Source organism: Rhodococcus sp. WS3, from assembly GCF_003797085.1.
Lineage (GTDB): Bacteria > Actinomycetota > Actinomycetes > Mycobacteriales > Mycobacteriaceae > Rhodococcus_F > Rhodococcus_F globerula.
Genome location: NZ_RKMA01000001.1, coordinates 1373892 through 1430338, shown reverse-complemented (window position 1 = coordinate 1430338; position 56447 = coordinate 1373892). Strand labels below are relative to the sequence as shown.

At 62.4% G+C, this 56447-nt stretch carries 59 protein-coding genes and 2 riboswitches (2 of these 61 cut by a window edge); of the genes, 30 read left to right on the top strand and 29 right to left on the bottom strand.

Going from position 1 to position 56447, the window contains the following annotated elements; translation table 11 throughout:
* Positions 1–660, bottom strand: the beginning of a protein-coding gene (locus EEB13_RS06585) for a hypothetical protein (protein ID WP_258956882.1). The gene continues 693 nt to the left of window position 1, outside the view; only the first 660 of its 1353 coding nucleotides appear in the window; its start codon is at positions 658–660; the stop codon falls past the left edge of the window.
* Positions 661–823: 163 nt separating this feature from the next.
* Between EEB13_RS06585 and EEB13_RS06580 the strand changes: the two genes are divergently transcribed.
* Positions 824–1414, top strand: a complete 591-nt coding sequence (locus tag EEB13_RS06580) for an NUDIX hydrolase (protein WP_045064023.1) — start codon at positions 824–826, stop codon at positions 1412–1414.
* Between the two features lie 140 nt (positions 1415–1554).
* Here the strand turns inward: EEB13_RS06580 and EEB13_RS31920 are convergent, their stop codons facing one another.
* Together EEB13_RS31920 and thiE are read right to left on the bottom strand one after the other, a co-directional pair.
* Positions 1555–1686: a hypothetical protein gene (locus EEB13_RS31920; protein ID WP_255285215.1), complete on the bottom strand. Its 132-nt coding sequence runs from the start codon at positions 1684–1686 to the stop codon at positions 1555–1557.
* Positions 1687–1895: 209 nt separating this feature from the next.
* Positions 1896–2588 carry a thiamine phosphate synthase gene (gene thiE / locus EEB13_RS06575; protein WP_033235613.1) on the bottom strand — a complete coding sequence of 231 codons (693 nt, stop codon included), beginning with the start codon at positions 2586–2588 and terminating at the stop codon, positions 1896–1898.
* A gap of 26 nt (positions 2589–2614) precedes the next feature.
* Positions 2615–2761, top strand: a riboswitch (TPP riboswitch).
* Positions 2762–2763: 2 nt separating this feature from the next.
* On the opposite strand from thiE, the gene thiO reads away from it, so the two are divergent.
* The 7 genes from thiO to EEB13_RS06540 all read left to right on the top strand — a co-directional run bounded on the left by thiO (position 2764) and on the right by EEB13_RS06540 (position 9117).
* On the top strand, positions 2764–3843 hold the full coding sequence (gene thiO, locus EEB13_RS06570; RefSeq protein WP_141484869.1) for a glycine oxidase ThiO: 1080 nt from the start codon (positions 2764–2766) through the stop codon (positions 3841–3843).
* Entirely contained in the window at positions 3840–4055 is a 216-nt protein-coding gene (thiS, locus tag EEB13_RS06565; protein WP_033235612.1) for a sulfur carrier protein ThiS, read from the top strand. Before thiO ends, thiS begins: the two co-directional genes overlap by 4 nt.
* Positions 4048–4800, top strand: coding sequence for a thiazole synthase (locus EEB13_RS06560; protein WP_033235611.1), 753 nt, complete (start codon positions 4048–4050; stop codon positions 4798–4800). The genes thiS and EEB13_RS06560 overlap by 8 nt, the downstream gene beginning before the upstream one ends.
* A gap of 107 nt (positions 4801–4907) precedes the next feature.
* Entirely contained in the window at positions 4908–5882 is a 975-nt protein-coding gene (locus tag EEB13_RS06555; RefSeq protein ID WP_033235610.1) for an ABC transporter ATP-binding protein, read from the top strand.
* A complete protein-coding gene (locus tag EEB13_RS06550) occupies positions 5882–6649 on the top strand; it encodes an ABC transporter permease subunit (RefSeq protein WP_033235609.1) in 768 nt (255 codons plus the stop codon). Before EEB13_RS06555 ends, EEB13_RS06550 begins: the two co-directional genes overlap by 1 nt.
* Positions 6650–6759: 110 nt before the next feature.
* Positions 6760–8217 carry a M28 family peptidase gene (locus EEB13_RS06545; RefSeq protein ID WP_172936353.1) on the top strand — a complete coding sequence of 486 codons (1458 nt, stop codon included), beginning with the start codon at positions 6760–6762 and terminating at the stop codon, positions 8215–8217.
* A 42-nt stretch (positions 8218–8259) separates the two neighbouring features.
* The gene (locus EEB13_RS06540; protein WP_095886789.1) at positions 8260–9117 is read left to right on the top strand and encodes an adenylate/guanylate cyclase domain-containing protein; all 858 of its coding nucleotides are present in this window, start codon (positions 8260–8262) and stop codon (positions 9115–9117) included.
* A 5-nt stretch (positions 9118–9122) separates the two neighbouring features.
* On the opposite strand, the gene thiD is transcribed toward EEB13_RS06540, so the two are convergent.
* Entirely contained in the window at positions 9123–9965 is an 843-nt protein-coding gene (gene thiD, locus EEB13_RS06535; RefSeq protein WP_141484868.1) for a bifunctional hydroxymethylpyrimidine kinase/phosphomethylpyrimidine kinase, read from the bottom strand.
* The gene (thiC, locus tag EEB13_RS06530) at positions 9962–11587 is read right to left on the bottom strand and encodes a phosphomethylpyrimidine synthase ThiC (RefSeq protein WP_045064019.1); all 1626 of its coding nucleotides are present in this window, start codon (positions 11585–11587) and stop codon (positions 9962–9964) included. Before thiC ends, thiD begins: the two co-directional genes overlap by 4 nt.
* Positions 11580–11687, bottom strand: a riboswitch (TPP riboswitch). It overlaps the preceding gene by 8 nt.
* Before the next feature lie 143 nt (positions 11688–11830).
* Here thiC and EEB13_RS06525 point away from each other — a divergent pair.
* Positions 11831–12226, top strand: coding sequence for a GNAT family N-acetyltransferase (locus EEB13_RS06525; RefSeq protein WP_373557452.1), 396 nt, complete (start codon positions 11831–11833; stop codon positions 12224–12226).
* A gap of 18 nt (positions 12227–12244) precedes the next feature.
* Here EEB13_RS06525 and EEB13_RS06520 read toward each other — a convergent pair whose 3' ends face one another.
* Genes EEB13_RS06520 through EEB13_RS06510 form a run of 3 tightly spaced genes read right to left on the bottom strand, consistent with a single transcriptional unit; the run spans position 12245 to position 14536 of the window.
* Complete coding sequence (locus EEB13_RS06520) at positions 12245–13048, bottom strand: exodeoxyribonuclease III (protein ID WP_033235606.1); 804 nt, start codon at positions 13046–13048, stop codon at positions 12245–12247.
* Positions 13049–13064: 16 nt separating this feature from the next.
* Positions 13065–13916 (bottom strand): GNAT family N-acetyltransferase, encoded by an 852-nt coding sequence (locus EEB13_RS06515; protein WP_261984535.1) that lies wholly within the window; start codon positions 13914–13916, stop codon positions 13065–13067.
* A gap of 29 nt (positions 13917–13945) precedes the next feature.
* The gene (locus tag EEB13_RS06510) at positions 13946–14536 is read right to left on the bottom strand and encodes a peptide deformylase (RefSeq protein WP_033235604.1); all 591 of its coding nucleotides are present in this window, start codon (positions 14534–14536) and stop codon (positions 13946–13948) included.
* Positions 14537–14718: 182 nt separating this feature from the next.
* Here EEB13_RS06510 and EEB13_RS06505 point away from each other — a divergent pair, with 182 nt between their 5' ends.
* From EEB13_RS06505 to EEB13_RS06485, 5 genes are all read left to right on the top strand, one after another.
* The gene (locus EEB13_RS06505; protein ID WP_033235603.1) at positions 14719–15072 is read left to right on the top strand and encodes a DUF3263 domain-containing protein; all 354 of its coding nucleotides are present in this window, start codon (positions 14719–14721) and stop codon (positions 15070–15072) included.
* 71 nt (positions 15073–15143) lie between these two features.
* On the top strand, positions 15144–15713 hold the full coding sequence (locus EEB13_RS06500) for a LytR C-terminal domain-containing protein (protein WP_033235602.1): 570 nt from the start codon (positions 15144–15146) through the stop codon (positions 15711–15713).
* A gap of 89 nt (positions 15714–15802) precedes the next feature.
* The gene (gene sodC, locus EEB13_RS06495) at positions 15803–16507 is read left to right on the top strand and encodes a superoxide dismutase[Cu-Zn] (RefSeq protein WP_033235601.1); all 705 of its coding nucleotides are present in this window, start codon (positions 15803–15805) and stop codon (positions 16505–16507) included.
* An 87-nt stretch (positions 16508–16594) separates the two neighbouring features.
* A complete protein-coding gene (locus EEB13_RS06490) occupies positions 16595–17719 on the top strand; it encodes a glutamate--cysteine ligase (RefSeq protein WP_033235600.1) in 1125 nt (374 codons plus the stop codon).
* Positions 17720–17802: 83 nt separating this feature from the next.
* Complete coding sequence (locus EEB13_RS06485) at positions 17803–19182, top strand: phosphatase PAP2 family protein (protein ID WP_033235599.1); 1380 nt, start codon at positions 17803–17805, stop codon at positions 19180–19182.
* Here EEB13_RS06485 and mnhG read toward each other — a convergent pair.
* The 6 genes from mnhG to EEB13_RS06455 are packed head-to-tail and all read right to left on the bottom strand — an operon-like array spanning position 19148 to position 25445.
* Positions 19148–19492 carry a monovalent cation/H(+) antiporter subunit G gene (gene mnhG, locus EEB13_RS06480; protein ID WP_033235598.1) on the bottom strand — a complete coding sequence of 115 codons (345 nt, stop codon included), beginning with the start codon at positions 19490–19492 and terminating at the stop codon, positions 19148–19150. The two genes, EEB13_RS06485 and mnhG, sit on opposite strands and share 35 nt — an antisense overlap.
* Positions 19489–19758, bottom strand: coding sequence for a monovalent cation/H+ antiporter complex subunit F (locus EEB13_RS06475; protein WP_202026106.1), 270 nt, complete (start codon positions 19756–19758; stop codon positions 19489–19491). The genes mnhG and EEB13_RS06475 overlap by 4 nt, the downstream gene beginning before the upstream one ends.
* Entirely contained in the window at positions 19758–20327 is a 570-nt protein-coding gene (locus EEB13_RS06470) for a Na+/H+ antiporter subunit E (protein WP_033235597.1), read from the bottom strand. Before EEB13_RS06470 ends, EEB13_RS06475 begins: the two co-directional genes overlap by 1 nt.
* A complete protein-coding gene (locus EEB13_RS06465) occupies positions 20324–21979 on the bottom strand; it encodes a Na+/H+ antiporter subunit D (RefSeq protein ID WP_202026177.1) in 1656 nt (551 codons plus the stop codon). The genes EEB13_RS06470 and EEB13_RS06465 overlap by 4 nt, the downstream gene beginning before the upstream one ends.
* Positions 21980–21996: 17 nt before the next feature.
* Positions 21997–22614, bottom strand: a complete 618-nt coding sequence (locus EEB13_RS06460) for a Na(+)/H(+) antiporter subunit C (protein ID WP_033235595.1) — start codon at positions 22612–22614, stop codon at positions 21997–21999.
* Positions 22611–25445 (bottom strand): Na+/H+ antiporter subunit A, encoded by a 2835-nt coding sequence (locus EEB13_RS06455; protein WP_045064013.1) that lies wholly within the window; start codon positions 25443–25445, stop codon positions 22611–22613. The genes EEB13_RS06460 and EEB13_RS06455 overlap by 4 nt, the downstream gene beginning before the upstream one ends.
* Before the next feature lie 193 nt (positions 25446–25638).
* Here EEB13_RS06455 and EEB13_RS06450 point away from each other — a divergent pair, with 193 nt between their 5' ends.
* Positions 25639–26052 carry an NUDIX hydrolase gene (locus tag EEB13_RS06450; RefSeq protein ID WP_230590259.1) on the top strand — a complete coding sequence of 138 codons (414 nt, stop codon included), beginning with the start codon at positions 25639–25641 and terminating at the stop codon, positions 26050–26052.
* Here EEB13_RS06450 and EEB13_RS06445 read toward each other — a convergent pair.
* From EEB13_RS06445 to EEB13_RS06430, 3 genes are read right to left on the bottom strand one after another with little or no spacing between them, the layout of a single operon-like run.
* A complete protein-coding gene (locus EEB13_RS06445) occupies positions 26009–27352 on the bottom strand; it encodes a hypothetical protein (RefSeq protein WP_261984453.1) in 1344 nt (447 codons plus the stop codon). The genes EEB13_RS06450 and EEB13_RS06445 overlap by 44 nt on opposite strands.
* A 13-nt stretch (positions 27353–27365) precedes the next feature.
* Positions 27366–28739, bottom strand: a complete 1374-nt coding sequence (locus tag EEB13_RS06435) for a hypothetical protein (RefSeq protein ID WP_141484867.1) — start codon at positions 28737–28739, stop codon at positions 27366–27368.
* Positions 28740–28765: 26 nt separating this feature from the next.
* Positions 28766–29380: a TetR/AcrR family transcriptional regulator gene (locus EEB13_RS06430; RefSeq protein ID WP_033235591.1), complete on the bottom strand. Its 615-nt coding sequence runs from the start codon at positions 29378–29380 to the stop codon at positions 28766–28768.
* 117 nt (positions 29381–29497) lie between these two features.
* Here EEB13_RS06430 and EEB13_RS06425 point away from each other — a divergent pair, with 117 nt between their 5' ends.
* The 3 genes from EEB13_RS06425 (at position 29498) to EEB13_RS06415 (ending at position 32629) form a co-directional block, all read left to right on the top strand.
* Complete coding sequence (locus tag EEB13_RS06425; protein WP_116102023.1) at positions 29498–30766, top strand: cytochrome P450; 1269 nt, start codon at positions 29498–29500, stop codon at positions 30764–30766.
* Between the two features lie 91 nt (positions 30767–30857).
* On the top strand, positions 30858–31610 hold the full coding sequence (locus tag EEB13_RS06420; protein ID WP_033235590.1) for an isocitrate lyase/phosphoenolpyruvate mutase family protein: 753 nt from the start codon (positions 30858–30860) through the stop codon (positions 31608–31610).
* Positions 31611–31612: 2 nt separating this feature from the next.
* A complete protein-coding gene (locus tag EEB13_RS06415) occupies positions 31613–32629 on the top strand; it encodes a DUF2804 domain-containing protein (protein ID WP_141484866.1) in 1017 nt (338 codons plus the stop codon).
* A gap of 9 nt (positions 32630–32638) precedes the next feature.
* Here the strand turns inward: EEB13_RS06415 and EEB13_RS06410 are convergent, their stop codons facing one another.
* The 8 genes from EEB13_RS06410 to EEB13_RS06380 form a co-directional block, all read right to left on the bottom strand.
* Positions 32639–34273 (bottom strand): amidohydrolase, encoded by a 1635-nt coding sequence (locus EEB13_RS06410; protein ID WP_187328500.1) that lies wholly within the window; start codon positions 34271–34273, stop codon positions 32639–32641.
* On the bottom strand, positions 34270–36444 hold the full coding sequence (locus EEB13_RS06405; protein ID WP_141484864.1) for an AAA family ATPase: 2175 nt from the start codon (positions 36442–36444) through the stop codon (positions 34270–34272). Before EEB13_RS06405 ends, EEB13_RS06410 begins: the two co-directional genes overlap by 4 nt.
* 21 nt (positions 36445–36465) lie before the next feature.
* Positions 36466–37302 (bottom strand): CDP-alcohol phosphatidyltransferase family protein, encoded by an 837-nt coding sequence (locus EEB13_RS06400; protein WP_033235794.1) that lies wholly within the window; start codon positions 37300–37302, stop codon positions 36466–36468.
* Between the two features lie 56 nt (positions 37303–37358).
* Positions 37359–38072 (bottom strand): phosphatidylserine decarboxylase, encoded by a 714-nt coding sequence (locus tag EEB13_RS06395; protein ID WP_033235586.1) that lies wholly within the window; start codon positions 38070–38072, stop codon positions 37359–37361.
* An 87-nt stretch (positions 38073–38159) separates the two neighbouring features.
* Positions 38160–38315, bottom strand: a complete 156-nt coding sequence (locus tag EEB13_RS31395) for a hypothetical protein (RefSeq protein ID WP_181932985.1) — start codon at positions 38313–38315, stop codon at positions 38160–38162.
* Positions 38316–38595: 280 nt separating this feature from the next.
* A complete protein-coding gene (locus tag EEB13_RS06390) occupies positions 38596–39618 on the bottom strand; it encodes a MerR family DNA-binding transcriptional regulator (RefSeq protein WP_261984452.1) in 1023 nt (340 codons plus the stop codon).
* Positions 39608–40054 (bottom strand): hypothetical protein, encoded by a 447-nt coding sequence (locus EEB13_RS06385; RefSeq protein WP_141484863.1) that lies wholly within the window; start codon positions 40052–40054, stop codon positions 39608–39610. Before EEB13_RS06385 ends, EEB13_RS06390 begins: the two co-directional genes overlap by 11 nt.
* Before the next feature lie 35 nt (positions 40055–40089).
* The gene (locus EEB13_RS06380) at positions 40090–40557 is read right to left on the bottom strand and encodes an SRPBCC family protein (RefSeq protein ID WP_095886778.1); all 468 of its coding nucleotides are present in this window, start codon (positions 40555–40557) and stop codon (positions 40090–40092) included.
* Positions 40558–40716: 159 nt separating this feature from the next.
* On the opposite strand from EEB13_RS06380, the gene EEB13_RS06375 reads away from it, so the two are divergent.
* Positions 40717–42147, top strand: coding sequence for an amino acid permease (locus EEB13_RS06375; RefSeq protein WP_371851293.1), 1431 nt, complete (start codon positions 40717–40719; stop codon positions 42145–42147).
* On the opposite strand, the gene EEB13_RS06370 is transcribed toward EEB13_RS06375, so the two are convergent.
* Both EEB13_RS06370 and EEB13_RS06365 read right to left on the bottom strand, forming a co-directional pair.
* Entirely contained in the window at positions 42113–43366 is a 1254-nt protein-coding gene (locus EEB13_RS06370; protein WP_045063993.1) for an NAD(P)/FAD-dependent oxidoreductase, read from the bottom strand. The two genes, EEB13_RS06375 and EEB13_RS06370, sit on opposite strands and share 35 nt — an antisense overlap.
* 141 nt (positions 43367–43507) lie before the next feature.
* On the bottom strand, positions 43508–44653 hold the full coding sequence (locus EEB13_RS06365; protein WP_116101794.1) for a PucR family transcriptional regulator: 1146 nt from the start codon (positions 44651–44653) through the stop codon (positions 43508–43510).
* A 72-nt stretch (positions 44654–44725) separates the two neighbouring features.
* Here EEB13_RS06365 and EEB13_RS06360 point away from each other — a divergent pair, with 72 nt between their 5' ends.
* The 6 genes from EEB13_RS06360 to EEB13_RS06330 all read left to right on the top strand — a co-directional run bounded on the left by EEB13_RS06360 (position 44726) and on the right by EEB13_RS06330 (position 52607).
* Positions 44726–45511: an HAD-IIA family hydrolase gene (locus EEB13_RS06360; protein ID WP_141484862.1), complete on the top strand. Its 786-nt coding sequence runs from the start codon at positions 44726–44728 to the stop codon at positions 45509–45511.
* A gap of 80 nt (positions 45512–45591) precedes the next feature.
* Positions 45592–46149, top strand: coding sequence for a DUF6764 family protein (locus EEB13_RS06355; RefSeq protein WP_080711786.1), 558 nt, complete (start codon positions 45592–45594; stop codon positions 46147–46149).
* Positions 46150–46394: 245 nt separating this feature from the next.
* Positions 46395–48017 (top strand): chaperonin GroEL, encoded by a 1623-nt coding sequence (groL, locus tag EEB13_RS06350; RefSeq protein ID WP_033235579.1) that lies wholly within the window; start codon positions 46395–46397, stop codon positions 48015–48017.
* 1759 nt (positions 48018–49776) lie between these two features.
* Positions 49777–49971: a hypothetical protein gene (locus EEB13_RS06340; protein ID WP_141484861.1), complete on the top strand. Its 195-nt coding sequence runs from the start codon at positions 49777–49779 to the stop codon at positions 49969–49971.
* A gap of 404 nt (positions 49972–50375) precedes the next feature.
* On the top strand, positions 50376–51836 hold the full coding sequence (locus EEB13_RS06335; RefSeq protein ID WP_141484860.1) for a wax ester/triacylglycerol synthase domain-containing protein: 1461 nt from the start codon (positions 50376–50378) through the stop codon (positions 51834–51836).
* 219 nt (positions 51837–52055) lie between these two features.
* Positions 52056–52607 (top strand): VOC family protein, encoded by a 552-nt coding sequence (locus tag EEB13_RS06330; RefSeq protein ID WP_116101789.1) that lies wholly within the window; start codon positions 52056–52058, stop codon positions 52605–52607.
* On the opposite strand, the gene EEB13_RS06325 is transcribed toward EEB13_RS06330, so the two are convergent.
* A complete protein-coding gene (locus EEB13_RS06325; RefSeq protein ID WP_033235790.1) occupies positions 52589–53386 on the bottom strand; it encodes an IclR family transcriptional regulator in 798 nt (265 codons plus the stop codon). The two genes, EEB13_RS06330 and EEB13_RS06325, sit on opposite strands and share 19 nt — an antisense overlap.
* Before the next feature lie 284 nt (positions 53387–53670).
* Here EEB13_RS06325 and EEB13_RS06320 point away from each other — a divergent pair, with 284 nt between their 5' ends.
* The 5 genes from EEB13_RS06320 (at position 53671) to EEB13_RS31385 (ending at position 56307) form a co-directional block, all read left to right on the top strand.
* Positions 53671–55113 (top strand): wax ester/triacylglycerol synthase domain-containing protein, encoded by a 1443-nt coding sequence (locus EEB13_RS06320; RefSeq protein ID WP_141484859.1) that lies wholly within the window; start codon positions 53671–53673, stop codon positions 55111–55113.
* A gap of 220 nt (positions 55114–55333) precedes the next feature.
* Entirely contained in the window at positions 55334–55525 is a 192-nt protein-coding gene (locus EEB13_RS06315; protein ID WP_045063985.1) for a hypothetical protein, read from the top strand.
* Between the two features lie 59 nt (positions 55526–55584).
* The gene (locus tag EEB13_RS31390; RefSeq protein ID WP_165826254.1) at positions 55585–55728 is read left to right on the top strand and encodes a hypothetical protein; all 144 of its coding nucleotides are present in this window, start codon (positions 55585–55587) and stop codon (positions 55726–55728) included.
* 82 nt (positions 55729–55810) lie between these two features.
* Positions 55811–56104, top strand: a complete 294-nt coding sequence (locus EEB13_RS06310) for a hypothetical protein (RefSeq protein WP_116101786.1) — start codon at positions 55811–55813, stop codon at positions 56102–56104.
* Positions 56105–56163: 59 nt separating this feature from the next.
* Positions 56164–56307: a hypothetical protein gene (locus EEB13_RS31385; RefSeq protein ID WP_165826256.1), complete on the top strand. Its 144-nt coding sequence runs from the start codon at positions 56164–56166 to the stop codon at positions 56305–56307.
* Positions 56308–56375: 68 nt separating this feature from the next.
* Here the strand turns inward: EEB13_RS31385 and EEB13_RS06305 are convergent, their stop codons facing one another.
* Positions 56376–56447, bottom strand: the 3' portion of a protein-coding gene (locus tag EEB13_RS06305; protein WP_141484858.1) for a PspC domain-containing protein. The gene runs 132 nt beyond the window's last position; the window shows 72 of its 204 coding nt (coding positions 133–204); its start codon lies off the right edge, out of view — the gene reads right to left on this strand; the stop codon is at positions 56376–56378.

The window sequence follows — 56447 nt, the reverse complement described above, 5'->3', positions numbered from 1 at the left end:
GATCGGCCACCACGGTGGGCGGACAAAATCATTCTGAACCTTGGTGACCTGCGCTTCTTGTGCGGAATGCAGGTGCTGAGCCGTGGGAAGCAAGGACGTTTGCATCAGATTCGACGCCTCGCCGAGATACGCGGCGCCCACAGGGTTTCCGACGCGATTGTTGGCACGCGCCGTCTCGATCAGCCCGGTGTACACAGTGAGGTCGGTCGAGATGGAGGTGAGGGCGGCTTGGCCGGCCATGTCCACAGTGTCGAGTCCGGCGGACGCGTTCACTATTTCTGCCGACGCCTCGCCGATCGACTGTGTATAGCGGTCGCGCACCGCCGGCGGTTCCAGTCCACCCCAGATGAACGCGGTGGCTGCGGCCGCGTCGGCAACCGACAGTGCGCTGTAGAGATTCTGAGCGGAGTTGGCAAGCGGTTCGGTTTCCGTCAGGACGTTGCCCAGGCGCGCTTGACGGTTCTCGATAGTCGCGGCGGCCAGGAATCCCGCCGCCAGGGTGAGCAAGATCAGGACTATCCCGACAGCGGTGAGGCGCCCGGGGGTCGACGTCATGAAATCGCGAAGTTCGCTCTGGATCATCGGCCTGGAGGCGGCTGTATCCACCGGGTCCTCGTCAGGCGGAGCGGGTGCGGTGCGAGGCTCGAGGGAGGGTGTCACGCGGCTGACCATCGAACACCTCTCACTCTCTGCACTCGGGCTGGAGGATCACTGGATTGCGGCCTCTTCGCGAGCATATAAGTATGGTCCGCACCGAGGGCAGATTGAACGGGTTAGTGTGGGGCAGGATAGTGGCGAATTTAAAGGCAGGGCGAGGTAGTCGATGCGTGGTGACGGTGACGGTTGGTCGGTCGGATCGGACGGAACTCGGCATTGGGGGCGTCACGGCGCCGCCGGATTGTTGTTGCGTGCCCCTGACGTAGACGGAACTCCGATGGTGCTGCTCCAGCATCGTGCGGCGTGGAGCCATCAGGGCGGAACCTGGGCTTTGCCGGGTGGCGCGCGTGACTCGCACGAAAACACAACGCATGCGGCAGTTCGCGAAGCACACGAAGAAGCCGGAATCGACGAGTCGTCGGTGCGGGTGCGGGGAGACGTCGTCACCATGCGCGCAGAGAGCGGATGGACCTATACGACGGTGGTTGCAGACGTCGAAAGTCCACTCGAGACGGTCGCGAACGGTGAGAGCACCGAATTGCGGTGGGTGCGCGAGGACGACGTCGAGAGCCTGCCGCTACATCCAGGATTTCATTCGGCCTGGCCGAGTTTGCGAACGTCCGTGGTTCCGGCGGACGAGGGAACGGATCAAGGCGGTGCCCGGACTGTTGTATTGCCGGACGGACGATTCGGTTGGACGTCGGGTAGTGCGGATTCTCTACAAGACGCCTCGGAGGCATCTCGCGCCCAGGCGTAGGACGGCTTCTCGCGCTCAGGCGTAAGACACTCCCGAGAAATACAAGAAGGGTCGGACTCGTCAGAGCCCGACCCTTTTCGTTGTAGTTTCGGCGCGGGCGGCAACGCGAACGAAGGGTCCGCAGCCAGCCGAAACGGCGCTCAGCTGAGCGTGTTCAGCGCGGTGATGAAGGAAACGGCGGTGATGCCGAGCTTGAGCAGTTCGCTGATCTTGCCGAGGTTCAAGTCTTCGAGTGAAGCGGTGCTCAGCGAGGCGGTGTCGATCGATCCCATGAAAACTCCTAAATTCGAATTGTTAGCTGAAGGTAAGCTATATCAGGAGAGTGCTGAACGCGGGACCAATGGACAGATCTGTGACCAAAATCACTAATTGGGATCATTCGGGCTGGTTAACGGACAATCGTGCAGCTTGTTTCTTGTCGAACTGGACAAGTTGACCAGTCTGGAACTTGCAGCTGGCCGCGAGCTGAACTGGAAGGTAACTAGAACACCATCATGTCGGCGAGGCGGCGCGCGGCTGCCTGCGGATCCGCGGCTTCCGTGATCGCACGAACGACGACAATTCGGGTGGCTCCGGCTTCGATGACCTCCGGAACGCGCGCCTCGTCGATGCCGCCGATCGCAAACCAGGGGCGCGTCGGCGTTGCATCGGCAGTCGAGCGGACCAGATCCAAGCCGGCCGCGCTGCGGTTCGGCTTGGTCGGTGTCGCCCAGACGGGGCCGGTGCAGAAGTAGTCGACGCCCTCTTCGATTGCAGCCAAACTTGCCTGCGCGCGTGAGCTCGTGGAACGGCCGATGACAACGTCGTCGCCGACAACCGTCCGCGCGTAGGGGACGGGGATGTCATTCTGACCCAGGTGCAACACATCGGCGCCTGACGCCATAGCCAGGTCGGCGCGGTCGTTGACGGCCAGGAGTGCGCCGTGACGCCTCGCGGCAGCCGAGAGAACGCCAAGCGCGATCAGCTCGTCCTTGGCTTCGAGCGGCCCGAACTCGCGCTCGCCTGCGGAGCCCTTGTCCCGGAGCTGAATGATGTCGACGCCACCGGACAACGCGGCTTCCGCGAACTGTGCAAGGTCGCCTTTGTCGCGACGTGCGTCGGTGCACAGGTACAGCCGTGCTGCTGCCAGGCGCTCGCGCCGGTCGAAGAGGTTACTGGGATGTGTGGGGTGCACGAAGCAAACGGTAGCCTCTAGGAAGCAAGGTTCGACACGGGAGTCCCGAAACTGTGCTGTCGCATTTGTCGCGAAGGCAAAGTTCGTGGGGCTGAGAGGGGATCGCGGCAAAGATCCCGACCGTCAGACCTGACCCGGATCATGCCGGCGCAGGAAGAAAAGGGTGGAATTTGTCATGAGCACGCACGCACGCTCGGTTGCGGTGGTCGGCGGGGGAGTCATCGGACTGTCCATTGCCTGGTACGCAGCGCGCGACGGATGGGCAGTACAGCTGTACGACCCGGCGATCGGAACCGGCGCATCCTGGGTCGCCGGTGGAATGCTCGCCCCGCTGTCCGAAGGATGGCCAGGTGAGGAAACGGCATTGACCGTCGGCGCAGCCTCGTTGGAGCGGTGGCCGGATTTCGGCGCGCACCTGCAGAAGTTCGGACCGTCGGTGTTCACCACCGACAGTTCACTCACCGTCGCTCTCGACAGCGCCGACGCCCAGGACCTGGTGACCATCGCGGAATGGGTCAGCGCGCAGGGACACGAACTACAGATCCTCGGCCGAGCGCAGATCCGTGAACTCGAACCGATGCTCGGCCGCGGCATTCGCTCGGGGCTCATGGCTGTCGGTGAATCCGCTGTCGACAATCGTGTGTTGCTGGCAGCTCTGCAGGCCGCGTGCGTGGCGTCGGGCGTCGAATTGATCAACTGCGCTGTCCACGATCTCGCGGAACTCGATACCGATCAGATCGTGCTGAGTGCGGGAATCGCCTCACCGAAGCTGTGGCCAGGATTACCCGTTCGGCCGGTCAAAGGTGAGATCCTGCGTTTGCGCAGCCGGCCGGGAGTGACGCCGGCGCCCAGTCGAACCATCCGCGGCAGCGTCCACGGCCGACCCGCGTACCTCGTGCCGCGCGGCGACGGAATCGTGGTCGGTGCAACACAATACGAATCGGGCGAGGACACGCAGGTCACTATGGCCGGTGTGCGAGACCTGATCAACGACGCCGAAGCACTCATGCCGGCGATCGGTGAATACGAACTCTACGAGTGCGCGGCCGGCTTGCGTCCGATGACGCCGGACAATCTACCGCTGATCGGGCGGGTCTCGGAGCGTGTTGTCATCTCTACCGGGCACGGCAGGAACGGGGTGCTCCTGACTCCGGTCACCGCAGACGCGACACTCGCGTTGTTGAACGGCACATCATTGGTCGAGGTCAAAGGAACCGAACCCCAGCGGTTCGCAGCAGTGAAGGAAAATTCATGAGTGAGCAGGTCCCGATCGGGATCACCGTCAACGGCGAAGAACTCGAATTCGATCGAGCCGTCACGGTGACCGAACTTCTGACACACCTCGAACTGCCAAGCAAGGGAATTGCCGTCGCCGTCGACGGTGCGCTCTTCCCGCGTGGGCGCTGGGACGAATCCGTCTCGCGTGGTTGGGAAATCGAGATCCTCACGGCGGTGCAGGGTGGCTGAACACGATCTCCTGACTATCGCGGGCCGTACGTTCGGCTCGCGGCTCATCACCGGCACCGGCGGCGCTGCCAACCTCGCAGTTCTCGAGGAAGCGCTGGTCGCATCCGGCACCGAACTGACCACTGTCGCGATGCGACGCGTCGACGCTGCCGGCGGTACCGGCGTGCTGGATCTGCTTCGGCGCCTCGGAATCGAACCACTACCGAACACGGCCGGATGCCGCGGCGCGGCCGAAGCGGTGTTGACGGCGCAGCTGGCACGTGAGGCGCTCGAGACCAGTTGGGTGAAACTCGAAGTCATCGCCGACGAGCGAACCCTGCTGCCCGACGCCATCGAACTTGTCTCCGCTGCAGAACAATTGGTCGACGACGGATTCACCGTGCTGCCGTACACGACGGACGATCCGGTTCTGGCGCTTCGGCTCGAAGAGGTCGGTTGCGCGGCGGTCATGCCGCTCGGTTCGCCCATCGGGACCGGGCTTGGCATCGCGAACCCGCACAACATCGAGATGATCGTCGAACGCGCAGGCGTGCCGGTCATTCTCGACGCCGGAATCGGAACGGCCAGCGACGCAACACTTGCCATGGAGCTGGGCTGCGACGCAGTGCTTCTCGCAACGGCGGTCACCAGGGCCAAGAATCCCGCGCTCATGGCGTCGGCGATGCGTCATGCCGTCGTTGCCGGTTTCGAGGCCAGGCACGCCGGCCGGATCCCGAAACGATTCTGGGCGCAGGCATCCTCCTAGGGGTCTTCTCGGGGTGGTTCCCGGGGTCCACGTCCTACCTGGGTACCACGTCGAACTAGACCTGCGACCGATGTGCAGGCGGTGCCGGATCAGGCAGAGTTCTGCTCATGATTGAACTGAGGGGATTGACCAAGGTTTACGGACCGACCAAGGCGGTGGACGATCTGACGTTCACCGTCCGCCCCGGCATCGTCACCGGGTTCCTCGGACCCAACGGTGCCGGCAAGTCGACGACGATGCGGATGATCCTGGGGTTGGATCGCCCGACGTCGGGTGAGGCGCTGATCGAAGGCAAGTCGTACCGCGAGCTCAAGGATCCGTTGCGTACCGTCGGCGCTTTGCTCGACGCGAAGTGGGTTCATCCGAACCGCAGCGCCAGGGCGCACCTGCAGTGGATGGCCGCGTCGAACGGGATTCCGAAGTCTCGGGTAGACGAGGTTCTCGGCCTCGTGGGGCTGTCCGAGGTTGCGGGCAAGAAGGCCGGCGGGTTCTCGCTCGGTATGTCTCAGCGTCTCGGCCTGGCCGGTGCGCTGCTGGGTGACCCGAAGGTGCTCCTGTTCGACGAGCCCGTCAACGGTCTCGATCCGGAGGGCATCGTCTGGATCCGTAAGTTCATGCAGCGACTGGCTGCCGAGGGACGCACCGTGCTGGTATCGAGCCACTTGCTGTCGGAAATGGCTTTGACCGCGGAACAATTGGTTGTCATCGGTCGAGGTCGACTGATCTCGGACTCGACTGTCGCCGAGTTCGTCGATCGTTCGTCCGAGTCGACGGTTCGAGTGCGTAGTCCTCAGCTCGATGCATTGCGCAGCGTGTTGACGTCGCAGGGATTGACGGTGCGCGAAGACGGTTCGAGTGTTGTTCCCGCTCTGGTCGTTGTCGATTCCACCACCGAAATCGTGGGTAACTTGGCTGGTGCGCAGGGAATTGTGCTGCACGAGTTGGCTTCTCAGCGTGGTTCGCTCGAGGATGCCTTCATGAAGCTCACCGGCGACGATGTCCAGTACCACGCGACCGGGGTCACAGGCCCCGCCGTCGCGCAACCGAACGCTCACCAGAATGTCATGGGAGGTGCACTGTAATGGCTGTTCTCAGTGCTGAACGCATCAAGATCACCACGACCAAATCGCCACTCTGGTGCTCGGTCATCATCGTTGTTCTCGCTCTCGGATTTGCCGCCATCATGGGCACGGTAGCCAAGTCTGCGCTGACGTCGGACGCCCAAGGCGCCCCCGAACTCGACGCGGCACTTGCCACCGCCGGAATCTCGGGCTTCGGAATCATGGTCCTCATGATCATGGCGGCACTCGCGATCACCAGTGAGTACCGCTTCGGAACGATTCGCACCACATTCCAGGCAGTGCCCAATCGGGCATCGGTTCTCGCCGCCAAAGCCGGCCTGATCGGTGGATTCGGGGCAGTCCTGACCTTCGTTCTGGCATTCGGTGCCTACGCGATGGCCAAGGTCTTGGCCGGTGCCGACGCCAGCGTCGGCTTGACGCTGTCGAGCAGCTCTGACTGGCGCGCGATGTACGGCATCCCGATCTACGCGTTCTTCTGCGTGGTACTAGCCGTGGGTGTCGGTGCGATCATTCGTCAGTCGGCCGGCGCGATCGCCTTACTGCTGCTGTGGCCACTGCTCATCGAGAGCCTCTTTTCACTGTTCGGCAGCTTCGGCGAGAAGATCATGCCGTTCCTGCCCTTCAACAACGCAAACCACTTCCTCAGCCCTGAAATGACGACCGGCGATTTCCACTGGGGACCGTGGGGCAGCCTGATCTACTTCGCGGTGTTCGTGCTGGTCATCTTCGGCATCAGCATTGTCCTGGTGAATCGCCGCGACGCCTGACCTCGACGCCTGACCTCGACGCCTGACACTGTGCGCCCTTGTCGACCGCCCGCGGTTGATAAGGGCGCACTGCCGTTTCCTTATCGGCTCCCGCGGTTACTCTTTCGCGCATGAGACTCCATCACGCGTTGGCAATCGGCATAGCCGGGGTTCTGGTGCTTGGTGGATGTTCGGCCGGGGCCAGGCCCGCAGACACGGCGCTGATCGAACCGCAGGCCTTCTCGGGGACGGTCACCGTCGACGCGGTCATGGGCCATCTCGATCAGTTCGGCAAGATCGCAGCTGCCAACGGTAATACTCGGTCCACGGAAACCCCAGGGTACGACGCCAGCGTCGACTACGTCGCAAACCTGCTCGAAGACAATGGTTTCGACGTGGAAACCCCGGAGTTCGCGTTCAGCTCCTTCGACCCGGGAACCGAGCTGTTGACCTCCTCAGGCGGAGTCGACTTTCCGGTCCGCGCATTGACCTACTCGACGTCCACCGGACCGGACGGGATCACCGCACGCGTCGTGTCGGTACCCGCAGACGAGACACCAGGTTGTGAAGCCTCCGACTACGACGGGCTCGATGCTGCGGGAGCTATCGTCCTCGTCACCCGCGGGGTGTGCCAGTTCGGCGCCAAGCAGACCATCGCAGCAGATCAGGGCGCCGCTGCACTGTTGGTGGTCAACAACGAAGACGCGATGTTGGGCGGCGGAACCCTGGGCGATCCGGATATTGCGCGGATTCCCACGGGAGGCATCAGCCTGTCGTCGGGGCAACAGCTTGCCTCAGAGGGCGGTGACGTCACTCTGGTGCTGGACACGGTCACCACCACAACACGCTCGCGCAACGTCATCGCGCAGACGAAGACCGGATCAAGCAGCGACGTTGTCATGGTGGGCGCTCACCTGGACAGCGTTCCCGAGGGGCCAGGTATCAACGACAACGGCAGTGGCAGCGCGGCCATTCTGGAGACGGCGCTGCAGCTCGGTAGTTCGCCGGACATCACCAACGCGGTGCGGTTTGCGTTCTGGGGCGCCGAGGAACTTGGCCTCGTCGGCTCGACCGAGTACGTTGCCGGGCTCAGCCCGGAGGAACAAGCGGCCATCGCGCTGTATCTGAATTTCGACATGCTCGGCTCACCCAACCCCGGATATCTGGTCTACGACGGTGACAATTCGGATGGTCTCGGCGAAGGTCCTGGCCCGGAAGGCTCCGCCGGTATCGAACGCACCTTTGTCGACTATCTCGGCGGTCGCGGAATTCCGGCAGAGGGAACCGACTTCGACGGACGATCTGACTACGGCCCGTTCATCGAGATCGGAATTCCGGCAGGCGGCGTGTTCAGCGGAGCCGAGGAGCTGAAAACCGTCGAGCAGGCACTGAAATGGGGCGGCGAGCCCGGCGTGAGTTTCGATCCGAATTATCACACCGCCTTGGACAATCTCGACAACATCGATCGGGACGCACTCGCCGCGAATTCCGCCGCGGTGGCGTTTGCGGTGGCAACGTATGCGCAGGATATCGGGGGCCTCAACGGAGTTCCGGTAGGCGAGGCCAGAACCTTGGCTCGAACCCGGTGATCATGAGGCGCGCGGTGAGCAGCTCTAGGTTACTCTCGAGTAATGAGCGATCCGATCCCGAGCGAAGTACCCGGTGACGTGCGCGATGCCGCTCCTTCCGGCGTCCGCTCGGTCATCGGATCGGTGCTCAACACCGCGTCGGATCTGAACGGACACCAGCAACTCATCGAGGCGCTACGACGTGTACGTCGGTTGCTTCCGGGCGACCCGGGGTTCGGCGACCCGCTCTCCCTGTCGGGGCCTGGCGGCGCACGGGCGGTGGCACGCGTCGCCGATCGTTTTCTCGACCACAAACCGGCCGCTACCAGGGAAATGAGCCTCGGCGCGTTGCAGGTGTGGCAGGCGGCCCTCGAGAAGATGGGCCGAGGCCGTGGTGATCAGGAACTGACTATCGTCTTCACGGACCTCGTCGGTTTCTCCACGTGGTCGCTCCACGCCGGCGACGGGGCGACGCTCGCGCTCCTGCGGGCGGTCGCGCAAGCTGTCGAAACACCCATCACGGATCGCTACGGTCACGTCGTGAAACGGATGGGCGACGGACTCATGGCAGTGTTCACCAGCCCAGACGCGGCAGTGGCCGCGGTCTTCGCGGCGCAGGAAGCCCTGGCGCAGGTCAACCTCGACGGCTATCGGCCCAAGATGCGCGTCGGCCTCCACACCGGAACACCCCGGCAACTGGGCGACGACTGGTTGGGTGTCGACGTCACCATCGCCGCCCGGATGATGGGGCTGGGCGGCGACGGCAACGTCATGATGTCTGCGGCAACTCTCGAAGAACTTGCGCCGGGAACCCTCGAAGAGCTGAACCTGGAGATCCGTCCGTGGCGCCGCGGATTCTTTGCGACGACGCCGAACGGAGTACCGCAGGATCTGGGTATCTGGCGCGTGTGGCAGGCCTGATACTCCTACATTTCGAGCCGCCACAACGGTGACACGGGGCCGTGACCGGCTCCGAGGTCGTACGATGCCTCGAGGCACTTGGTCACCCATTCCTTGCCGAAGGCGACGGCGTCGGGAACCGAATAACCGTGTGCCAGAGCGCACGTGATGGCAGCAGCCAGTGTGTCGCCGCCGCCGTGATCGTTGCCGGTCGCGATGCGGGGACTGCTGAACTCGAGGAAAGTGTCACCGTCGAACAACAGGTCGGTGCTCATGTCCGAGGTGCGCAGATGTCCACCCTTCACGATGGACCACTGAGCGCCCAAACCGTGAAGGGCCTCGGCAGCGCGGCGTGCGGTGGCGTCGTCCTCGACGTCGATGCCGGTGATCAACCGAATTTCGTCGAGGTTCGGTGTCACAACAGTTGCGGCGGGGATAAGGACGTTGCGGACAGCGTCGAGCGCTTCCGCGTGCAGGAGAGGATCGCCGTGCATCGACGCACACACGGGGTCGACGACAAGCGGGATCGGCCGGTCGCGGCCGATCCCCACCTCCGCGGCAACCGCAGCTACCGCTTCGATGATGGTTGTCGACGCCAGCATGCCTGTCTTGGCGGCGCCGATGCCGATATCCGAGACCACAGTCCGCACCTGATCGGCGACAACCTGCGGCGGAATCTCGTGGAAACCGCTGACGCTCACCGAATTCTGCACGGTGACGGCCGCAACGGCCACGCACGCGTGGACGCCGCACATTGCCATCGTGCGGGAGTCGGCTTGGATGCCGGCGCCGCCGCCGGAATCGGTGCCGGCAATGGTAAGGGCACGAATCGGCGTCTGGCCGGAGGGCGTCAGGGGAAGCAGGTTCACGTCGGAGAGCCTACCGATCGGACCTGGGGAAACCCCAGTTCGGTCCGGGCAGGTTCGGTTTCCAGGAGGTCCGCGTACTGACGGACGTCCGCCGAGATCCGCATCGAGCAGAATTTCGGACCGCACATCGAACAGAAATGCGCAGTCTTGGCGGGCTCGGCCGGAAGCGTCTCGTCGTGGAATTCTCGTGCCGTATCCGGATCGAGCGACAACGCGAACTGATCCAGCCAACGAAACTCGAAGCGCGCCTTGGACAGTGCGTCGTCCCGGGCCTGAGCATTGGGGTGTCCCTTGGCGAGGTCCGCAGCGTGCGCGGCAATCTTGTACGTGATCACCCCGGTTTTCACGTCGTCGCGGTTGGGTAGGCCGAGGTGCTCCTTGGGGGTGACGTAACAGAGCATCGCGGTTCCGGCCCGCGCGATCATCGCCGCTCCGATGGCCGACGTTATGTGGTCATAGGCAGGCGCGATGTCTGTCGCGAGCGGTCCGAGTGTGTAGAACGGCGCCTCGTCGCACAGTTCCTCCTCGAGGCGGACGTTCTCCTCGATCTTGTCCATGGGAACGTGTCCCGGACCCTCGATCATGACCTGGACGCCGGCGGCTTTCGCGATCTGGGTGAGCTCGCCCAGTGTGCGCAACTCCGCGAATTGTGCGGCGTCGTTCGCGTCGGCGATCGAACCGGGGCGAAGACCGTCACCGAGGGAGAACGTGACGTCGTAACGCCGCAGGATCTCGCACAGTTCGTCGAAGTGGGTGTACAGGAACGACTCCTGGCGATGGTGCATGCACCACGCGGCCATGATCGCGCCGCCGCGAGAAACGATTCCCGTCACTCGGTTGGCGGTCAGAGCGATGTAGCCGATTCGCACACCCGCGTGGACGGTCATGTAGTCCACACCCTGCTCACACTGCTCGATTACCGTGTCGCGGTAGATCTCCCACGTCAGGGCGGTGGGGTCGCCGTTGACCTTCTCCAGTGCCTGATAGATCGGAACCGTGCCAACCGGAACGGGTGAGTTGCGAAGAATCCACTCACGGGTGAGATGGATGTCCTTGCCGGTCGACAGGTCCATGATGGTGTCGGCGCCCCACCGGATCGCCCACACCATCTTCTCGACTTCCTCTGCCACAGAAGATGTTACGGCGGAGTTTCCGATGTTTGCATTGATCTTCACGGCAAACTTCTTGCCGATGATCATCGGTTCCAGTTCTCCGTGTCGATGGTTGGCCGGGATCACGGCCCGGCCTCTGGCCACCTCGGATCGAATGAGTTCCGCGGAAACGCCCTCTCGGACAGCGCAATACCGCATCTCCGGAGTGATCACGCCGGCTCTGGCGCATTCCAATTGTGTCGAATCTCGTGCACTCCGCTCCCACGCGTCGCGCGTTCTGGGGAGGCCGCGGTCGAGATCGATCGTCGCGGCGGTATCGGTGTACGGACCTGACGTGTCGTACAGATCCAGATGCTCACCAGTGGTGAGGGTGACGCGTCTAAGCGGGATCCGGAGTGAATCCGATTCGAGATAGTGCTTGCTGCTGCCCTCGATCGGGCCGGTAGTCACGGCTGCCACGCCGTGGACAGCCTTGTTGAGGACAGTCTTGTTGACAGACTTCTCGTGCATTAATGCGCTCCCTACGCCGGCATTACCCGGTCAGGTTCATCCGGTCGACGGCCCTAGCCGTCCTCTCAGCCCGCTGGTGCGAGCCCCCGTGGTGGTTGTATGAAATTTTGTGCGCGTGCGCTCACAACGGCACCGGGCGACTGTATCTCAGTACCGAAAGAAAATCTCGGTGCGATTGCGGTCGGGTCGTTCTCGGTGCGAAAATTGGGCGATCCCGGGACAGCGTCGTCGGCAACTGTTTCTATGAGTGTCATGGATCACAGTTTGGGTACCGTGCGTGCAGCAGTGGAGGTTTCCACCATGAACAACTCCGCCATGAATAACACCGACATCACGCTGATCGACAACCCGTCACATGAACGGTTCGAATTGCTCGCGGGCGACGAACTGGTCGGCATCCTCGGCTATCGCGACGAAGACGAGATCCTCGGGTGCGGCGCCGAAGCCGGCGATGTGGTGGCGTACATGCACACCGTCGTCAAGGAAGAGTACGGCGGCCAGGGAATGGCAGCCGTATTGGTGCAGTTCTCGATGGATTGCGCCCGCGAACGTGAGTGGTCGGTTCGCCCGGTGTGCTCGTACGTGCAGCGATACCTCGGCGAGCATCCCGAATATCTCGATCTGCTCGTCGAGGACTGACCGCGCCGTTCCCGCTTTTCAGGAACCCAGCTGTGCGATCACAGGGGCGTGATCGCTGGCGCCCTTGCCTTTACGCTCGTTCCGATCGATTTCGGCGGACTCGACGCGAGCCGCCAGTGCGGGCGAGCCGAGAATGAAGTCGATGCGCATTCCCTGCTTCTTGGGGAAGCGGAGCTGCGTGTAGTCCCAATACGTGTACACGCCGGGACCGGGAGTGTGGGGGCGGACGACGTCCGTGAAACCGGACGAGATGAACGCGTCGAAAGCAGCGCGCTCGGCCGGCGACGTATGAGTCTTGCCTTCGAAGACAGCGGGATCCCAGACGTCCTCGTCGGTTGGTGCGACATTCCAGTCGCCGACGAGGGCGATCTGCTCGTCCGGGTTCTGCTTCAGCCAGCCTTCGGCGTCGTCGCGCAGCTTGGCGAGCCAGTCCAGCTTGTACGCGTAATGGGGATCGTCGAGTTCACGGCCGTTGGGAACGTACAAACTCCACACCCGCACCCCGCCGCACGTCGCGCCGATCGCGCGGGCCTCGCGCACCTGCTCCGCTTCGGGGTCCTTGGTGAAGCCCGGCTGATCCTCGAAGCCGATCTGCACGTCGTCGAGACCGACACGCGAGGCGATGGCAACGCCGTTCCACTGGCTGAGTCCGACGTGAGCGACCTTGTAGCCGATCTCCTCGAAACGTTCGTACGGGAACTGCTCGTCCTTGCACTTGGTTTCCTGCATCGCCAGGACATCGACGTCGGATCGGTCGAGCCAATCGATGATCCGGTCGGTACGGGCACGGACGGAGTTGACGTTCCAGGTAGCTATGCGCACGCGGGCAAGCCTAGCGTCAGGCACCGACAGGCGCGGTGGCGTACCGGTAGCGATGATGTTCGACGAAGCCGAGCGAGCGTGCCGTAGCGACTGCGGCCGTGTTGTCTTCGGGAACGGCAAGGTAAGCATGGGTTGCGCCCTGGATTCGACTCCACCCGAGCAAGTCAGTACAGATCAGAGTGCCGATTCCGTGCCGTCGGTGCGCATCCGCCACCGCGAGATCGAGCAGACCTGCCCACCGACGGCCGTCGGGGGCGTCGCTGACGGCGGCTCGTGCCGAAGCCAGAATCATCGTGTCGGCGCTGCCGATCGTTCCGGTGGCCACGCGCGTGAGAGTGTCCCCGGTGCGAGCGTCGTCGATGGTGGTCGTGAACTGTGGCGGCGTCGGGGCTACGTTGTCGAGGTCGGCGGCAAATATGATGCCCTCGCCGCCGGAAATCCACGTGGGCGGGGCAATTCCGAGGCGGTCGGGCAGCATCAGAGTGGTCGGACGTCCCCGATCTGCGAACCAGGAGCGGATGGCCGCCAGCGTTTCCGGGGTTCGCGACGCACTGCCGCCGGGTTCGCCGAGGGGGAGTGCCGAGTCCATGTCATGGGGCGAGTGCCCGATGCGCAGCAGCCAACCGTCGATCCGAGCCTGCTCGGTTCCCGGTGAACCTGCGGCCGCCGCGATCTCGAGGTTGCGGATGTCGCCCACTCGAATGGGCCGCGCTGCAAGAACTTTGAGCGCGATTACCTGATCCGCCGATACGGTGACAACACGCCCGTCGTTGCCGCGAACCGTGATCGGGTCCGCGGATTCGAGGGTGCCGATCACGTCGGTCATCGGATGCGAGTAGCCGGGTGGGAGCTTGTACCGCAGCACCACCCGGCTACCGATCGAGATGGGCAAATGTCTCAGTCTTCGTCGTCGTGGCCGAACGGATCGTCGACCGTACCCGGAGTCCAGGTCAATCCGGGCTTACCCCAACCGGACTGCTTGATGGCCTTCTTCGCGGCGCGCGCATTCCGGCCGATCAGAACGTCGGTGTACAGGAAGCCGTCGAGGTGGCCGGTTTCGTGCTGGAGCATCCGGGCGAAGAATCCGGTGCCTTCGTACTCGACAGGGTTGCCGTCGGCGTCGGTTCCGGTGACCTTGGCCCAGTCTGCGCGGCCGGTGGGGAACTGCTCGCCGGGAACGGAAAGGCAGCCTTCGAAGTCGTCCTCGGGATCGGGCATCGTCTCGGGGATTTCCGACGTCTCGAGGACGGGGTTGACCACAACTCCGCGTCGGCGGGTGTCGCTACGATCGTCACCTGGGCAGTCGAACACGAAAAGACGCAGCGAAACACCGACCTGATTGGCCGCGAGGCCGACGCCGTTGGCGGCGTCCATCGTCTCGTACATGTCGGCGATCAGTTCGGCGATTTCCGCCGGAGACTGCGTGACCGGCTTTGTGGGCTCGTGCAGTACCGGGTCGCCGACGATTCGGATGGGGAGGATAGCCATGGCGTCAAGGATAGTGCGGCGCGCCCGCGTGGTTATCGCGGCCCGCCCGATACCTCGTGGTTCAATGGTTGCTGAAGAACAACGATGTGATTTGTTGCTCGGTCGGGCCACGTACCCGGGGGAACGCGGGCAACAGGGGGACACAGTCTCACTGACGGCGAATACAGCAGTCGAGGAGTGACATGGACAGCGCAGTTGCGCGTAGTCGAAGCCGGACCGATGGCGCCGAGGTCGAAGATGCTGCGGGCGTCAGCTCTGCCGGAATCAACGATGTCGGCGAAGACGGGCTTACTCGCCGAGAACACGACATTCTTTCCTTCGAACGCCAATGGTGGAAGTACGCCGGCGCGAAGGAAGTAGCGATCAAAGAGTTGTTCGACATGTCGGCAACCCGCTACTACCAGGTGCTCAATGCACTCGTTGATCGCCCCGAATCGTTGGCGGCCGATCCGATGCTGGTCAAACGCCTGCGCCGGTTGCGTGCCAGCCGGCAGAAGGCCCGGGCGGCTCGTCGCCTCGGCTTCGAAGTGACCTGAAGCCGCAAAACCTGCACACAAACCTCTGTCGATGAACGGTCGAACCGCCCACTGGCGATAGGGTCGAGAGTGTGAGTACCCCGAAAGAGCAGCCGTCCGGACCACCCCTACGCGCTATCGCCATGGTGCTGATCGCCCTCGCGATCGTGTTCATCGGGCTCGGTGCGGCGTCACTCGGCGGTTCCGATTCCGACACCACGGCGGCCGAGCAGACCGAGACGAGCGCGCCGGCCGCAACCACAACAGCGGTTGCCCCCGTGACAACAGCACCGGCTGCCAAAACCGGCACCGACTCCGCGGAAACCACGACGACACGCCCGTCCGCGACCACGACATCAGCCGGCGCGTCGGTGAGTGTCGATCCGTCGACTGTCAGTGTCCGGGTGCTCAACAACAGCACGGTATCCGGGCTCGCAGCAGGAACCGCGGAAGAATTGACCGCTGCGGGTTGGAACGTCGAAGAGACGGGTAACTACAGCGAAGGAACGGTGAGCACCACCACGGTGTACTACGGATCTTCCGCGGCAGAGAAGGCAGCGGCGCAGCAGATTGCCGCCGAACTCGGTGTGACGGCAGAGCCGCGATTTGCCGGTATCGCAAGCGCGTCGCCCGGTGTGATCGTCATCGTCACGTCCAACTGACCCGTCGGTTCGGACCACCCGTCGGGTCTGTGTACTACTCACGCCGTTATGATCAGTTGCACTTCCTCGCCACCCAAAGGAGCGGTTCGATGGCCCCCAGCAGCACCCGGCGTATGTCCTGGCGCGTCGTTGCCCCCGTAGTCGCACTAGCCGCTTTCGGCTTGACTGCCTGCAGTAACAACGAAGAGCCCAGCAACGTCCCCGGTACAACTCCGCCTGTGTGGACGGGTGCGGCCGACCCGAGCGCACACGAGAGCGAAAGCCACGGAGCGTCGTCGACTGCTCATGCCGGTAGCTCCGCAACCGAGACGGTTACCGCAACGTTGAACGGCGCAGACGGCAGCAAGGTCGGCACTGTCACGTTCACGCAGGAAGGTAGTGACGTCAAGGTCACCCTCGATGCAAAGGGCCTGACGCCGGGCTTCCACGGCTTCCACGTTCACCAGATTGCCAAGTGCGAGACCAACTCGGTTGCGCCCAGCGGCGGCGAGCCGGGCAACTTCCTCTCGGCCGGCGGACACTTCCAGGCAGAGGGCCACACCGGCCATCCCGCCAGCGGCGACCTGACGTCCGTACAGGTTCTCGAGGACGGCTCGGCCACCCTCGTGACCACCACCGACGCGTTCACGGTCGATCAGCTGGTGGCAAACGGCGGCACGTCCGTCATGATCCACGCAGGTGCCGACAACTTCGGCAACATCCCGACGCGTTACGCGCCGGCGCCGGATCAGCAGACCCTCGACACCGGTGACGCCGGCGCACGCGTTGCGTGTGGTGTCATCACCGAGAGCTGATCCTGCTCTGAGTTCTGTATCACTTCGGCAACTACCACGCAGTAGCCAGCACGGTGTTCTCGCGATCATTGTGGTTGGATTCTCTGCGTGGTAGTTCCATTTCCGGGTTCGCCGCGTCCGACGCTGGGCGTGGAGTGGGAGATCGCCTTGGTCGATCGTGTGACCAGAGATCTCTCCAATACAGCTGCCGAGGTGTTTTCGGCGGTCGAGGAGCTTGCAGGCTCCGAGACTCCGCACATCACCAAGGAGTTGCTGCGCAACACCGTCGAGTTGGTGACGGGCATTCACGACACGGTCGGCGAAGCCATGAGCGATCTCGATGCGTCCCTCGACCTGTTGCGCCGGGCCGCGGATCCGCTGGCCGTCGACCTCATCTGTGCGGGTACCCATCCGTTTGCCCAGTGGTCCACTCAGTTGGTTACGCGCACGCCTGATTACGACGAGCTGATCGAGCGCACGCAGTGGTGGGGCCGGCAGATGTTGATATGGGGTGTGCACGTCCACGTCGGAGTGTCTTCGGCGGATCGGGTGTTCCCCATCATCAATGCGCTGTTGCAGCGGTACCCGCATCTGTTGGCACTGTCGGCGTCGTCGCCGATGTGGGCCGGCGTCGATACCGGCTATGCGTCCAACCGGGCACTGATGTTCCAGCAGTTGCCGACGGCGGGTCTGCCGTACCAATTCGAGAGCTGGGCCGAGTACGAGTCGTTCATCGACGACCAGATGAAGACCGGCGTGATCACCAAGATCGGTGGCATGCATTGGGACATTCGTCCGGCGCCCAAGTGGGGAACCATCGAAGTCCGGGTGTTCGACGGGGTGTCGACGCGCGCGGAACTGGGCGCGCTGGTCGCATTGGTTCACTGCCTCATCGTTGATCTCGACCGCCGCCTCAGCGCCGGGGAGACGTTGCCGAACATGCAGCCGTGGCACGTGAAGGAAAACAAGTGGCGCGCAGCCAGATACGGTCTCGACGCCGAGATCATTCTGGACTCGGCCGCAAACGAATGTCTGGTCACCGACGACTTGGAGCGACTGCTCGAAGATCTCACGCCGATCGCGGTGTCGCTCGGGTGCGCGGACGAGTTGGCATCCGTCGCCGATATTCCGCGCCGCGGAGCGTCGTACCAGCGTCAACGACGCGTGGCGGAAGCTCACGGTGGAGATCTGGTGGCAGTGGTCGACGCGTTGGTTGCAGAGTTGGGTACGTGACGCGCCGCTGAGCAGTTCGGACAAACAGTCCATTTGTCCAGACGCCGTCCAAGCACCGTTCACTCGCCGTTTACTATTATCCGGTGTTGACAGACAGTGTGTCCCGAAGTGGGGCTTCGACGGGACAGACGGGCCAGTCCTGGGCGGCTTCGCACAAGGTCCTGATTCTCGGTAGTGCCGCAGTGCTTGCCCTCGTTCTGGGCGTGCAAGCTTTTGCGTCCTACAAGGGATATCTCGGTCCGGTGGAAAGCCTGTTCGGTGACTACTTCCTGGTTCCTCGTTCGGCAACGATGCCGTGGGTGGGGCTGGCATTGGCCCTGGTCGGGCTCAATACGCGGGAGCGTGTGTACGCGATCTCCGCGGCTGTTGCCATCGACCTGGTGGTCGGAGTTATCCGCTGGTCCGCCGGCGGTCCGATCACGATGGGCACCGGCGGCACCTGGGTGCTCACTGCTATTGCGGTGTACGCGTTCTGGAAACTCACCGGTGAGCGTCGGTCCGGCGTGCTTCGCGGAGTGGTGTTGGGTGCGTTGCTGATCCTCGCCGCGAAGGTGGCCGAGACCTGGCTTTCGATCACCATCCTCCTCGGCACCGACGTGTGGGACGAGTACGTCTTCCTGGCCGATCAGGCGCTGGGCAACCCGTCGTGGGTCATGGGTCAGTTCGTCGACGCGCTCGGCCCGGTGGGAGCGGCGATCCTCGACTGGATCTACGTCGAATTACCGGTCGCGATCATCGTTGTCGCGCTGTACCAATGCCGTAAGGGCTGGCCGTCGCATCACCTTCTCCAGACGTTTCTGCTGATCGGTTTGATCGGGCCGATCTTCTACATTCTGTTCCCCGTGGTGGGTCCGGTATTTGCGTTCGGCCCCCGCGGGTTCGGATTCCAGATCGGCGACTTCTGGCCGAATATCGTTCCGAACGTGGATTTCTCGGCGCCGGCGTCGCTGCCCTTCGACGACGCAGCACCACGTAACTGCATGCCGAGTCTTCATACGGCGTGGGCTGTTGCGCTGTTCACCCACTCGCGCCGCGGCCCGTGGTGGCTGCGGACCTTGGGTACGTTCTGGCTTCTCGCGACGTTGACGGCAACGTTGGGTTTCGGGTTCCACTACGGCGTCGACCTCATCGCCGGCGCGGTTCTGTGCCTGACTCTCGATGCCGCACTGCACGATCCGGAACGTGGTTGGGGTTGGTTCCGCATCAGGCTGGTGCTCGGCGGAAGCGCGATACTCGTCGGACTACTGCTGTCGTACCGGTTCGCGTCCGTGCAGATGGCGGCGTACCCGGAACTGTTCGGGCCGCTGCTCGTCGGAGTTCTGACCGCGATGTCGGTGGCCTTCTTCGCGACGTTCTACGCCAAGCCTGGCACCGCGCTTGCGCAGTGGGGCGGCCGGAGCGAAGACGTCGCGGACCCTACGGATTCAGCTACGGACTCTGCGGCGGGTCTTCCAATTCGTTGATCTTCATGACGGCGTCCTGCTCGCGCTGCTCGCGGTAGGCCACACGGCCGACGCTGTGTGCGATCACCGGCGCCGTCAGCATGGTGAAGATTCCGACCAGGACGAGCATCCAGATGTCGACGCTTCCGCGCAGCAGGAACACCGCGCCCATGAGAACAAGAACAAGTCCGACGACCTGAGGTTTCGTGGCCGCGTGCATCCGGCGCAATGTGTCGGGGAATCGCACGATGCCGACAGCTGCGGTCAGGGCGAGCACCGAGCCGAGGAAGATGGCGAGGACGCCGATGACGTCGAGGATGTTGCCGATCATCGGTCACTCACCCGGAATCGTGCAACCGAGACGGATCCGATGAATCCGACCAGAGCGAGTGCAACGATCGCGGGAACGATCGTGGTGTCTCCGCTGTACGCGGCCCATACTGCGAGTCCACACATGGCAACGGCGACAATCGTGTCCAGCGCGACCAGACGGTCGAGTGAGCTCGGCCCGTCGATGAGCCGGAAAGTGGTCAGGACTGCGGCGACCGCGAGCATCACTCCGGAGATGATCAGGATGGTGGTGATGAATCCGTTCATTATTGATCCTCCGCTCGTGGCGCATCGAATTCGTAGTCACGTTGGTGCCACGGGCTTGGTTGCCAGTCGGAGTCACGCTCGAACGACGCGATGAACAGTCGCTCCAAATCTTCGACCGAGCGATAGAACGCGCTCACCGCTTTCTGTGAACCTACGTCGAGGACGTGAACGTAGACGATCCGGCGGTTCTGATCGATCTCGAGAACCATCGTTCCCGGGATCAGGTTCAGCACGTCGATGCACAGCGTGAGTACCAGGTCGGACTTGATACCCAGTTGGTAGCGCAGAACACCGGTGACGGGCGGCGGCGACGGCCGGATGGCAAGCCACGCCACCTGGATGCTGGAGACGGCCGCGTAGTACACGATCACGCCGATCAGACGCAGTATCGAGAGCACGTGCACTCGACCTTCCACGGGGACCGGGGGCAGCGGTAGAAGGACCATGATGACCAGGCCGACAGCAAGTCCACCGAAGATATTGCCCCAGCTGACGTTGCCCCACAGCAGAATCCACACGATCATGAGCCACAGGAGGACTCCGATGCGGAGTACGAGTGAGCGTTTCATCGCGGCGCCTCCTCGGTGTCAGTCACAGGCGTGTCAGTCACAGGCGTGTCGGCTACAGGGGCGTCGGCTACAGGTATCGGTCGGTGATCGCCGAGAACCGCGTCGATGTAGATGGACCGATCCTGTAGATCCTTCGCGGCTCGGTCGCTGATGTCGATGATCTGCCCGGCAAACACCGTCAACGCGAGGCCGACGCCCACGAGTGCGACTGTCGGGATCAGCATGAAGGCGGGAATCTTGCCGACGTCCTCGCGGTCGTCGAACGCGATGTCCTCTTCGGATTCGTCGATCAGAGCCGACGGGCTGACATCGGCGAGGTCGCCTTCGGGTGCGTCGGCCCGGGCGCGCCAGAAGGCCTTGGTCCACACACGGGCCACGGCGTAGAGCGTCAGGAGGCTGGTGACGGTACCGCCCGCGACGAGTACCCAGGCGAGTGCGCTGGCGTCGGAGGCTCCGGCCTGCAGCAGCGCAACCTTGCCGATGAAGCCGGAGAACGGCGGAATACCACCAAGATTGAGAGCGGGAACCAGGAACACGATAGCCAGAATCGGGCTGGCAGCGGCCAAACCGCCGAGGCGTCGTAGTGACGAGCTTCCGGCTTGTCGTTCGATCAGACCCACGACGAGGAAAAGCGTCGTCTGCACGATGATGTGGTGCGCGACGTAGTAGATGGCGCCCGACAATCCCGAGGTCGTGGAGAGCGCGATACCGAAGATCATGTAGCCGATATGGCTGACCAGGGTGAAGGACAGTAATCGTTTGATGTCGCTCTGGGCGATGGCACCCATGATACCGACCACCATGGTCAACAGACCGCACACCATCAGGACATTGTCGAGTTCACCTTGCGGGAACAGCAGTGAGTGCGCGCGGATGATCGCATACACACCAACTTTGGTGAGCAGGCCGGCAAAGACGGCGGTGATGGGCGCCGGCGCCGTCGGGTAGGAGTCAGGAAGCCACGCCGACAGTGGGAAGACCGCAGCCTTGATCCCGAACGCCACGAGTAGGACGCCGAAGATCGCGGTGCGGGTGCCGGCGGGGATGTTGTCGAACCGCAGGGCCATGTCGGCCATGTTGAGTGTGCCAGTCGCGGCGTACGCAAAGGCGATGCCGGCCAGGAAGATCAGCGAAGACACCATCGACACCATGACGTACGAGACACCCGCTCGAACGCGGTCGGCACTCGCTCCCAAGGTCAGCAAGACGAAGCTCGCGGACAGCAGCACCTCGAAGCCGACGTACAGGTTGAAGAGGTCACCGGCGAGGAAGGCGTTGGAAATACCCGCGGTCAGAGCCAGATATGTCGGCAGGAAGATCGACACCGGCTGCGCTTCGTTACCGTCGCGGATACCCTGACCGATCGCGTACACCATGACGGTGAGCAGGACGATCGAGGAGACGACCAGCATCATCGCCGACAGTCGGTCGACGACGAGAGTGATGCCGATCGGCGAATCCCAGCCGCCCACCTGAACTGCGGTGGTGCCGTCGCGGTCTGCCAGATACAGCAACATGCCGGACACAGCCACGACGGCGACCAGTGCGATCAGGGTGATGACTCGCTGGAACCGGGGACGTCGGCCGACAACAAGTGTGGCGGCAGCGCCCAGCATCGGAATCAAGACGGGCAGGGGCGCCAGTGCGCCCATGAGGTTGGACGAAATGGTCACGTGCGCGCACCTCCCTTACCGTCTTTCTGGCGCTTCTCAGGTTCTTTCTTGCGGGCGAGGTCAGTGGCCCAGTCGGGCACGGGTTCGTCCTCGAAATCGCCGTCGCGAAGATCTTCGTAGCACTCGATGTCCTCGAGGTTGACCAGTTGTTCCAGGGGGATGGGGTTGCCGTCCTTGTCGAATGCGTCGCCGCCGATGCTCGGCGCACCGGTGACGGGGTCGTCGGATCGGTCGTGGTCGGGAGCGTCGGCGGGCAACCTGCGCAGCAAGACCTTGGTGTCCTCGGGATCGTCTTCCACGGCGTCGGCGGTGTTGATCTTGTAAGACCGGTACGCCAGTGCCAGAACAAAGCCGGCCATGCCCATCGTGATGACGATCGCGGTCAGGATCATGCCCTGCGCCAGAGGATCGGCGATCTCTTCGTGCACGGAGTCGCGGCCGACGATCGGCGGATTGCCGTCACTGCCGCCGACGGTGAGGATCAGCAGGTTGATGCCGTTTCCGAGCAGAAGCATTCCCAGCAACATGCGGGTGATACTGCGCTCGATCAGCAGGTACACGCCCGTCGACGTCAGGACGGCGATCAGGAGGAGCATTCCGATATTTGCGCTCATGATGCTTTCACCTCGATTTCTGCGTCGAGGCGTGCGCCGAGACTTCGGAGTACGTCCAGCACCAGGCCGACCACGATGAGGTAGACGCCCAGGTCGAAGAACAATGCGGTGACCAGTTTGACGTGGCCGATAAGCGGGAGGGTGAACTCGAAGACCGCCGACGAGAGAGCCGGGGCACCGAGGAACAGCGAGATGATCGCGGTGCCGGCCGAGAGAGCCAAGCCTAGGCCGAGGATCTTTCCGGCGTCGATGGGAACGGCTTCACCGAGTTCATAGCGTCCACCGGCGAGGTAGCGCAACACGAGCGCAAGCCCGGCCGTCAAGCCGCCGGCAAAGCCGCCACCTGGCGCGTTGTGGCCGGAGAAGAAGAAGTAGATCGACAGCACCATGATCGTCGGGAAGACCAACCGGGTGGTGACCTCGAGGACCAGGGAGCGGTGACGCGGATCGATCAGGTCGCCGCCGCGCAGCCAGGTCGTGTCGGTGCTTGCGGCCGCTTTGTCGACGATCACCGAAGGCGCGTCGGACACTCGGGGCGCGATACCGAAGCGGCGGTTGCGGAACACAAGGCTGGCGACGCCCGTCGCGGCAACCAGCAGCACCGAGATCTCGCCGAGAGTGTCCCAGGCGCGGATATCGACGAGCAGGACGTTGACCACGTTCTTGCCGTTGCCGATGGTGTACGCGGCGTCGGGAAGCAGTTCGTAGATCGGACGCGTATTGCGAGCGTTGACTGCGTACGCCGCGATGGCGGTGATCGTGATTCCGACGGCACCGGCCAGAAGGGCGCGCGGCAACTTGAACCCGATCGCCTTACTCTCGTCGATCTCGGCCGGGAACTTTCGAAGCACGAGCACAAAGATGACCAAAGTCAGTGTTTCGACCAGGAATTGGGTAAGAGCCAGGTCGGGGGCACCATGCAGCGCGAACAACACACCGGAGCCGTAGCCGGTGAGTCCGACCAGGATCACGGCGGCCAGACGGTTGCGCATCACGGTCGCAGCGATGGCTGCGGCGATCATCATCAGCGCGATCGTCAACTGGATGGGGGAATCCCACAACCGGAGATCGACGCCCGTGTCGGTGTCGATGATCAGCAGGACCAGGGGAACGACAACCAGCGTCGCGAGGATGGTCGACTGCGTCCGGGGCAGTGAACCACGCTGCGTGACTCCGGTCAGACGCATGGAGATGGTGTCCATGCCGCGCAGGGTCGCGTCGTAGATACGGTCGGCGTTGCCGAGCGGAGGGTGCTCGAAGTGCAGGCGGCTGATCTGGCGTTGCGCGATGTAGAGCGCAAAACCTCCGGCGATGACCACACAGGTGAGCAGCAGCGGCGTATTGACGCCGTGCCACAACGCCAGGTGATAGTCGGCGTGCGGACCGGCGGGCAGGGTGGTGGAATACGGCGTCAGTAGCTTCTCGAGCTGCGGCGACAGTATTCCGGCAGCCAGTCCGGCAACGGCGAGCAGACCAGGGGAGAACAAGAACAGAGCGCTGGGCGCATGCATCTTGCTCACGGCGGGGCTGGGCTTGCTCAGGGTCTTGCGTCCGAACGCGCCCCAGATGAAGCGAATGCTGTAGCCGACGGTCAGAATCGAACCCATCACGATGACAGTGATGACGGCGATGGACGACCAGTGGCCGAGGACGTCGGTTTCGAGCACCGATTCGAGGGCAGCTTCTTTGCCGACAAATCCGAGAAGCGGCGGTAGCCCGGCCATGCTGGCGGCGGCTAGGGCCGCGATGATCGCCAGCGCGGGGGCCGTCTTACCGAGATGGGCAAGTTTGCGCAGGTCACGGGTGCCGGTGGTGTGGTCGATGATACCGACCACCATGAAGAGCGCAGCCTTGAACATGGCGTGCGCCACCACCATCGTCATGCCGGCGAGGGCCGCGTCGCGGGTTCCCAGACCGACCAGAACCATCATGAAACCGAGTTGGCTGACGGTGCCGAACGCAAGGACGAGCTTGAGGTCGTATGCCCGCATGGCCCGCCAACCGGCCAGGATCATCGACAGCAAGCCGAGGCTGATGATGGTGATGCGCCACGGCGGTGAATCCGCGTATCCGGGGGCGAGACGGGCAACGAGGTAAATACCGGCCTTGACCATCGCGGCGGCGTGGAGATAACCGCTGACCGGGGTGGGCGCGGCCATGGCGCCGGGAAGCCAGAAGTGCAGCGGGACAATTGCGGATTTCGACAGTGCGCCGATCAGGATCAGGACAATCGCGACGGACGGCAACCATCCCGTCGGCGGGTTGGCGACCAGATCGGACAGGTTGTAGCTGCCACCGGCTTGGCCGAGGATGATCATGCCGACCAACATCGCGAGACCACCAGCGGTGGTGACCAACAGTGCCTGGGTTGCGGCGCGGCGACTGGTAGCGCGCTCGGCGTAGTGGCCGACCAACAGGAACGACAGAACCGTGGTCAGTTCCCAGAACATGTAGAGCAGCAACATGTTGTCGCTGGTCACGAGGCCGAACATGGCGCCGGCAAAAGCCACCATTTCGGCAGCGAAGATGCCGAGGCGGGGTTCGTCGTCGTTGAAATATCGTGCGCAGTAGATCAGAATCAGCGTGCCGACACCCAGGACCAGGACGGCCATGATCGCGGAGAGCGCGTCGAATCTGAAGTCGATGTCCATCGACAGGCCAGGAGCCCACGTGATGTGGAGCGTCTCGACTGTGCCCCATTTGTCGATGACCCAACCGAGGCTGATCAGCGGAACCAGTGAGAGCGGGAAAAATCCATTTCGCCCGAACCTGCGCACCACAAGCGGAGCCAAGAGGGCGGCAACGGCATGGGCAAGCAGAATACTGAGCAAAAGGCACTCCGTCGTGTTGTGTTCAGCGGGCGGCGGGGTGTCCGAACAAATCGAACCTATCGGTAATTTCGGGACGTAGCCCCTTCACAAGGACACCGTCTGGGTGTATATATTACCGGCCCGTCTTCATTTGCCGTGCAGTGCGTCGCTTCGAACTACAACCGTGTGAACTGATACACGTATGTTGGACCGGGTGAAAACGCAGATCATCCGCACCGCTGCCCTTGCACATATTCGGGATCGCCGACTGATTCAGACCCGGTCGGTCGGGAAGACGGCGTTCTATATGGCCGGCGGCAAAATCGATCCGGGTGAGACCACCGAACAAGCATTGCACCGCGAGATTCGTGAGGAACTCGATGTCGGACTTGTCCCCGGCACCGTCGAGTTTCTCGACGTGTTCGAAGCTCAGGCGTTCGGGCATTCGGTAGGGACGGCGCTGCACATGAGTTGCTATCGCGCCGAGATGGACGGCGAACCCCGTCCGACGAGCGAGATCGCCGAGTTCCGGTACTTCACGTGCGCAGAGTACGAAGCCATGGACGACGTGGCACCAGGTTCGCTCAAAGTGTTTCGACGCTTGGTGTCGATGGACCTGATTGACTGATCAGACGCAGTCGGCGGCTCGCGTAAGCGCAGACGACCACGATCACGAGGGCTGTGCCGTTGAGGATCAAGACGTCGTCGGACGGTTCGAACCGACTGGCCGTGGTAGCTCCGGTGATGGGCGTGTAGTCGGTCCACCCGTAGGAGAACTGCGGATATACCAGTAAGGCCAATGCCGTGGGTCCGAAGATCACACTGAGACCGACGAGCAGTCGCGACGCGCCGGTCCGCGCCGGTTCGGACTGCATGGCGCTGACAATCGTGTACGCCGCGCCGGCGCCGCAGATGCGGATCAGGACGTCGCTGACCGAAAGCGCGTTCTCCGAAGAGAACGTGGTTGTTGCGACGTAACTCGCAATTCCGGCAACGGACAGGACAACGAGCACGATGTAGCCGCCCACGAGTGAGGGACGAAACGCTGCGAGCGTTGCTGCCGCGATGATGAGGACCGTGAGAAAAACCGCAGTCGGAACGGGCGCCGATGCCCCGGTGCTCACGGACGCCGACAGGCTGTTCGCCACCGCGGATGCCAGCATGGCCGCGGCGGCCGTCGACATCAGCAGGATCTGGCCGCCCTTCTCCAAAACACGCGCGGCGATGACGGTGACCAAAATGGCACAGGCGACGACGGGAATCGCCGCCCACACCGTGTTGATGGTGATCCACCAGTTCACGGCCACGCCCATGAGCGTCAGCACTGCCGAGATCACCACAGGCCGCACTGCCATCCGTTCCGGTGGCTCGTCGCGATGTCGGTCGGCGTTGCTGCGCCACCAAACGAGCGCCGTAAGTGCAGTCAGTCCGAGGGCGATGAGTGTGGCGGCCACGATCGGCGGCTGAAACTGGGTGGTGTCTTGCGCGAGGTAGTCCGCATAGCGACGTGGAACTGCCGTGGGGTCGAGCAGTGCATCCGAAACGAACACGGCAACAAGCACACCCGCTACGGTGGCAGCCCGCACCATGCGGGGAATCGTGACCGTTATTGCTCCGAGCGCAACGCCCGCACCCACGGGGGACAGGGCCTCGAAGGCTTGGTAATACAGACCTGGCAATTCCAGCAGGAGTCCGCCGAATGCAACCAGCGCCGACGTCCGAATGCGAGTACGCGCTAGACCGGCCGCGGTGCCGACGGCAACAACGGCCAGGACACCCGCCCCGATCGTGCCGATGGACCAGAACCGATCGCCCGACCAGATCGACCTGGACTGGCTTTCCAGGAAGGGAGCCAAGCCGACCACGGTGACCACGAATGCCGTCACGCCGCCGAGTATCAGACGGGGCGTCCTGCTTATGACGGGCACCACTTCACGGTAGTCAATGAGCGTCGGATACGCCGGATTCTGCTGAATTGGAGTTTTGTGGAACTCGTCTGATTGCGGCGCCGCACACAGCGATAATCGCGACAAAGAGGAGTGCTGATCCGATTGTCTGGGCGTTGACGTAGTCGACTGGAATCTCCGTGGGGTCGGTTGAACCCTCCACATAAGCGAAGTTCACACGCACCGGCGGCCACGAAAGTTGATAGGCCAGAACAGCGATCGAGGTGAACGTCATTGCCGCGAACAGGATCGCGAGTCCGAGGGTGGCGTCGACCAGGCTGGCCGGAGCAAGCGCGCCGAGCAACGCCGCTCCGCCGAACCCCAGGGCGGCGATTTTCACCACGATCGAAACGGCTCCGTGTGCAGTGGTGAAAGGGAGAAGCTCGGACAGGGGCACCGCGGCGAGGATGACCACTGCGACGGTGGCAGGGATGCGCTTGCTCAGTCGCAACCCCAGCGCGACGGCCACACCCGAGGCGAGAACCACAACCCAGGGAGATTCCAGTGACGCCCACGGCCCGAATTGGCCGTTGGCAAGCATCAAGGTCGGGGTCGACGCGGCTGCGAGTGCTGTTGCGGCCCAGAGAAACTTGCCGCCCGCGCCGGACTGCTCGCCGAGTTGGCGGGCAGCGATCGCCGTGAGGGCCAATGCCGCTGCGGCGCATACAGTCATGACCACCCAGGCGGTGCCTTTGCTCGCGAATTCCTGTCGGTCGACGATGGATCCGAGTATCCGGTGCCCGATTGCCAAGGCGATCACGGCAATGAGCGCGACGCGGATTTCGCCGGCATCGGGGCGTCTGATGCGGAATCCGGACTGAGCGCTTATTGCGCAGGCGACTGCCAGTACAGCAGTTGCCGCCAGCAACAACCACGCTGGTTCGCCCACAGCTGAGGTGCTCATCCGGCCGGCTCCGGTACCGAAGGCGTGCGCGGACAGATATCCTGCGATCACACCCAGTAGCACGCCGTTCCTTGCGGCGGTCCGATCCCAGCTTGCGGCAACTGCGCAGCCCAGAATGACGCCTGCCGCAACACTTTTGAGTACCACGAGTGTGATCAGCAGGTCGAGGACGGCAACGTCCGGAACGGCAACCCGGATCAGTGCGATGATCGCTGTTGCCGCGGTGACAACGATCCACGCTGCTCGGCGGGAACCGCTCCGCTGCGACAGTGCGCACGCGAGGACGGCTACGACGGCGCCCAGTGCAACGGAGGTGGGACCGCTGCTGATCCAGCGGTCGATTTCGGACTGCGAGGCGACAATCGCCCAGTCCTGCAGCGGGGGATTGGTCAAGGCGAAGGCGGCAAGCGCCCCCGACGCGAGTGCCGCGAGGGTGGTGAGGATCGCTCGGAAATCGACTGGCATCGAACCAACCTATCGCGGACTCGCTCTCAGGCCGGTGGGGTCAGCGCGGGAAACCAGATGTCGGTCAGGACGTCGGCGGCCACGTCGGCGCCGGCGGTGATGGCGCCTTGCTCGGCCCAGCGGATGAAAAAGCGCTCGATCTGGGTGAGTAGCAGTTCAACTCGGAGTTTTGCCTCGTCGTGTCGCTCCTGCGGCCAGCGGGCAAGGTACGACGTCATCGCATTGGGGAGCGCCGAGATGCCGTCGCGCGCGAGGGTGCGAAATTCGGGTTCGAGAACCATGGCCTCGTCCCACGCGCGCATCAGGTGGTGGTGATCGCGGCACCAGTCGAGTGTCCGGTTGATCCACCCGGCAAATTCTGCGCGTGAACCGGAATCGAGGACGTGGTCGAGGTCCTGGAAGATCGCGAGCGTGCTGATGACGACGGAATTGGACCCGAGGGCCTTGAGTATGTCGAGTTTGCCGGGGAAGTGGAGATAGAACGTGGCGCGGCTGCACCCGACCGCGGCGGCGATGTCTTCCACGGTGACGGCGGCGTAGCCCCGTTCGGTGAACAGTGCGTCGGCTGCGGCCACCAGGTCGGCACGGGTCTGCTGCTTCTGCTTTTCGCGCAGAGTCGGTTTGGCGGCAGTGTCTGTCATTGGAGGAATCTTACGGCTGCCGACGAATTTGCACGAGACTATCCGTCTGTCACTTGACAGGCCGTTAGTGAAAGCTACTCTGTGGTGCAGGGCACAATCGACCGATCAGAGGACGCCATGACTATCTCGGATACAACGCGCACACCTGACCTGCCAGCCGGATTCGACGTCACGGACCCCGCGATTCTCGGCGAGCGGATTCCGTTCGAGGAATTTGCCGAACTTCGCCGAAGCGCACCGGTGTGGTGGTGCGAGCAGCCGCCTACCGTCGGCGGATTTCAGGACGAGGGTTACTGGGTTGTTTCTCGGCACGCAGATGTCAAAGAGGTCAGTCAGCGCAGCGATATCTTCTCGAGCTGGGAGAACACCGCCATTGCGCGCTTCGCGGACGACATGCCGCGCGAGGCCGTCGAGATGCTGCGGCACCTGCTCCTCAACAAGGATGCGCCGGAGCACACCAAACTTCGCAAGCTGATTTCCAAGCTGTTCACCCCGCGGGCCATCAACGGGATGCGCGACGAGTTGGACCGGCGCGCACGCAGCATCGTCGACACCGCTGTCGGTGAAGGACCGGGCGATTTTGTGAAGCAGATTGCCAGTGAGCTGCCGCTGCAGGCGATCGCAGATCTGATCGGCGTCCCGCAAGACGATCGCGACAAGCTGTTCAAGTGGTCCAACGAGATGATGGGCTACGACGACCCCGAGTACGTGGGTGATCCGGCGGTCGCGTCCACCGAGGTGCTCGGATACGCATACCAAATGGCCGACGCGCGTCGCAGTTGCCCGGCCGACGACATCGTCACCACTCTCGTCCAGGCCGACATCGACGGCGACGCATTGAGCCCCGAAGAGTTCGGATTCTTCGTGCTGATCCTCGCGGTGGCGGGCAACGAGACAACCCGAAATGCCATCACCCACGGCATGATTGCGTTCCTCGAGAATCCCGAGCAGTGGGAGCTGTACAAGAAGGAACGGCCCAAGACGACGGCCGACGAGATCGTCCGCTGGGCAACACCGGTCACCGCGTTCCAGCGCACCGCCCTCGAAGACACCGAACTGGCCGGCGTCTCCATCAAGAAGGGACAGCGGGTGGTCATGCTCTACAGTTCCGCGAACTTCGACGAGGATGTCTTCGAGGATCCGATGACCTTCGACATCACCCGTAACCCCAATCCGCACTTGGGTTTCGGTGGAACTGGCGCGCACTTCTGCATCGGGGCGAATCTTGCCCGGATGGAGATCGACCTGATGTTCAACGCACTCGCCGACAATGTCCCCGACATCACCAAGATCGGTGATCCTCGTCGTCTGCGCTCGGGTTGGATCAACGGCATCAAGGAGTTCCAGGTTGATTACAAGAGCACAGGCTGCCCGGTAGCTCACTAGGGGCTACGCCCCTGTGCGCCTTTCTGGTAGCCAGCGCTACCAAAAAGGCGCACAGTAAGGTGACGTATCGCCTACTTTCAGGAGCCACCGTATGACATCGATCAACGACAAGGCCACCGCTCTACTGGCGCTGCACCAGCCAGGAAACCCCGTCATTCTCCCCACCGTCTGGGATGCCTGGTCCGCAAATCTTGCGGTTGCGGCCGGTTTTGCAGCTCTGACCGTTGGCAGCCACCCGGTATCGGATTCCATCGGAAAGCCCGATAACGAGGGAATCACGTTCGGCGAGTTGGTACGCCGGATCAAGCAGATCACCGGCGCCGTCGACGCTCCGGTTTCCGTGGACATCGAGAGTGGCTACGGACTCGAGCCCGCTGTGCTCATCGAAGGGCTGATCGATGCCGGCGCGGTCGGTCTCAACATCGAGGACACCGTGCACAGTGAGGGTGGCCGTCTTCGGGAGGCACAGGAGCACGCCGATTTTGTGGGCGGGCTTCGCCAGGCCGCCGACGCCGCAGGTGTCCACGTTGTTGTCAACGCGCGCACCGACCTGTTCGTGAAGCAGGTAGGCGACGAGGCTGATCGTGTTGACCGGGCCATTGCTCGGCTGAAACTGGCCGCCGACGCGGGAGCCGATGTTCTCTACCCCGTCGGACGGCACGACGACGCGGTCCAGCGGCGTCTGACGTCGGAGCTTCCGTTGCCGGTCAATGCAATCGGGATCCCGGATCAGGACGACCCGGCTAGTTTCGGACCGCTCGGCGTCGCCCGCGTGAGCTTCGGGCCGTTCTTCCAAATGGCGTTGTCGACTCGGGCCAACGAGATCCTGGGGCGCTGGAAATAACAATGCAGAACGTGATGTCGCCAGGCCCGCTTCTCGATGCGCGTGGGCACCTCGTAGAGGCGGGCTGGGCGCCGTCGGAGGTCAAGACTTATCGGCGGTCGGCCGTCAAGGCGCCGAAGTTCCGGCTCAAGGAGTGGGACTACTACTGCGTCCTCACACCGGAATACGGGATTGCGCTGACCGTCGCGGACAACGGCTACATGGGGTTGCTCGGGGTGTCGTGGCTGGATTTCACCACTCCGGGTGAGGTCACGGAAAACGTGATGCTGCCCTTCCCAATGGGCAAACTTGGGTTGCCTTCCAGTGCCGATTCCGGCGACGTCGTTGTGTCGAAAGGTAAGGCGCGCTTCGAGTTCAGGCATGTCGACGGTTGTCGTCGCCTGATCGTGGACTACCCGGCATTCGACCATGGTAAGGGATTGCACGCCGATCTGTTTCTCGAAAGCCCCGCCGATGACCGCATCGCGATCGCCACACCCTTTCCGAAAGCTCCGCGGTCGTTCTACTACAACCAGAAAGTCAACTGCCTGCCCGCTACCGGAACCGTTCGGGTCGGATCGCAGCAGTTCGCGTTTGCTCCGGAAGTTGCCTTCGGAGTGCTGGATTGGGGCCGTGGAGTCTGGACCTACGACAACACTTGGTACTGGGGCTCGGCATCGGGATTGGTGAACGGCGAGCGCTTCGGCTTCAACATCGGTTACGGATTCGGAGACACCACAGCGGCCAGCGAGAACATCGTCTTTGTGAACGGTGTTGCGCACAAACTGGATCGCCTGGCGTTCGAGATTCCACGAACCTACGACGGTGCGCCGTGGAACTTCACGAGCAACGACGGCCGGTTCGAGATGAAGTTCGAGCCCATCATCGATCGCGCCGCGAAATTCGACGTGGGTGTCCTGCGGTCCATTCAGCACCAGGTGTTCGGCAGGTTCACCGGCACGGTTGGTCTCGACGACGGCACATCGGTGGAAGTTCGCGACCTCCTCGGGTTTGCGGAGGAAGTTCGGAACCGCTGGTAGGGGTGCTGGCTAGCCGGCGGTGTTCAGGTCTCCGTACACCGTTCGCCCCTCGAGGACGGTGGCGCGCACCTCGATGTCGGCCAAATCGGTGGGCGCCACATCGAGGGGATTGGCCGACAGCACAACAAGATCCGCGTAGGCGCCCGGGAAGATTGCGCCGATGCTCTCCTCGCTGAAGAGCTGCCAGGCGGCGTTGACGGTATGAGCGCGCAGCGCAGCGTCGACGGGGATACGTTCCTCCGGCGCACGCACCTGGCCACTCGGCGAGAGTCGGGTGACCGCGTCCTGCATGTTCCGCAGCGGGTTGGCCGGGGTGACCGGGCCGTCGTTGTGGAAGGTGAAGCGCTGCCCGGCGGAAAGGGCAGAACCTGCTGCCGCCCATGCTCCGCCGTGCTCGGGACCGAACAGATCGTCGACCAACACGTCGCCCCAGTAGTGCAGGTGATCGATGAAGATACTGACGGTGACGCCCAGCTGCGCGGCCCGGCGGAACTGATCCGCGCGCATGGCGCCGACATGTTCGAGGCGTAAGCGGTGATCGGACCGCGGAAACTCCTGCAGCAGTTGCTCCCACGCGTCGAGAACCATCGTGATTGCGTTGTCGCCGTGGGCGTGGCACGCGATCTGCCACCCCTGCTCGAAGTAGGCTGCGCTGATGTCGTGGATCTGCTCACCGGTGTAGTTGGCATGACCGTGGGTGCAGGCGATGCCGAGTCCGCGAGTGGCGGCTGTGTCGAGGTACGGGAAACTGGTCGCGACGTTGCCGACCCACGGTGAACCGTCCGACCACACTTTGATGCCGATCTGCTTGACCAGATCATCGCCCTCGCCGGGGGCGGCGTCCGTGGCGCGTTCCGGTGTCGACATTTCGTAGAGGCGGAACCTGGTGGTGAGCCCGCCCGCGTCGGCAATTGCCTTCAATGCCGGGCGCATTCGTGGGTCGAACGACATTTCGGCGACGGTGGTGATGCCGGCCGCATTGAGCCGGGCGCACTCGGCCGCCAACAGTTGGGGGTAGTCGCTCCCGATGGTCATCGCGTGGCCGGCAACGGCAAACACGGCCGGTGTCTCGTACGCCGCGCCGTCGAGTTCACCCGAGGAATCGTGGCCGTACGATCCGCCGATCGGATCGGGGGTGTCGCGGGTGATCCCGGCCAGTGCTGCTGCTGCGGAGTTGAAGTATGCGACATGGCCGGAGTTGTGCATGATCACGAGCGGGTGGTCCGGTGCGATCATGTCGAGCCACTCGAGCGTGGGCTCGGGTAAACCCGTCTGCAGCAGAGGATCCCAACCGTTGAGCGATGCACCGGCCGCGCCGCGTGCTGCGACCGTGTCGATGACCGTGGCAACAACGGTATCCGCGTCGGCGATCGTGACGGGGCGGATGTCGACCACTGCCGGTCCGAGCACGATCGCCTCTTCGAGTGGGTGCCCGTGCGGTTCGATGAATCCGGGGAGCACGCAGGCAGTTCCGACGTCCACCACCCGTGTGCCTTCGCCGATGAGCGAGTCGATCTCGGTCCGCTCGCCGACTGCCGTGATCCGGCCACCGGTCACGGCCAGAGCGTTCGCGCGCGGAGCGTCCTCGTGCATCGTGACGATGTCGCCGTACAGAACCAGATCAGCATCCACGTCAGTCCTCATCGGTTGTCGGCGTATGCCTGCAGGTGGGCTACCTGCTCGGGATCGAGTGACGGGCGGACCTTGTCGCGCGCGGTGGCAACATCGGCGGCGGTCACGTCGGCGGCGTCCATGCTGCGGCGCATGGCTGCCAGGGCGGCTTCGCGTAACAGAGCTGAGCAGTCGGCTGCCGAGTAACCTTCCAGATCGACTGCCAGCGCGTCGAGGTCGACATCTTCCGCCAGCGGCACAGACTTGCCCGACGCCTTGAGAATTGCCTTGCGCGCGTCCGCGTCCGGCGGCGGAACAAATACAAGGCGTTCCAATCTGCCTGGACGCAGCAGTGCCGGGTCGATCAGATCAGGGCGGTTGGTGGCGCCCAACACCACGACGTCACGTAGCGGCTCGACGCCGTCCATCTCCGTCAGCAGGGCTGCGACGACGCGATCCGACACCCCGGAGTCCGAGCTCTGCCCGCGGCGCGGGGCGAGGGCGTCGATTTCGTCGAGGAAGATCAGCGAGGGTGCGGAATCGCGGGCGCGCTGGAACAATTCGCGCACCGCTTTTTCGGATGCGCCCACCCACTTGTCCATCAGCTCGGCGCCCTTGACGGCGTGCACGCTCAGGTGGCCCGAGCTGGCAAGGGCGCGAACAAGATACGTCTTGCCGCAGCCGGGAGGGCCGTAGAGGAGGACGCCTCGGGGCGGGTCGACGCCAAGGCGGGCAAAGGAATCGGGGTGCTGCAGCGGCCAGAGCACTGCCTCCGTGAGCGCCTGCTTGGTTTCGACCATGTCGCCGACGTCGTCGAGAGTGACGCTGCCGATGGACAGTTCTTCGGTACTGGACCGGGACAGTGGCCGAATCACCTCGAGCGCTCCGACGAGGTCGTCCTGCGTGATCTCCGGCGCTTCGGCGGATTTGGACGCTCTGGTCGCGGCTCGCAGCGCGGCTTCGCGGCACAACGCGGCGAGGTCGGCAACCACAAAGCCGGGGGCGCGGGAGGCGATGGCGTCGAGTTCGAGTGTGCCGGTGGGAACTCTGCGGAGCAACAGTTCGAGGAGTGCCTTGCGGGTGGCACCGTCGGGCAGGCTCAGGGAGAGTTCACGGTCGCACAGATCTTGACCGCGCAGGCGGGCGTCGACGGCTTCGGGGTGTGCGGACGTGGCGACAAACGCGATGCCGGGGGTGGCGACGGCGCTGCGCAGCTGTTCGAGGATGAGCGCGGAGACAGGTTCGGGTGTGGCGGGCAGTAATGCGTCGATATCGGTGATCAGGAGAACCCCACCGCCGCGCACACCGGCTACGGCGTCGACGATGCGCTGGAGTCGGGTATTCGCTTCGGTTGCACCGACTCCGGGGCCGTCGAGTTCCACCAGCTTTCGCGCCGAGAGAACTGATCGGGCGAGTGTGGCTTTTCCGACGCCTGCCGGTCCGGTGATCAGAACACCGAGGTGCGGGGACGCGCCGAGTGTGCGCAGCAGTTCGGGTTCGTCGAGCGCCAGGCCGAGCCACTCGGTGAGTTTGGCGGCCTGGGCCTGTGCGCCCACGAGGTGGTCGAGGGGAACGGCAGGGGTGGGCTCGGCAGGGACAGACACAGTGGCACTGGAAACAACACGGGCAACGCCGGCGGGACTGGCTGTTCCCCAGTCCACCGCCGAGTTCGGCTGCACACTCACCGGCCCACCGGCCGGGTCGACGCCGGTGACGGTGAGCAGTTCCGACGTCCAGGCGACACCGAAGGTGCGGGAAAGAGCTTGAGTGGCTTCGGAAGTGCTGGTGCCCGGGCCCAAGTCGCGGGGGAGAAGCGAGACGGTATCGCCGACGCTCACCACCTTGCCGAGCAGGGCTTGGCGCAGGACGGTGGGGCTGATCGAGCGGGTTGCCATGGTGGAACCGGTGACGGAGACGGATCGTGCTCCGTACACCGTCACCGGACCCACCACGACGGACGAGTTCTCGGTGAGCCCCACGTTGGACATCGTGACGTCGTCCAACAAGATCGTGCCCGCCGGTGTGCCGGTGGGGGCCCGACCCGCCACGGCAGCAGTTCCGCGTGCGCCCATCAAGGCGATGGCATCCCACTCACGGATACCCAACGCTGCCAAGGCTTCGGGATGCAGGCGCACGACACCGCGTCGTAAATCTGCTGCGGAGGTGTTGAGTCGGACAGTCAGGGCGAGTTCCGGCGAAGTCACTCCCCGAGACTACGTCCTGAGCTAGCGAGGCCGACGCAAGCCGAGGCGCACCATCGAGCGTCGTCCACCCGCTGTGGGTTGACGACGGATCGCCCGGCGCTCCGACGGCTTGATGTCCCACGTTTCCGGCCGCGCCGCCACCCAGCGCTTGGAGCGGACGGCAAAGGGAATGTGAACCAGGTAGATCGCAATGAGAACGATCAACAGCACGTACGGGAAGGTGATCAGTGCGGCCGCGGTCAAGGCCACGAGGACCAGCAGCGCGGCAGCCATGTGCGGCGGCACGGATACCGATTTCATGGCCAGGGTCGGGATGCGGCTGACGATCAGAGCTGCCGAGAACAACATCCAGATGACTACAACTACCTGCGACGACCACCACCCGTCACCCCATTGGATGGTTGCAGCCAGGGGGGTGAGGGCGATCAGGGCGCCTGCGGGCGCTGGCACTCCGACAAAGTACTCGCGGGCATATGCGGGGACGTCGTCTTCGTCGAGCAGGGTATTGAACCGGGCCAGGCGCAACACGATGCTGACGGCGTAGACCAACGCGATGATCCAGCCGAAGTTGGTGTCGTCCAACAACGTCACGTACAGGACCAATGCCGGGGCAACGCCGAACGAGATGGCATCGGACAGTGAATCGAGCTCGGCACCGATCTTGCTGGTCGCGTCGAGAAGGCGGGCGATCCGGCCGTCGAGTGAATCGAGGACCGCCGCAGCACCGACCATCGCGAGCGAGATGCCAGGCTCTCCGTCGAGTGCGAACTTGACGGCGGACAGGCCCGCACACAGCGCGAGGATGGTGATGACGGACGGCAACAACCGCACGGCTTGGGTGCGTTTGGGCACCTTCATGGCCGGGCTGGTTGTCACCACCGGTCTCTTCACGGCTGGCTTCATTCTCGGTGTCTTCACGGCAGTTGCGCGATGACGGTTTCAGCGCCAATTGTGCGCTGACCTGGTTCGACCAGCAAGGTCGTTCCGGCCGGGAAGTACGTGTCGACGCGCGATCCGAAGCGGATCAGACCGTAGGTGTCACCGATGGGAAGGGCATCGCCGACACCGGCGTAGCAGACGATACGACGCGCGAGCAGACCGGCGATCTGCACGACGGCAACGTCGTGTCCGCTCGCGGTCTCGATGAGCATGCTGTTGCGCTCGTTGACCTCGCTGGCGTCGGCCAGGTCTGCGGAGAGGAACTTGCCAGGCTGGTGAACAACCGTCTTGACGGTGCCTCCGACGGGAGCGCGCTGGACGTGTACGTCCAGAACCGACAGGAAGATGCTCACGCGGGGGCGAGGTTCGCTGCCGAGGTTCAGTTCGGCAGGCGGGACGGCATTGTCGACCAGTGCGACCTCGCCGTCGGCCGGGGCCACGACGACGCCGATGCGGTTGGGCGGTACCCGGTGCGGGTGACGAAAGAACGTGGCGCACGCAGCTGCAGACACAAGGCCGGCTCGGCGCACCCACTTACGGTTGCGACCCAGGGCTGCAACACCCAGCGGAGCCAGCACAAACGGTAGACCGGCGGGATGAAGCGGCGGAATCGCATGCCGAACCAGATCGACGATATGTCCGATTCCGGTGGGTTGCGGGGTTCCGGGGGGTGTGGGTCGGCGTGCCACAGGCTCCTCTAACTACTCGGTCGGTGTACTGCTGGCCGCACAGACACTACGGGGCGTCGTGCATCACTAGATTACGTGAGGCATCCGTTACTGCGGCATCTGTTGTTGCGGCACCCGGTATCGTCCGCCCCAGATCATGTAGGCGCAGTAGCCGAGCACACCGACCAGATAGAGAACGGTCGGGGCGACGAGGAGCCAGGTATCGACGGAACCATCCGTCGATGTGCCCGCGACCGCTGCCATCCAGGCAAGTAACAGTGCGGTGGCAGCGCCGAGCTATTCGAGGTCTTCGGAAATTCTTCGATCGAACTCGGCGCGATTGACCGGGTCCGTCCAGTATCGATGGTTCGCGATGCTGATCGCGTGCCCAGGAACACGGGGGATCAGGAACCTCGCTGACCCGAACGCGAGAGTGAGACCGAGACAGATTCCGCCGATCGGACCGAGGAACGACCACTTCGAATCCCACCGGGTTACCGCACCGGACGCGTCGAAGTGACCGGGAATCTGGTAGGCAACTCTATTACTTGTGCGCAGCCTGTAGCGGCATCAAGTACGAGAAGTACCCGGCGTAGTCGGTGGTGCGGATAGCAAGGGGCAGCGCGGCGCCGCTCGCCCGAATCACCAGTGCCCGACCGGGTTGCGCTGCCGCGGCCTCGCGTAGTCGCTGCCGATCGACCAGCACTCGGAACCTCTCTGCGGGAACCACGTCAGCCGGATCGATCCGAGCGCTTCCGTCGGCGTCGACGCTCACGATCGCTGTTTCCGTGGAGCCGTTGAGCAGGGCCGCCAGTTGGTCGCCTCTCAGTTCGGTTGCGCCACGATCTTCGCGCAGGATGCGATGGTCCGGAAATTCACCGTCCTCGATGAGTGGGTTCGACACCGATCCACCGGGATAGGACGCGGTCACCGAGCGGGTGGCGAAGGTGAGCGTCACGACTCCGGCGATGTCTCGCATCCTTCGCGCAAAGGCGAGAGGAACGATTGCCGAGACGGTCAAATTGGATCGCACGCTCACTTCTGCGACTGCTAGCCGGTACCGATCAGTGGTGACAAACGCCGCGACGCCGTCGTGAATGTCGATATGTACTCCGCGAAGGATCGGGAACTCCGAATCGGCGTCCACGGCAAACAGCACGGCGTCGAGTGCACGTCGTACATCCCAGGAATCGAGGGTGACGCCGGTTGCGGTCGGCCGTGAATCGATGAGCCGATGGATTCGATCGAGTTCGGCGCGGGCGTCGGCGAGCCCGTCTTCGAGATTGCGCAAGTGCGCGTCCAATCGGGAGTGTGGGTCCGGCCCGGTCAGGACGGCTGTCATTTCCCGAACCGGGACACCGACGCGCCGCATGCCCGCGATCAGGCGAGCATCACGGAGTTGGTCGTCGGTGTACCAGCGATAACCGGTGTGAGGGTCGACGGAGTGCGGAACCAGCACGCCTTCCTTGTCGTAGAAGCGCAGCGCACTGATCGGTAGCGCCGACGCCCTCGCCATCTCACCGATTGTCAGGAGCGCAGGGGTCAGGAGCGCTGGGCTAGTGGTCACGATCGAATTCTGCCCGCAATCGCGCGATGGCGCCCCGAATCATCCGGCCGTATCCGTCGTCGGTCAATGTTCCGGCCGCGCCTTCGGCCTTGGTCAGATGCTCGTGAGCTTCGGCGACTCGACCGAGTTTGTTGTAGTCGGCGGCTAGGTTGAGGTGCAACGACGGGTAGAAGCCTGCAACCTGCAGCGTCGAATGGTGTTCTTGCGCCCGAGCATCGGTCAGCGAATCAGCCGCCTGGAGCGCGCGTAGATCCCAGCGGAGTTCGTCGGCGGGATCGTCCTGAACGTCGGCCATGTAGTGCGCGAGGGTGACAACGTGCAGCGGATCGGTGCCGACGTCACGCCATACGTTTTCGAACGCAGAGCGAGCCCCGGCCCGATCGCCGGAGCTCGCCAATTCTTGTGCCTGCATTATTCGGTTCATCACGGGATCCATGAAAGGAGATCCTGAAGTCTCGACCTGGTTGAGGGTCAAGCGGGAACGCTGGCTGCTTCCGCTTCCTTCTTCACACGCTCGAGAGTGGCGTTCATGCCCTTGACGAGTTCGACCTCGAAGCTGTCGTTGCCACCGAAGACGGTCTTGACCAGGAACTGCGAGACCTGAGACGTTCCGGTGGGAGCTTCACGGCGCTCGGTGAGCTTGGTTCCGGTTTCGGTCGCTTCGATGTTGTACGACCAGATGGTGCGGTTCTCGGCGATACGGAACGCGACGGACTTGTTGGGCTCGAACCGAACAACCTTCGCTGTTGTCGGCCAGACGAGAAGGCCCTTGCGGTTGATGTTCAGGGTCTTGGCACCCTCACGGACGGTTCCACCGATGACCTTCATCTTCTTGCACTGGGGGCTCCATTCGCCCATCCGCTGCAGGTCGGCGACGATGGCCCACACATCCTGCGGGGATGCATTGATGTCGATGCTGGCTTCGAGGGTGTTGGACAATGGTTTCTCCAGTCAATTTGATGATACGGCGAGTTACAAACACTTTTGCCGACGGTACGCGATACGTCAATACCCGATGTGCCTCAGGTCACCCTACGGCCAGGTCGCAGGGGTGGGCGGGAGGCCGGCGGCCGGTAGCGGACAATAGACGGCGCACGCATGCCTGCCATCCGACTGGAGTACCGAGTGAACACCGACGCCTTGCCCGACGAACGGGCCGGACTCAAGAGGGGGCTGACGGCGCGGCACATTCGTTTCATTGCTCTGGGCTCGGCAATCGGAACGGGACTTTTCTACGGCAGTGCCGAAGCGATCAAGCGCGCCGGGCCGTCGGTTCTGCTGGCATACCTGATCGGTGGCCTCGCGGTGTACCTGGTGCTGCGCGCTCTCGGTGAGATGGCGGTACGTAACCCCGTCTCCGGTTCGTTCAGCGAATACGCCAACCAGCATCTGGGTCCGCTCGCCGGATTCATGACGGGGTGGACGTACACATTCGAGATGGTGATCGTCTGTCTTGCCGACGTCACAGCGTTCGGCCTGTACATGCAGTTCTGGTTCCCGGACGTGCCACGCTGGATCTGGGTTCTGGCCGTCGTCTTCTTCATCGGCGCCCTGAACCTGTTGAGCGTCAAGGTGTTCGGTGAGCTCGAGTTCTGGTTCACGCTCGTCAAGATTACCGCCATCATCGCGATGATCGTGGGTGGTATCGCCATCATCGTGTTCGGATTCGGCGTGCACGACACCGACGCGGGAGTCAGCAACCTGTGGTCGGACGGCGGATTCTTCGCTACGGGAATCGGCGGGTTCCTCGCGTGCTTTGCAATCGTCATGTTTGCGTTCGGCGGCACCGAAATCATCGGAATCACTGCCGGTGAGGCAGAAGACCCGGCGCGGACCATCCGAAAAGCGGTCAACACCGTTCCGGTACGCATCATTCTCTTCTACGTCTGCACCCTCGCAGTCATCATGATCATCATTCCGTGGCAGACCATCACCAGCGACAACAGTCCCTTTGTGCAGATCTTCGAGAACCTCGGATTGGGCACCGCTGCTTCGATACTCAACATCGTGGTCATCACCGCGGCGCTGTCCGCCATCAACAGCGACGTATTCGGTGCCGGCCGCATGATGTTCGGCATGTCCCACGCCGGTCAGGCCCCGCAGGTCATGAAGAAGGTGTCCCGCAACGGAGTTCCGTGGATGACTGTAGTGATCATGACCGTCGCCTTGTTGGTCGGCGTGGTGCTCAACTACCTGATCCCGGACCAGGTTTTCCTCGTGATCGCGTCACTCGCGACCTTCGCCACCATCTTTGTGTGGGTCATGATTCTGCTGTCGCAGTTCCGTTCACGCCGCCAGATGAGTGCCGACGAAACAGCGGCACTGAAGTTTCCAGTGCCGCTGTGGCCGTACGGTCAGATCTTCGCGATCGGTTTCCTGGTGTTTGTCATCATCCTGTTGGGCGTCATTTCCGACACCCGTGTTGCCCTACTGGTGGGCGCCGGATGGCTCGTGCTGCTGGCCGGCGCGTACTACAAATGGGTGAAACCAGCCGTCAGCGCAGCGGATCGAAGTGGCGCATCACAGTAGGCATCGTGCCTGCCGTCATCGACTCCGCCATCATCTTTCCGGTCAACGGACCCAACGCGATTCCCCACATCCCGTGACCACCCGCGACATGGACGCGCGGCGACTTCGTAGCACCGATCAACGGCAACCCGTCAGTGGTGCAGGGACGTGATCCAACCCATTCTTCGTCACGCGCAGTCCAGTCGATGCCGCGGAGCATGGGCTTTGCGGCGTCGATGATCGCCTGCACGCGACGCGGATCCAACGGTGCGTCTGGGCTGCGGAATTCCATCATTCCGGCGACTCGGAAGCGGTCGTGCAGCGGCGTGCACGCCACGCGCTGAGTGGGGAAGTACACCGGGTTCTTGGGCAGGTGATCGGGTGTGACGCTGAAGCTGTATCCGCGTCCCGCCTGCACCAGCTTGCGAACACCGAACGGCGCTGCCAGCTTGTTCAGTCGAGCGCCACTGGAAATCACGACGGCATCTGCTGCACGCGAATCACCGTTGGCGGAGCGAACACTCACGCCGTCGGCACGGTCGTCGATCGACGCCACATCGAAGCCGGTGATGATCTCGGCGCCACGTTCACGGACAGCGTCGGCCAGCGAGTTCACGAATTGCGGGGGATCGATGAAACGTTGACCACGCAGACGGATTCCGGCCTTCACGCCGGTGCCGAGGGTCGGCTCGAGCGAGTGGATCGCATCGTGGTCGAGGAGATCGAAGTCGACCTCGCCGCCGGCGGCCTCCACATGACGGAACTCCTCGACCAGGTTCTCGCGATCCTGCTCCGACGCAAACGCCGCGAGAAACGGATCAGCCAGTCGGGTGTGCTCCTTGACGCCACCGTCGGCAAGTTCGTCGAATGCGCCCAGCGCGGTTCGGTTGACCTCCGTGTAGACGGACATCGCTTCCTGCCACTTCGAGGGTGTGCAGTGGCGAGCAAATCCGACCAGGAAGCGGATCAGTTTCAGATCGGTTGTCAGCGGAACATACACCGGCGACGACGGGCTGAGCATCGCGCGCAGGCCGTACTGAAGGACAGCGGGTTCGGGGAGCGGAAGCGTGAGAGCGGGGGCGAGCCAGCCGGCATTTCCCCAGCTGGCATCAGCGGCGACGCCATCACGATCGACGACGGTGACGTCGACTCCACGTTCCTGGAGGAACCAGGCCGTCGACAATCCGACCATGCCTGCGCCGACCACGACCACACGATCGGGGCTCTGACGAGTTCCCATGACCTGCTCCTTTAGCTCCGTTGACATACGAGACGCCGGTCACACCGGCTCTGTTTCAAGCATGGGCTGAGGGGAAGGTAAAAGGAGTGGCCGTTCGGCCACAGGTAGAGATCAGGCGTTGTGCATATGCACAACGGGCGTTCAATTCCGCAGTTTGAACTGGAGCATCAGGATCAGTCGAGTGTCCGCGTCGGTCAGGTCAACACCACACATGTCTTTGCAGCGACGTAGCCGATTGCGCAGGGTGTTGGGGTGAACGTGCAGTGCTGCGGAAGAATTCGCGACATCACCGCCCTTGTCGAGGAAGGTGCGGGCCGTGGCGACAAGTTCGCTGCCGTGCCGACGGTCGTGCTCGTCCAACGCGCCAAGGGGTGTGGCATCGCCCAGTCCGTCGAAGATGTCGGCGACATGCAATGCCAGTACTGACGCCAAGGTGTCGTTCATTCCCGCGACAATCCCGCCGGACCGGTTGTGCCGCAGCGCGCCCAGAACATGGTCGGCGTCGGCCCGCGATAGATGGCATTCGCTGGCGGATTTCACAGTTCGGCCCACCGCCACGGCAAGTTGTGCGCGTTCGCGGGCGCGACCGAGGAAGTCCTCAAGCAACCGGCGGGTGTTCGCTTCGTCAGCGGAGACAACAAGATAGGTCGCGTCGATCAACTGCGCGATCACTGCGTCGACGGCCAGTGTGTCGAGATACAGACCCAACGACGCCGCGACGGTGCTCGGCATGAAACCGGCTGTCGCGCCAACCGCTACGACGGTCAGCGGTCCGCGCAGTCGCAAGTCCTCGGCGGCGCGGAATGCCTGCTCGCCGCCGCCGATCAGTGCTTTGACTCGCTCGGTCTGGCGGCGTCTGGTGCTGTTGATCCGGTCACGCTCGGACGCGATGTGCTCCGCAACCACGGGCACAGCAGCGCGAAGTGTCGATTCCTGGGACGGCGTCGGCTCGCCGGCGAGTGCCACCCAGATAGACCCGACGGCAATGTTGTTCTCTCGCACGGCGATGACAAGCCGGGGAGTGATCGCCGGATCGTCGAGGTTGACGTAGATAGGGTCCGTCTCGCGATGGAGGCGTTCGAAAACACCTGCATTCGAGAGTAGTTCGCGAATTCGGCCGGGTACCTGCCGGCCGAGGATGGTTCCGATCCGAGCCTCGTCCACGGCTTGTTCACCACCGGAGTAGGCAAGGACGGTCGAGTTCTCGTCCTCGATGGTGACGGGGGCTCCGAGTAATTCCGCCAAGGACCCCGCGACGCTGAAGAGATCGTCGTCGCGCAGGTCCATGAGGCTGAGCCTACTGAGCCGGTTCGTTTCTTGTGGTGCGACGCGTAGGGGTTGCAACTATAGGCTGGTGCAATGGCTGACATCGAAGGTGTTCTGTTCGACATCGACGGAGTCCTGCTCACGTCATGGCAGCCCATCGAGGGTGCCGGCGAGGCGGTCCGCGATGTGCGTAGTCGGGGCTTGGCGTGTGGGTTTCTCACCAACACCACCTCCCGCAGTTCGACCCTGATTGCGGAGGGACTGTGCGATGCGGGAATTGCCGTCGAGCCCAGCCAGATTGTCACTGCAGCAAGGCTCACCGCAGAGTACGTGCGCGCCACGTATCCCGAAGCGAAGGCCTGGGTGCTCAACAGCGGCGATGTGTCCAGCGACCTCGAGGGGATCGAACTGGTCGACAAGAACCCGGATGTCGTCATCCTCGGCGGCGCAGGCCCCGAATTCACACACGAGGCACTGAGTCAGGTGCTCCAATATTTGCTCGACGGTGTCCCGGTGGTCGCGATGCACCGCGGAATGATGTGGGAGACAGATACGGGCTTGAAGATCGACACCGGAACGTACCTACCGGGTTTCGAGGAAGTTGCCGGCGTCAATATCGCGGCCGTCGGCAAGCCGTCGCTCACGGGCTTTCTCGCGGCCACCGAATTGATGGACGTCGACGCCGAAGCGACGGTCATGGTGGGAGACGATCTGATCGGTGACATCCTTTCGTCGCAAAGGGTCGGGTTGACCGGAGTTCTGGTGCGTACCGGCAAGTTTCGGCAGGCAGTGCTCGAATTGGCGACGCAACAGCCGGACTATGTCATCGATTCCGTGGCGGATCTACCGGGCTTGTTGGAAACCTTGCTCGAGTCGTGACCTGCAAAGCGTGACGGACGTCATGTGAGCGGGTACTCTCGCGCCCGAATCCATGAACGTGTTCCAAGAAGGAGTTTTCTATGCCCTTGATCTCGTCAGTCTGGTTCCGCCGCTCGTCCTCACGAGTTAACGGAAGTACCAGTAGTCGGTTGGGGGGCCGCCTGGCGAGAACAGGGGCTGTGGTGACTGCGGGGATGGGCTTGGTTGCGGGGCTGGCGCTGGCCGGCGGGGGAGTTGCTTCGGCTGCGCCCGTCACGTGTGTGTCGCCGCCGTTGGTCAACGACATTCAGGTGTCGGACACCGCGAGCTGTGGCGCACAGGCTGTTGGTGCGGGACGCTCGCAGGCCGGTGCCATGGAGAGCGGAACAGCTGTCAGCGTCTCGGCTGACAACAGCTACACCAACACTTACGCCAACGGTTTCGGAACGGCTCTCGGCGCTTCGCGCGGCAACGGTCAGGCGCACGCCTATGCACTCGGTGGCGGCATCGCCCGCGCCGGTGCGGCCGACGGAAACTTCACCGTCGCCATCGCCGGTTGGGGAGCGGGAGCGACGGCTGACGCCAACGGAGTCAACTGCATGGGCAACTTGTCCTTCGCTGTGAACTTCACCAACGGGCAGTTCTGCATCGCCGGCTGAGTCTTGACCTTGCACTCGGCACGCTCGAGTGCTAAAAATGCAATTGGCACTCGCGAGCTGTGAGTGCCAGGTCGAGTCAGTGAGACCGGGATCCATCGACACCCCCGGTCGTCCGTCGCGGGCACTGACTTAAGACCGCAGGCTAGATGGGTGACCTAAGCAAAATTCGGTCGCCCTGTGCCGATGAGGTGACCCGACGAGCGGTCACCTTGTGTGTCACCCCCTATCCGGAGGATCACTTCGCAATGGCAAAGATCATCGCGTTCGACGAAGAGGCACGTCGCGGCCTCGAGCGAGGCCTCAATGCCCTCGCCGACGCTGTCAAGGTGACGTTGGGCCCCAAGGGTCGCAACGTCGTTCTCGAAAAGAAGTGGGGCGCCCCCACGATCACCAACGATGGTGTTTCCATCGCCAAGGAGATCGAACTCGACGACCCGTACGAGAAGATCGGCGCGGAGCTCGTCAAGGAGGTCGCCAAGAAGACTGACGACGTCGCTGGCGACGGCACCACCACCGCCACCGTCCTCGCACAGGCATTGGTCCGCGAAGGCCTGCGTAACGTCGCAGCCGGCGCGAACCCGCTCGGCCTCAAGCGCGGCATCGAGAAGGCTGTCGAGGCTGTCACAGCTCGCCTGCTCGAAACCGCCAAGGAGATCGACACCAAGGAGCAGATCGCTGCTACCGCCGGTATTTCCGCAGGCGACCCGTCCATCGGCGAGCTCATCGCCGAGGCAATGGACAAGGTCGGCAAGGAAGGCGTCATCACGGTCGAGGAGTCCAACACCTTCGGCCTGCAGCTCGAGCTCACCGAGGGCATGCGCTTCGACAAGGGCTACATCTCGGCGTACTTCGCCACCGATGCAGAGCGTCAGGAAGCCGTCCTCGAGGACGTCTACATCCTGCTCGTCAGCTCCAAGATCTCCACGGTCAAGGACCTGCTGCCCCTGCTGGAGAAGGTTATCCAGTCCGGCAAGCCGCTCCTGATCATCGCCGAGGACGTCGAGGGCGAAGCTCTCTCCACCCTCGTCGTCAACAAGATCCGTGGCACCTTCAAGTCTGTTGCCGTCAAGGCTCCCGGCTTCGGTGACCGTCGTAAGGCTCAGCTCGCCGACATCGCCATCCTCACGGGTGGCGAGGTCATCAGCGAAGAGGTCGGACTCTCCTTGGAGACCGCAGGCCTCGAGCTCCTCGGCCAGGCACGCAAGGTTGTCATCACCAAGGACGAGACCACCATCGTCGAAGGTGCCGGCGACGCCGACGCCATCGCAGGTCGCGTCAGCCAGATCCGCGCTGAGATCGAGAACAGCGACTCGGATTACGACCGCGAGAAGCTGCAGGAACGTCTGGCCAAGCTGGCCGGTGGCGTTGCAGTCATCAAGGCAGGCGCAGCAACCGAGGTTGAGCTCAAGGAGCGCAAGCACCGCATCGAAGATGCAGTGCGCAACGCAAAGGCAGCTGTCGAAGAGGGCATCGTCGCCGGTGGCGGCGTAGCACTCATCCAGGCAGCTCCCGCCCTGGACGACCTCAAGCTCGAAGGTGACGAGGCAACCGGCGCGAACATCGTTCGCGTTGCACTGTCCGCTCCGCTCAAGCAGATCGCATTCAACGCAGGCCTCGAGCCCGGCGTTGTTGCGGACAAGGTCTCCAACCTGCCCGCAGGTCACGGCCTCAACGCTGCGACCAACGAGTACGAAGACCTGCTCGCTGCAGGCATCAACGACCCGGTCAAGGTCACCCGCTCGGCACTGCAGAACGCAGCGTCCATCGCGGCTCTGTTCCTGACGACCGAAGCTGTTGTCGCTGACAAGCCGGAGAAGTCTGCTCCCGCAGGCGATCCCACCGGCGGCATGGGCGGCATGGACTTCTGAGTCCATCCCCTTAGCTCCTAGAGGCCCGGTCCACCACTTGGTGGGCCGGGCTTTTGCGTGGGCGGGGTCGAGTGCGGGTGTGCCGCACAATGGAACCCACGTTCACTACAAGATGGCTCGATGTTGCAGACCAAAGCAATTAGCCTGTGGCATCCGAATTGCCTGAGTGATCCCATCCGCCACCCAGCACAAGGAACTGGATATTGGCGGAGCCACAGTACAGTCACGACCCGCTATTCCTTGTCGGTGACTGCATTGGGTATCTGGATACTGGATCGCAAGCATTGCTCAGTGCGGATGGCGAATGTAGTGCGCGACGGGAAGGTTCCACGGGGCACGGCTGCACCATGGTCGATCGAGCAAACCGATGCGGCCGGCGAAGTGAAAGGCGACGGGCGGAGTGAACCCCTATCCCGACCGACGGGTCCATCCGATAGTTCGTTTTGAGAGGGGCGATTCGTAGACTGGACAAAGCCCTGCGTATCGCTGGCGACCGTCGACGTATAGACCGCGTGATATTACGAACAAAGCTCGCTGGGTTCGGATCGCAGATCTTCTTACTGTCGAGTAGTTGTCTGCGCGGTGCTGGCAACAGATTTGCGCGACGATTCAGAATAAGTTCGATCTCTTTGTCGAGGCGGGGTATTTCGCGATTAGATCTGGCCCTGAGATGGCATCAGTTCGGGTACCCGGCCCAATTGCGATGCATGGTTACGGCAAGTCGCACCGAAAGAATCCACTGCTGATCTAGGCTGCCACTTCTCGATGTGCAGGCGAGGGTTCGACTTCTTGTGAACCAAGTCGGTGTAGGTTGATTCTCTAGGCGGAAAGTTTCACGGAGATCTTGCGGCGCATGCTCCCGACGATTCGAAGTGTTCACTGGCGCTAGTACTTTCGGTGGGTGTGTTGGATTGGGGCGCACCTGAGTCCTAGTACTTTCGGTGGATGCGAAGTGGCCTACTTCCGATGTGTCCGGCCCAAACTTGGTGGGATGCTTCATGAGTCGATTTTATGTGCCGAAACATATTGGTAGACAGTCTAAGTAACTGTCCTTGGGGCGAGGCTCGGTGGAGAGTGTGGCTCTGCACGGTTGCTTGAGTACTGCAGGGTGCGGATTTGCATGCTTTCGTTCGGCGACCGCACGGGTAATTTTTCGCAGTTCTGAACACCTGACCAGCGAAAATAGAACAGGTTTCAAAATTGCCGAAAAAACTTTGCCAAAAGTTCGCAAAATCGGACTCGCCTGCATTAGCCTTACCCCAGTCGCAGCCGCAGAAGGGGTAAGCCCGCAGGACTTGTGGCCGAAGCGCCACTGACTTTCCTACGGTGACCTAATTCTGTTGTTGTGTATGCATCAACAGTCCAGGGCAGATGTTCAATATCCAAATGAGCTCTCCAAGATCTACAGAAAGGTGGGAATCGGTATGCTTGTAATGTTTCTCCAGACGGCGGCTACATTGGTTAGTGATTTGATCGGCAATGTATGGTCGGGATCATTCATGCCCGGAGTCGACGGTGTCACGGGTTCGCTGGTTTCATTCATTGAACTCAGCTGATGGAGAATACGAGTTTTTTCCGAACGTTCTTTGACTACAGGAGTGGATGATGGACCTGGGATCGATAGCCGAAATGTTTAAGCCACCGTATGGTGATTTGGTTAAGTCGATAATAGGAATGGTGGCGTTCATGCCGTTCGTGGCATCATTTGACTTCGATTTTCAATGGTGAACTTCAACAATCGTAGCGAGGTGGAGAGATAGTGGATACTGCAAGTTTGATGGGCGTGATCGGGAGTTTTGACGTGGGGTCGCTTACGCCCGTACTGACGAACGTGACCGCAGTGATTCAGAGTGTTTTCTCCGTCATCTCGGCTGCGATCGATGTCGCGGTTAGTGGATCCGTTTCCTCGGCGGGAAGCATCCAAACCGTCCTCGGCTCTGTGGCCGGCCAGTAATAAGGAGAAGAATACAATGTTCGATATATTTCTGGCCTACATTTCTGACTTGGTCAATTTCGGATCGGTTGACCTGGTAGGTACATTTGGGAAGTTCTTTGACACCCTGTCCGCAGATCCCGGAATTTAACGAGAGGATAATCTGATGCTTGAAAAATACATGGTTGGAATGATCTCGTGGTTTTCGGGCGTGCTCGGCCTGGTCTCCACTGGCAGCAAGATGATCAAGGACCCGCCCGCCAAGTAGTCAGGCTGGGGTGGAATGACGACCTCCGTCGATCTACCGCGTGAACTGGTCCTTCCGCCCCAAACTCCTGAGATTCCCGAGGTTCCCATTGACCTCGGGAATTTTCGGTTTCAGAAGCATGAATATATCGCCAGGCACCGCTACGTGAGGAGCGCCCATGAGACTGTCCAACCTTTCGATTGCAAGAGTCATGCAATTGAATCCACGAGACGCCGACTTCATCTACAACGAAGCCGACGGGCATCTGGGACACCTCATCGGCGTGTATTTTTTCGAAACCTCGCAGCACCCGCAAGCGGAATTCTCGGAGGAACAGGCTGTCGAATGGGTGACCGCGCGACTCGGGCACAATCGAATGTTCACGCAACGCATCCAACGCACGCCACTGGGCCTCGAACATCCACATTGGGTGCCCGACCCAGATTTCGATGTCCGTAACCACGTTCGCGTCACCGATATCACGGAGTCCGGCTGGGCCCCGTTGCAGAAGCCGCTCAGCGCATTGTTGACCTCGAGGATGGATCTGACTCGACCGCCATGGGAGTTGCATTTCTTCAACGGAATAGAGGGGCTCGATGATCTGCCTGGTCGGCTGACGGCGGTGGTGCTCAAATCGCATCACAGTGGCGCTGATGGTATTGCCATCAAGATGCTGGGTGAAACCATTTTCTCGGATAGGTTGCGGCCGGCCGAGTTCGAGCCCACAGTGCCGTTCTTGAAGGCACGCATGTTGCTCGAGTCGGCGCTGGGCTTTCCGCAGCAATTACTGCGATTTGCGCGGCATGTCCCCGGCAATCGGGAAGCTGCCAGGGCCGTAGACGCAGCCCAGGCAGCTGGCGAATGGGTCGAGAGCTATCACGAAACTCCGGCCACCCGTTTCAATGGCAAGGTGAGTGGATCCGGGACACTGGAGCAGATCACGCTGCCAGGGGCGGAGGTTCGGCAGGTTAAAGCGGCAGTTCCTGGGGCCACAATCAACGATGTTCTGTTGGCAGTCGTCGGTGGCGCACTGGCGCGCTATCTCACCGAAAAGGGAGAGAAGCACAAGGGTTCTCTGGTCGCGATGGTGCCGCGGTCCATGCGCAAGGTCGAGGAGTGGGAGTCGGCAAATCAGTTGGTCACACTGGCCATCGACATGCACACCGATGTCGAGGATCCGTTGGAACGGGTGGCGCACATTGCGGACTCTGCGCGCTCGGAGAAGACCCGCACTTCTCACCTCGCGGTACGACGTTTGAGTGCCGCAGTGGAGACGGCACCGGCGCCATTGCTGCGGTTGATGGCATATACGCGAGGGAAAAACTCGCACGAACTCAGCCGTCCTCGCTATATGCACACCATGGTGAGCAACATTCCTCTCTCCGTCGAGGGGTTGACCTTGAACGGCGCGCCGGGCGCGGCAGTGCTCGCTAACCAGCCGCCCGTCGACGGCGATGGTTTGCGCCACTTCATGGTCGCCGCATCGGGCGGTGGGCTCACGCTGAATGTCATTGCAGACACGGCCTCAATGCCAGACCTTCATCACTACATCGAGCTGCTGCGAGCGAGTTTCGAGGAACTCAAGAAGTCCGCTGGAATTTCTGCGCTGCGGAACGATTCCGAGGAGTTCGCTTCCTGAGAAACATCATTGAGATCCGACGGGCTATCAATCCACAATCGCTCGAGCTCTCCGGCGCAGAGGGTCTCGTAGCAATCGCACATCGGCCGAGTCCTCGCGCGAGGAGCTGGTTCCGGGTGACACGTCCACGTAGATACAGTGGCGGTGTCGAAGCGTTTGTGCAGACGTCGAAACTGGTCTGTGGATAAGAACACAGCTGTGTATAGATGAGGGAGAACAATGGCTATTCGAAGCCTGAACCATGCGGTGCTGTTCGTTTCCGACGTCGAGCGGAGTGCGTCGTTCTACTGCGATGTACTGGGATTCGAGAAGCTTCCCGTGAATTTCCCCGGCGGAGCATTCCTGCGCGGCGCGAATTCGGCAAACGATCACGACCTGGGGCTGTTTCAAGCCAGCGCGCCGCGTGCGCGTGATGGCGCGGTTGGTCTCTACCACCTGGCCTGGGAGGTCGAGACGTTGAGCGAACTCGCGCAATGCCGCGATCGCATGCTGGCCGCGAATGCTCTCGGCGGAGCGTCCAATCACGCCGCGACCAAGGCCCTGTACGGTCGCGACCCCGACGGAATCGAATTCGAAGTCACCTGGCTTGTGCCGGACGGGCTACTCGACGGTGAACTCACCCCTGGCGTCGCCTACACACGTCCACTGGATATTGCTGCCGAGATCGAACGGTACGGCGCCTCGACGCCTGGTGGTCCGCGCACCGATCGTGCGATTTACGCGCAACTCATGGGGCGCATGGAGGAACAGAATCAGGACGCTTCGAATTGATTCTTGGAGCGAAGATCGTTTGCGACGCAGGTATCCCAGATATCGCGCGCTGCGATACGCACCGTTGATACGAGTTGATTCATTTTCATGTCGTCGATGGGTCCGCAGACAGAGAGTGCTGCGCGGTTGCCGTAGTAGTGATCGCGTGGACCGATTGACGTTGCCACGCAGGCAATTCCGAGCACTGATTCTTCGCGGTCCATCGCTACCCCGCGGTCGCGGACGCGATCCAATTCTGTGTAGAGGTGTTCTTGCGACGCGATGCTGTACTGGGTTGTCTTGCGAAGCGGAGCGCGAGTAATGCTCTGCATCTTGTCTGGTTCGAGATTGGCCAGAATTGCCTTGCCGACGGCGGTGACGTGTGCGGGAAGTCGCGAGCCCACACGGCTGGGGAGTGCTAGTGGCGTTCGCCCAGGGACGCGGTCCAAGTACAAGACGTCACTGTTGTTCAGTGCCGCCAGATGGACCGTCAGCCCGGTCGAACGAGCTAGCCGGTTCAAGACGGGCACCGCTCCATGGCGCAGTCGGTTCTGATTGAGTGCCCACTGGCCGAGTTCGTACGACTTGCTGCCGAGTTCGTATCGGTGTTCTTGCCGAGTGATCCACCGTTTGGTCACGAGTTGCTCGAGCAGGCGGTGAGCGGTGGAGCGAGGGATCCCCGTTCGCTGAGTTACCTCGGCGAGCGTGAGTGGCCCTGTGTTCTCGAAGGTTTCGAGGATGGCCGAAATTCGATCGACAACCGACACCGGATCGTCCACCTTGCGAGTGGTTCTCACCATGAACTCCTGTCCTCGCCGCGAATCTGTGATCGCAGTCACCTTAGTGTTGCCCGATTCGCGTCGGCAATTGTTCGGCCCAGCCAGCGGGAGTGGACTGCGACGGCTCGGTCGAGTGTCGCGTGCACGGTTGCCCACAACTCATCGGGTGGACGGAGGGCTGTGCCTGCCGCCAGGAACTTGTGTGCACTCAGGTCCGGGGGAGAAGCCTGGGCAATCCCCGGATATTTGGACACCTGACCGATACAATCCGGACAGTCTTCCAGCGTCGGATGTGAGGGGCACACATGATCTTTCGGAACTCGTTGCCAACCGGGGTAGCTCAGTTGGGTCCGCGGGATGCGGAGTTCATCTACAACGAGTCCGAGGGCCACCTCAGTCATATGGTGTGCGCGTACTTCTTCGACACTGCGGGCCATCCGCTGGCCGACATGACACACGCCGACGCGGTTGGATGGATTTCGGAACGGTTCGGGTACTGGCCGCTGTTCACGAGCCGAGTGCAGCGAGTTCCGCTCGACCTGGACTATCCGTACTGGGTGCCGGCACCTGATTTCGATGTCGACGATCATGTGCGGGTGCACAAGGCGTCGGGGCCCGGGTGGGCACCGGTGCGAGCGTTGCTGGGCAAGTCTCTGAGCGCGCCGATGGATCTGACGCGGCCGCCCTGGGAGTTGGAAGTCATGACGGGAATCAGCGGGATCGACGATCTACCCGGTGACCTGACGCTGATCATGCTCAAAACTCATCACAGCGCCGGCGACGGTTTGGAGATCAGGAACCTCACCAACCGATTGTTCTCGGGGCCGGCAAAACCCAAGGCACCCGCACGGGAATCGGGTTTGCCGCTCGTGGAGATGATGGGGCGCAGTGTCCTCGGGTTCCCAGGACAACTGATCCGGTTCGGGAAGGGTCTCTCGGCGACAAAGGTAGCCGCAGAAGAGATCACGCAGGCCGAGGAATCCGGTGAGTTGGCGAAGTACGTCGCAGACCGTCCGCCGACGCGTTTCAATCACGTCTTGGAGGGTGATCTGGCCCTGGAGTTCGTGACGCTCGACGGTGCTGACATCAAGGCGATCAGAGCCGCCGTGCCAGGGGTGACGGTGAACGATATCTTCCTGACGGTGGTGGCTGGGGCGCTCGAGAAGTATCTCGAGGAGAAGGACGAGCGGCCGGAACGCCCTCTGGCGGCAATGGTTCCGCGCTCGATGCGGCAGATTGCGGAATGGGAGTCGGCCAATCAGCTCGCGCTCCTGACCGTCGATCTGCACTCCGACGTTGCGGATCCGGTCGAGAAACTGACCCGGATCCGGGATTCTGCGCAAGTGGCCAAGGAGCGTAGCTCGCACCTCGCTGTCCGGAAATTCAGCACACGTATCGAGACGTCACCTGCGCCGTTACTACGTTTGACGGGGCTGGCCAGGCGCCTCAACAAGCTGAATACGGATCGTGAGGTCATGCAGCACACCACGATCAGTAATGTCCCGGTGACGATCGACGGAAACGTGTTCGACGGTGCGCCCGCAGTTGCCGTGTTGGGTGGGCAGGCGCCGGTTGACGGAGATGTTTTGCGCCACTTCCTGATTGCCGCGGCCGGCGGCGCGTTGACGCTCAACGTCATCGTCGCTCGCGGAGCGATGCCCGATCCGGAGCACTATGTCGTGCTGCTGCGCGAGAGTTTCGACGAACTGCGCCAGGCAGTGGAGTACGACGTCCCCGCCGTCGAATGATTTTCCGGTCAGGTGCCCGCCGGGCCGGAATTGTTGTGGATCGCAATGAATTTTGTCCGGTAAATTGTTTCGAGAATGGGAAAATCGAGTTAATCGTTCATTTCGGACACAGGTTCTAGGATTAACACTAAGGTCGTAGACGACACATCAACGGTGAACCTTCGCCGGAACCGATTCTTTGGCGGTCGAGTGGGGATCCTTCTAGATAGGGAGTTCAGTCATGGGTTCTTTGATGGACATTCTTCTTGGACCGGACGGGATGGGCACTCAGCTGGGGAGCCTTCTCAACATGCTGATGGGATTGGATAACTTGGGTGCCAATCTCTTCGGCTCTCTGAGTGACACCTTCGGAGGGATCTCCGGATCTCTCGACACGATTAGTTTCCTGCCTGAAGTTATCCCGCCAGCTTGATCCTGCAATCTGAGCAGTTGGCACATCCACTTCACTCAACAGATATTTAGGAGTACAACATGATTGAAGGATCCGTCATGGATGCTGCGGGTTCCGTTGGCACCATTATCGGCCAGGGCATGGGCAGTGTTGCCGATATTGCTGTCAAGGGCCTCACCGCTCTTGCCGAACTGAGCGGTGGAACGCTGAAAGCCGCCAAGTAGCACAAAAGAGCTTGGTTTTGGGGCCCGGGCGCACGTCGCGCGGGCCCCAAAATGCTCTGTACCTGCATATTTGACCTTAATTATGGAGATTGACAGACAATTTTCCATTTCGCCACTGAATTTCAGTTTTGCCGCTAACGTGCTGATAGACAATGTTCGCAAGTTTTCTGTTGAGGAGTTAAAAATGGGGTCGCTGGTAAACATCCTCGGTTATGTTATGGAGAATGGCGAAACCGCAACTCAGGCACTGGTGAATGTGCTGTTAGGGTTGGATAACTTGGGTGCCAACTTGTTCGGCTCGTTGAGTGACACCTTCGGTGGGATCTCCGGATCTCTTGACGCCATCAGTTTCGCACCCGCTGTTGTCGCTCCGTAGTCTTGCAGTTCTGAATTATCTGACCATCCCGTAATTGTGCGGATAGAAGGAGAACAAACATGATTGAAGGCTCCGTGATGGATGCTGCGGGTTCTGTCGGAACTCTTATCGGCCAGGGACTAGGCAGTGTCAGCGAAATCGCTGTCAAAGGCCTGACCGCGCTTGCCGAACTCAGTGGTGGAACGCTCAAAGCCGCGAAATAGGTCAAGAGTTTTTATTGTGGGGTCCACGCGAGAAATGCGTGGGCCCCGCAATACTTTTCACGGGCGCGCTATCCCAATGGCATGAGCATCCAGGCTGCAAGATAAACCAAGGCTGCAGTTCCACCGGTGCAGACGGCGGC

Bases quoted from the DNA above. Each gene is read 5' to 3' on its own strand.
- EEB13_RS06580 (WP_045064023.1), top strand. From the start codon at position 824: ATGCGTGGTGACGGTGACGGTTGGTCGGTCGGATCGGACGGAACTCGG.
- EEB13_RS31920 (WP_255285215.1), bottom strand. From the start codon at position 1,686: ATGGGATCGATCGACACCGCCTCGCTGAGCACCGCTTCACTCGAAGAC.
- thiO (WP_141484869.1), top strand. From the start codon at position 2,764: ATGAGCACGCACGCACGCTCGGTTGCGGTGGTCGGCGGGGGAGTCATC.
- thiS (WP_033235612.1), top strand. From the start codon at position 3,840: ATGAGTGAGCAGGTCCCGATCGGGATCACCGTCAACGGCGAAGAACTC.
- EEB13_RS06555 (WP_033235610.1), top strand. From the start codon at position 4,908: ATGATTGAACTGAGGGGATTGACCAAGGTTTACGGACCGACCAAGGCG.
- EEB13_RS06550 (WP_033235609.1), top strand. From the start codon at position 5,882: ATGGCTGTTCTCAGTGCTGAACGCATCAAGATCACCACGACCAAATCG.
- EEB13_RS06545 (WP_172936353.1), top strand. From the start codon at position 6,760: ATGAGACTCCATCACGCGTTGGCAATCGGCATAGCCGGGGTTCTGGTG.
- EEB13_RS06540 (WP_095886789.1), top strand. From the start codon at position 8,260: ATGAGCGATCCGATCCCGAGCGAAGTACCCGGTGACGTGCGCGATGCC.
- thiC (WP_045064019.1), bottom strand. From the start codon at position 11,587: ATGCACGAGAAGTCTGTCAACAAGACTGTCCTCAACAAGGCTGTCCAC.
- EEB13_RS06525 (WP_373557452.1), top strand. From the start codon at position 11,831: ATGAGTGTCATGGATCACAGTTTGGGTACCGTGCGTGCAGCAGTGGAG.
- EEB13_RS06510 (WP_033235604.1), bottom strand. From the start codon at position 14,536: ATGGCTATCCTCCCCATCCGAATCGTCGGCGACCCGGTACTGCACGAG.
- EEB13_RS06505 (WP_033235603.1), top strand. From the start codon at position 14,719: ATGGACAGCGCAGTTGCGCGTAGTCGAAGCCGGACCGATGGCGCCGAG.
- sodC (WP_033235601.1), top strand. From the start codon at position 15,803: ATGGCCCCCAGCAGCACCCGGCGTATGTCCTGGCGCGTCGTTGCCCCC.
- mnhG (WP_033235598.1), bottom strand. From the start codon at position 19,492: ATGATCGGCAACATCCTCGACGTCATCGGCGTCCTCGCCATCTTCCTC.
- EEB13_RS06475 (WP_202026106.1), bottom strand. From the start codon at position 19,758: ATGAACGGATTCATCACCACCATCCTGATCATCTCCGGAGTGATGCTC.
- EEB13_RS06470 (WP_033235597.1), bottom strand. From the start codon at position 20,327: ATGAAACGCTCACTCGTACTCCGCATCGGAGTCCTCCTGTGGCTCATG.
- EEB13_RS06465 (WP_202026177.1), bottom strand. From the start codon at position 21,979: ATGGGCGCACTGGCGCCCCTGCCCGTCTTGATTCCGATGCTGGGCGCT.
- EEB13_RS06460 (WP_033235595.1), bottom strand. From the start codon at position 22,614: ATGAGCGCAAATATCGGAATGCTCCTCCTGATCGCCGTCCTGACGTCG.
- EEB13_RS06435 (WP_141484867.1), bottom strand. From the start codon at position 28,739: ATGCCAGTCGATTTCCGAGCGATCCTCACCACCCTCGCGGCACTCGCG.
- EEB13_RS06430 (WP_033235591.1), bottom strand. From the start codon at position 29,380: ATGACAGACACTGCCGCCAAACCGACTCTGCGCGAAAAGCAGAAGCAG.
- EEB13_RS06425 (WP_116102023.1), top strand. From the start codon at position 29,498: ATGACTATCTCGGATACAACGCGCACACCTGACCTGCCAGCCGGATTC.
- EEB13_RS06420 (WP_033235590.1), top strand. From the start codon at position 30,858: ATGACATCGATCAACGACAAGGCCACCGCTCTACTGGCGCTGCACCAG.
- EEB13_RS06415 (WP_141484866.1), top strand. From the start codon at position 31,613: ATGCAGAACGTGATGTCGCCAGGCCCGCTTCTCGATGCGCGTGGGCAC.
- EEB13_RS06410 (WP_187328500.1), bottom strand. From the start codon at position 34,273: ATGAGGACTGACGTGGATGCTGATCTGGTTCTGTACGGCGACATCGTC.
- EEB13_RS06400 (WP_033235794.1), bottom strand. From the start codon at position 37,302: ATGAAGGTGCCCAAACGCACCCAAGCCGTGCGGTTGTTGCCGTCCGTC.
- EEB13_RS31395 (WP_181932985.1), bottom strand. From the start codon at position 38,315: ATGGCAGCGGTCGCGGGCACATCGACGGATGGTTCCGTCGATACCTGG.
- EEB13_RS06385 (WP_141484863.1), bottom strand. From the start codon at position 40,054: ATGGATCCCGTGATGAACCGAATAATGCAGGCACAAGAATTGGCGAGC.
- EEB13_RS06375 (WP_371851293.1), top strand. From the start codon at position 40,717: ATGCCTGCCATCCGACTGGAGTACCGAGTGAACACCGACGCCTTGCCC.
- EEB13_RS06370 (WP_045063993.1), bottom strand. From the start codon at position 43,366: ATGGGAACTCGTCAGAGCCCCGATCGTGTGGTCGTGGTCGGCGCAGGC.
- EEB13_RS06365 (WP_116101794.1), bottom strand. From the start codon at position 44,653: ATGGACCTGCGCGACGACGATCTCTTCAGCGTCGCGGGGTCCTTGGCG.
- EEB13_RS06360 (WP_141484862.1), top strand. From the start codon at position 44,726: ATGGCTGACATCGAAGGTGTTCTGTTCGACATCGACGGAGTCCTGCTC.
- EEB13_RS06355 (WP_080711786.1), top strand. From the start codon at position 45,592: ATGCCCTTGATCTCGTCAGTCTGGTTCCGCCGCTCGTCCTCACGAGTT.
- groL (WP_033235579.1), top strand. From the start codon at position 46,395: ATGGCAAAGATCATCGCGTTCGACGAAGAGGCACGTCGCGGCCTCGAG.
- EEB13_RS06335 (WP_141484860.1), top strand. From the start codon at position 50,376: ATGAGACTGTCCAACCTTTCGATTGCAAGAGTCATGCAATTGAATCCA.
- EEB13_RS06330 (WP_116101789.1), top strand. From the start codon at position 52,056: ATGGCTATTCGAAGCCTGAACCATGCGGTGCTGTTCGTTTCCGACGTC.
- EEB13_RS06325 (WP_033235790.1), bottom strand. From the start codon at position 53,386: ATGGTGAGAACCACTCGCAAGGTGGACGATCCGGTGTCGGTTGTCGAT.
- EEB13_RS06320 (WP_141484859.1), top strand. From the start codon at position 53,671: ATGATCTTTCGGAACTCGTTGCCAACCGGGGTAGCTCAGTTGGGTCCG.
- EEB13_RS06315 (WP_045063985.1), top strand. From the start codon at position 55,334: ATGGGTTCTTTGATGGACATTCTTCTTGGACCGGACGGGATGGGCACT.
- EEB13_RS31390 (WP_165826254.1), top strand. From the start codon at position 55,585: ATGATTGAAGGATCCGTCATGGATGCTGCGGGTTCCGTTGGCACCATT.
- EEB13_RS06310 (WP_116101786.1), top strand. From the start codon at position 55,811: ATGGAGATTGACAGACAATTTTCCATTTCGCCACTGAATTTCAGTTTT.
- EEB13_RS31385 (WP_165826256.1), top strand. From the start codon at position 56,164: ATGATTGAAGGCTCCGTGATGGATGCTGCGGGTTCTGTCGGAACTCTT.